The organism is Streptomyces sp. NPDC093097 (assembly GCF_044754325.1).
Lineage (GTDB): Bacteria > Actinomycetota > Actinomycetes > Streptomycetales > Streptomycetaceae > Streptomyces.
Genome location: NZ_JBIVOW010000008.1, coordinates 201334 through 258768 on the forward strand (window position 1 = coordinate 201334; position 57435 = coordinate 258768).

The following is a 57435-nucleotide window of genomic DNA, read 5'->3' on the forward strand; positions in this document are numbered from 1 at the left end:
CCAGAGGAAGAGCTGCACGTAGACCGGGGTGCCGCGGAAGAACCAGACGTAGAACCACGCGACGGACTTGGTCACCGGGTTCTTGGACTGCCGCATGACGGCCAGGACCACGCCCAGCACGATGCCGATCACCATCGACAGCACGGTGATGAACAGGGTGTTGCGCAGCCCCTTGAGGATGTCCGCGTTGAACATGTACTCCGGTATCGCGCCCCAGTTGACCTTGCCGGCGGCGAAGGCCCGGACGAGCAGGACCACCAGCCCGACGACGACGAGGGCGGCGACCCAGCGCCCGTAGTGGCGGACGGGGACGGCCTTGAGGGGCTCGGGCTGGGGCGGGGCGGCGGCCGGCGGCTCGGCCGGCTTGTCGACGTCAACTGACACAGGGTTGCCTTTCAGCGTGTGGCGGGAGAGGCGTAACGAGGGCCGCGCGGACCGCGCCGGCCACTGCGGGACGAACCGGCGGTTGCTGCGGGACGGGCCGCCGGCTTCAGGAGCCGCCGTTGATCTTCACTTCCTTGACCCCGGCGTCCTTGACGTTCCACTTCGCCAGGACGCGGTCGTACGCGTGGTTCTTGATGACCAGCTCCACGGCCGCCTTGATGGCGTCGCGCAGCTTCTCCTGCCCCTTGGGGACGGCGATGCCGTACGGGGCCGCCTTGAGCGGGGCGCCGCCGACCATCTGGAAGTCGTTGCCGCCGCCGGAGACCTTCACCGCGTAGGCCGCGACCGGGTAGTCGCTGGAGACCGCGTCCACGCCGCCGGTCCGCAGCCGGGTCTGGGCCTCGGAGTCGTTGTCGAACGCCTCGATGGAGATCGACGGTTCTCCGTTGGACTCACAGGCCTTGGACTTGTCCTTGGCCAGGTCGTGGGAGACGGTGCCGCGCTGCACGGCGAGCTTCTTGCCGCACATGGTCTCCCAGCCGTCGATGCCCTTGGTCTTGCCCTTCTGCGTGTAGAGCGAGACACCGACGTTGAGGTAGTCGACGAAGTCGACGCCCTCGCCGATCTTCTTGCCGGTGGTGGAGTCGATGCCCTCCTGCCGGTCCTTGGTGTCCGTCATCGCCGACATCGCGATGTCATAGCGCTGGGACTTCAGACCGCCCATGAGGGTGTCGAAGGTGGCGTTGTTGAAATTGAGCTTGATGCCCAGTTCCTTGCCGATGGCCGCCGCGAGATCCGGATCGATGCCCTCCACCGCGCCGTTCGAGCGGAACTCCACCGGCTTGTACGTGATGTCCGAGCCGACCTGGAGCATCGCCTTGTCCTGGACGTCCTTGGGCAGCTTGTTGAAGAGCGGGGCGTGCGGATTGCGGTTCTTCGCCGCCTCCCGCCGGGCGATCGCCGCGTCGGTCTGGTCACCGCAGGCGCTGAGCAGCAGCAGCGAAGCGGTGACCGTGGCTATTGCGACAGCAGTCTTGACGGACCTACCGGGCCTGCCGGCCGCCGCGCGACGGGTGGTATCTGCGGTCATGCGGATCCTCCTGCGGTTGGGTAACCGACGTGCCAGTGTGGGCAGCCGATGTGCTGGTGAGAAGGGGTTGGGCACACACCTTTGGGCACCTTTGGGCGTCGCGCCCTCGGTCGGTGACGGAATCTTGCCATCCGGACTCCGGTATTCGGACTGTCGTTCAGGTCAAAATCGGATAACGGACGGCTGGCGTTCACTACCGGCCTTGCGGCGCAAGGGGGTCGGCCGCCGGTGGCGCGAAAGGCGAGCGCCGGCGAAGCGGCGGTGTCTCGGAATCCGGACAGAAGCAGGGCGCGTTCAGGGTTTTCGGGCACTGCGTCGCTATTGTCAAAGCCTTGTGCCGGATTGTCTGAGCGTTGTACCGACAAGTAACGAATCTGACTCGTCGGCGCGTACATCCGTCCGGTAAAAAGGGTCGCTACACCCCTCATCCGGGGCTCAGGGCGCGTGTGCGGCGCGCCCGGCGTCCGTACCTCCCCCGCGCGGCGGCCATCCGCCCGCGCAGGACACGGGCGCGGTGCCCGCCCACCCCCCAACCAGGGAGTGGCCACCCTCAACAGATTTATGACAAAGGGGTCAAAGAAAGTGGCAGCGGAGATCGTCAATCCTCGCAGCGTCAGCGAGACCGGTGCGGAAGAGGGCGCGGACGGCACGTCCGGCGGACCCTTCGACCCGGCCTTCGCGCTGCACCGCGGCGGCAAGATGGCCGTGCAGGCAACGGTGCCGGTGCGCGACGCGGACGACCTGTCCCTCGCGTACACGCCCGGCGTCGCCAAGGTGTGCAGCGCCATCGCCGAACAGCCCGAGCTCGTGCACGACTACACATGGAAGTCCCAGGTGGTCGCCGTCGTCACGGACGGCACCGCGGTGCTGGGCCTGGGCGACATCGGCCCGGAGGCCTCCCTTCCCGTGATGGAGGGCAAGGCCATCCTCTTCAAGCAGTTCGGCGGCGTGGACGCGGTTCCGATCGCGCTCGCCACCACCGACACCGACGAGATCGTGGACACCGTCGTCCGGCTCGCGCCCTCGTTCGGTGGCGTCAACCTGGAGGACATCTCGGCGCCCCGGTGCTTCGAGATCGAGCGCAAGCTCCAGGAGCGGCTGGACATCCCGGTCTTCCACGACGACCAGCACGGCACCGCGGTCGTCACCCTGGCCGCGCTGCGCAACGCCGCCAAGCTCACCGGGCGCACGCTCGGCGACCTGCGGGCGGTCATCTCGGGCGCCGGCGCGGCCGGTGTCGCCATCGCCAAGATCCTGGTCAACGCCGGCATCGGCGACGTCGCGGTCTGCGACCGCAAGGGCGTGGTCTCGGCGGACCGGGAGGACCTCACCGACGTCAAGCGCGAGCTGGCCGGCTTCACCAACAAGGCCGGCCTGGCCGGCTCGCTGGAGACCGCGCTGGACGGCGCGGACGTCTTCATCGGGGTCTCCGGCGGCACGGTGCCGGAGGCGGCGGTGGCGACCATGGCGAAGGACTCGATGATCTTCGCGATGGCCAACCCCAACCCGGAGATCCACCCGGACGTCGCCCACAAGTACGCCGCGGTGGTCGCCACCGGGCGCAGCGACTTCCCCAACCAGATCAACAACGTGCTCGCCTTCCCGGGCATCTTCGCCGGCGCCATGCAGGTGCGCGCCGCGCAGATCACCGAGGGCATGAAGCTCGCCGCCGCGGAGGCGCTGGCCGCCGTCGTCGCCGACGAGTTGAGCGCGGACAAGGTCATCCCCTCGCCGTTCGACGAGCGGGTCGCCCCGGCCGTCACCGCGGCCGTCGCGGCCGCCGCCCGCGCGGAGGGCGTCGCCCGGCGCTGACCCGCCGCCGCGGACACCGTTGACGGGCCGGACCGGCACCCGCGAGGGTGCGGGTCCGGCCCGTTCGGCGTTACCGGCGGTGGCCGGAAAGGACGAGGGGATTCCGGCCGTCCGCGGTCCCGCCCGCAGGCGGTGCGTGTCACACCCGCGCCCGCTGTCGCGGGGCGCGCCGGCGGCCTACGTTGGGATCATGTTTGCTGCCTACGCCGCCCGCATCGACCGCGACCAGCCGCTGACCGGCCTGGAATTGGGGGAGCGCCCGGCCCCCACCGCCCGCCCCGGCTGGACCACCGTCGACGTCAAGGCCGCCTCCCTCAACCACCACGACCTGTGGACGCTGCGCGGCGTCGGGATCGGCGAGGAGTCGCTCCCGATGATCCTCGGCTGCGACGCCGCCGGCGTCGACGAGCACGGCAACGAGGTCGTCCTGCACTCCGTCATCGGGCAGACCGGCCACGGCGTCGGCCCCGACGAGAAGCCCTCCATCCTCACCGAGCGGTACCAGGGCACCTTCGCCGAGCGGGTCACCGTGCCCGCCTGGAACGTCCTGCCCAAGCCCGCGGAGCTCTCCTTCGAGGAGGCGGCCTGCCTGCCCACCGCCTGGCTGACCGCGTACCGGATGCTGTTCACCAACGCCGGGGTCCGGCCCGGCGACAGCGTGCTGGTGCAGGGCGCGGGCGGCGGGGTGGCGACCGCCGCCATCGTGCTGGGCGCCGCCGCGGGCCTGCGGGTCTTCGCCACCAGCCGGGACGAGACCAAGCGCAAGCGGGCCGTGGAGCTGGGCGCCGAGGCGGCGTTCGCGAGCGGTGAGCGGCTGCCCCGGCGGGTGGACGCGGTGATCGAGACGGTCGGCGCCGCCACCTGGTCGCACTCGGTGAAGTCGCTGCGCCCCGGCGGCACCCTGGTCATCTCCGGTGCCACCAGCGGCTTCACGCCCAAGAGCGGGGAGTTGAACCGGATCTTCTTCCTGGAGCTGAAGGTCGTCGGCTCCACGATGGGCAGCAAGGAGGAGCTGGCCGGACTGCTCAGCTTCTGCGCCGCCAAGGGCATCCGGCCGGTGATCGACTCGACGCTGCCGCTGGACCGGGCGCGCGAGGGCTTCGCCAAGATGGCCGAGGGGGAGCTCTTCGGCAAGGTCGTGCTGACGGTCTGAGGGACCGCGGCCCCTCGGGTGCGGGAAGGGAGCGGGGACGTGCGGATCCTTCGGGCGGACGGGCGGGCGGCCGTGCCGTGGCGCAACGGCGGCGGGCTCACCCGCGAGGTCGCGGCGCACCCGCCGGACGCGGGCTGGGACGCCTTCGCCTGGCGGGTGAGCCTGGCCGAGGTGACCCGGGACGGGCCGTACTCCCCGCTGCCCGGCGTCCGGCGGATCCTCACCGTCGTCGACGGCGGCGGGCTGGAGCTGACGGTGGACGGCGCCGTGCACCGGCTCCCCGGCCGTCACCGCCCCTTCGCCTTCCCCGGCGCCGCCGCCACCGGCTCCCGGCTGCTCGACGGCCCGGTCGTGAATCTGAACGTGATGGTCCGGGAGGGGCGGATGGCGGCGAACGTCGTGATGGTGCGCGGGAGTCGGGAGGTGCCGGGGGAGCGGACCGTGGTGGTGGTCGCGGTGGAGGGTGAGACCCGGCTGGGGGCGGCGGGGGCGGGGCCGGAGGAGCCGGGCGTGCGGCTGGGGCGGTATGACGCGGTCGTGCTGGAGCCGGCGGGGCAGTCGGCTGGGGAGGGGACGAGGGGCGCGGCGGCGCCCGTGGTGGTGCGGACGGAGGGGGTTGCGGCGGTGATCGAGCTGGCCGACCTTCCGTCCGGCGACGCGTCTGGAGCTCCGTCCGGCGTCAGTTAACTCAAGTGCGGTTGTGGCCAAGGGGGTTGAGGTGAGTGAGTGGCCTGCGGACGCCCGCCCTGTCAATGCTGGTTGACAGATGACGGGTGTCAATCTAGGTTGACGGCCATGACCGAGGCAACGGATCTCGCCGCGCGGGCGAGCGACCCGGACCCGCGCGCCGGCCTCCGCGCCGTGGCCGCGCTCCGCCGGCTGCTGGAGCAGTTGGAGGCCGTACAGGTGCGCAGCGCCCGCGCGAAGGGCTGGTCCTGGCAGGAGATCGCCGCCGAGCTGGGGGTCAGCCGGCAGGCGGTCCACAAGAAGCATGGGAGGCGTTGATGTTCGAGAGGTTCACGGCCGCCGCCCGGGCGGTGGTGGGGAGTGCGGTGGCGCACGCGGACCGCACCGGAAGCGACACCGTCGGCGAACCGGAGCTGCTGCTCGCGCTGTTGGATCAGCGGGACTCCCTGGCCGCGGCGGTGCTCGACGGGCTCGGCGTACCGCGGCCGGCGGTCGCCGACGCGCTGGCGGCGGACCGGCGGCGGGGCGGCCTCTCCGCGGCCGACACGGCGGCGCTGGCCGGGCTGGGGATCGACGTGGACGCGGTCGTGGCCCGCGTCGAGGAGGCGCACGGGGCCGGGGCGCTGGCCGGCGGAGGCCGTCGGGCCGGCCGCGGGAAGCGGGTGCGCCGGACGTTCTCGCCGGAGGGCAAGGCGGTGTTGGAGCGCGCGCTGCGGATCGCGGCGGGCCGCAGGGACGGGTACCTCGGCGACGAGCATCTGCTGCTGGCACTGACCACCGGGTCCGGCCCGGCCGGGGTGGCGCTCGCCGGCCACGGGGCGACGTACCAGGCCGTGGTGCGGGTCCTGGCGGCGCGGTCCACGGGGCGCGTGGGCTGAGGCGGTGGGCGGTGCCCCCGTGGCCTGTCGCCTGCCGGCTGCTTGCCCGCCTGCCCCGTGGCGCGGCCCGCGTCCGCCCGCGCGCGAATTCGGTGGAGCCGGCGGGGCCGCGCTGCGTACCGTGATCCGGTTACCGGTCGGCGGCCGGCAGTCGGCGGCAGGTGTCCGCCCCTGCCCGCCCGCGGGCCGACGAGGGCCGAAGTGCCCGCAACGGCAAGGGAGTACGTGGTGTCGGGTCGGGGGGACCTCCCAGGGGTGGCCGGCGGAGGCCGGGTGGACGAGGGGTTCGGCGCCGTCGCCGAGGAGTTCGCGCGGAACTTCACCGAGCGCGGGGAGCTGGGCGCGGCCGTCACCGTCTACGTCGGCGGACGCAAGGTCGTGGACCTCTGGGGCGGGACCGCCGACGCGCGGACCGGGCGCCCCTGGGAGGCCGGTACCGCGGTGCCGGTGATGTCCTGCGCCAAGGGGATGCTCGGCGTCAGCGCCCATCTGCTGGCCCAACAGGGCGTCCTGGACCTGGACGCGCCGATCGCCGCCTACTGGCCGGAGTTCGGGCGGCACGGCAAGGAGCGGATCACCACCCGGATGATGCTCACGCACACCGCCGGACTCCCGCTCGCCGAACGGGCGTTGACGTTCGAGCAGATCATGGCCTGGACGCCGATGATCGAGGCGCTGGCGGAGCAGCCGCCGCTCTGGGAGCCCGGCACCGCGTACGAGTACCACGCGCACGCCCTGGGGTTCGTGCTCGGCGAGGTCATCCGCCGACTCACCGGCAGCAGGCCCGGCGCCTACTTCCGCACCGCGATCGGCGACCCGCTGGGCCTGCGCGCCTGGATCGGGGTGCCGGAGGAGGAGATTCCGGCGCTGGCCAGGCTGGTCGAGGCCGAGGGGCGCCCGGCCCTGCCGCCCGCCGACTCGCTGATCATGCGGGCGCTGACGCTGCACGGGGCGGTGCCCTTCCCGGGCCTGGACGATCCGCACGGCTACAACGCGCCGGCCGTGCTGACGCGGGAGTTCCCCGGGGCCGGCGCGGTGTCCTCGGCGGACGGGCTGGCGGCGCTCTTCGCGGCCGCCACGACCGGTGTCGGGGGCGGGCCGCGGCTGCTGAGCGAGGAGACCGTCACCGACGCGGTCGAGCGGCGCTCGGGCGGCCCGACCTTCTCGGGGCTGCCGGACTTCGGCGCGCGCAACGGCACCGGCTTCCTGGTGGACTCGGCGTTCCGCCGGCTGCTGGGGCCGCGCTCCTTCGCCACCAGCGGCGCCGGCGGCCAGTTCGCCTTCGGCGACGATGAGTTCGGGGTCGGCTTCGGCTACGTCACCAACCGGCTGGGCGGCAGCGGCGACGTCCGCGCCGAGCGGCTGATCGAGGCCGTCCGCGGCTGCGTGGGGGCGGCGGCCGCCGCCTGAGCCGGGGCGGCCCGGCGGCCGGTGAGCGGGCGGGCGCACCCCGTCCGCGCGGCGCCGCCGCCCGCCCGCACCGCCGGCCTGGCGGGGGACCGCCCCGCGCCCGCGCCGCCCTCCTACGCCTCCTCGCCGGGCCCCTTCCCGGCGTCCGGTGCCGCGTCCGGGCGGCGCAGCAGCGCGCCGACGTGGGCGGCGGCCGACGCCAACCGGCGGCGGGACTCGGTCAGTTGCTCGGGGGTGATGCCGTGGTCGCGGGCCGCGTCCCGCAGGTCGTCGCGGAAGCGGTCCAGCAGGCGGTCGAAGTCGCGGGCCGGATCGCCGGTGCCGGGCTCCGTGGCCCACGCGGGCGCGGGCGGCTCCTGGGGAGCGGGTGCCTCCTCGGCGGCCGGCGGTGCGGTCTCCTCGGAGGGCGCCGGCTCCGGGGCCTCCTTGGTGAGGTCGATCCGCTCGGCCGCGGCCCGCGGGCCGTCCGCGGCGCCGGGCTCCCCGGCGTCCGGGGCCGACGGGCCGCGCTCGCCGGCCGGGCCAGTGCCGGACGGGGCGCCCGTGAAGCGGCCGACCTCGCGGGAGACCTCGGCCAGCGCGTCCTTCAGCGCGGTCGACCAGTCGCCGCTGCGCACCGCCCCCTGGGCCTGGTCCTGGACGTGCCGGATGACCCGCTGGACCTCCTCACGGGCGAACACCTGGGCGTCCCGGGCCTGTTTGCGGGCCCGCTGGGCGTCCTGCTTGGCGCGCCGGCTCTCCTCCTTGGCGCGCCGGGCCTGCTCCTTCCACTCCTCCTTGGCGCGCCGGAACTCCTCCTTCGCCTGCCGCCAGGCGTCCTTGTCGCCGAACGCGCCGTCGAAGTAGTCCGACGCCTCGGGGAACGGCCGCCCGCCGCCCGGCGCCTTGCGGCCGGCCTTGGCGCCGCCCGCGCGGGCCTGCCGGGCGGCCTCCTTGACCTCCCGGCGCAGATCGCGCGCCGAACCGCTGACGTCCTCGCGGATGTCGGAGGCGAGCGCCGCCACCGACTCCCGGATCTCCAGCTCCAGTTCGGCCAGTTCGCCGCCGCGGTCGGCCAGTTCGGCGCGGCCGGCGTCGGTGATGGCGTAGACCTTGCGGCCGCCCTCGGTGGTGTGGGACACCAGGCCCTCGGCCTCCAGCTTGGCCAGCCGGGGGTAGACCGTGCCGGCGGACGGGGCGTAGAGGCCCTGGAAGCGCTCCTCCAGGAGGCGGATGATCTCGTAGCCGTGCCGCGGGGCCTCGTCGAGCAGCTTGAGGAGGTAGAGCCGCAGGCGGCCGTGGGCGAAGACGGGGGGCATGCTCAGAGCACCTTCTTCCCGGCGGGCGGGGTCGTGGGGGAGGGGGCGTCGTCCGAACCGCCGGCCGGGCCGTCGTCCGGCTCCTCGGGGGCGGGCCGGCGCAGCAGGGCGAGGGCGCCGGAGACCGTGGTGGCCCTGAGCCGGCCGGTGCCGGCGCCCAGCGAACCGGTGATCCGCTTGGCGCCCCACTGGCCGGTGACCCGCAGGTCGTCGAAGGCGTTGGTGACCACCCCGGTGGTGGTGCCCGCCTCCACCCTGGCGTCGGCCGGGTCGGGCAGCCGGATGGCGATCTCGCCGGAGACCGTGGTCAGTTCGATCTCCGCGCCGGTGGCCGGATCGAGGTCCAGCACCATGTCGCCGTTGACGGACTCGGCGCGCACCGCGCCGGTGCCCTCGACGACCGTCAGATCGCCCGAGACGGAGTGGAAGCGGAGGTCGCCGGTGAGCGCCTGGGCCTCGACGCCGCCCCCGACGGTGTCCGCCCGGACCGGGCCGGAGAGGCCGACGAGGGTGCCGTCGCCGGTGACCCCGCGCAGCTCCGTGGGGCCCGAGATGCCGGAGATCACCGCGCCGGCGCCGACCACCGCGACCTCGACGCGGGTGGCGGCCGGCACCGTCACCGAGACCACCGCGCTGCGGTGCCACCCCTTGGGGTCGAGGAGCTTCAAGAAGCCCTTCCAGGGCAGGTCTTCATAGCCGACGGAGAGGGTGCCGTCCTTGTAGGAGACCGACAGCGGCGGGCCGTCCACCGCGGAGACCTCCAGACGGGCCGGGCCGTCCTCGGAGGTCCCGACGACGTTGACGGTGCCGCTCACCAGGCGGACGGTCAGGGCGCCGACGGGTTCTTCGAACTCCCACGTGCGCGGCCCGGGAACCGTCCACTCGGACTGGGCTGACATACCTGGCCTCCCCTGGGTAGGCGGACAACGCAACATATCGCGTCTTCCTTCAACACGATATATCGCAGCCTGCGGGAGTCAAGTGGTTCCGACCCTGACGGTGCCCTGATATGACCCTTCCGTTCGCCCTAGGGGATGGCGGCCGCCCCGGGCAGGCCGCCACTCCGTTCTCCGCTGCCCGTCCGTTCCCCGGGCCCTGCTCCTACTCGTCGTCGTCCTCGTCGTCCAGCCGGGCCAGCCAGGTGGCCAGCCGCTCCACCGGGACCTCGAAGTCCGGGTTGAGGTCGACGAACGTCCGCAGCTGGTCGGCCAGCCACCCGAGGGTGACCTCCTCCTCGCCGCGCCGGTTCTCCAGCTCCTCGATGCCGCGGTCAGTGAAATACACGTGCTCTCCACCTGGGGTCATGGGGACTTTGCGCCAGGATAGGCGGGCCCGCCGCCCCCGCCGCCGGCGCCGTCCGGGCCCGCCCGCACCCGCCGGGCGGCCCCGGCCCCGGCACCGCCCCTTCGAGCGGCATTCGAGGTTTTCTCAAGCCGGTGCTGTGAGCGTCGGAACCGTAGAAGGCTTTGGCTGATTTCGGTATCCATCGGGCAGCACGGGGGGCGGTCATGAGACGCAGAGTGGCAATCACCGGGATAGGCGTCGTCGCGCCGGGCGGAAACGGAACCAAGGAATTCTGGGACGGCATATCCGCCGGGCGCACGGCCACGCGGGCCATCTCGCTCTTCAACGCCGACGGCTACCGCTCCCGGATCGCCGCGGAATGCGACTTCGACCCGGCGGCCGCGGGGCTGACCCCGCGCGAGATCCGGCGGATGGACCGGGCCGCGCAGAGGGCCGCGGCCGTGCTGTTCCTGGGCTCCGCGGCCAACGGCAACATCACCGGCGAGGACCTCGCGGTCGCCGGCGGACGCTGACCGCGGCCGGCACGGCAAAAGGGGGCGGCCCCCACGGTCATCACCGTGGGGGCCGCCCCTTTCCCAGCTTGTTCAGCCGCGGTGGTCAGACGCTCACGCGTCGAAGACCTCCGCCACCAGCTGCGCCTGCTCGGCCTGGTGCCGCTTGGCGGAGCCGACCGCCGGCGAGGAGCTGTGCGGCCGCGAGATGCGGCGCAGGCGCTCACCGTGCGGGACGTCGGCGCCGACCGCCAGGTCCAGGTGGTCGATCAGGTTGAGGCCGAGGAACGGCCAGGCACCCTGGTTCGCCGGCTCCTCCTGCGCCCACAGGTACTTCTCGGCGTTCGGGAACTTGGCGATCTCCGCCTGGAGCTCCTTGCCGGGCAGCGGGTACAGCCGCTCGATGCGGACGATCGCGGTGTCGAACGCGCCGCGCTTGGTCCGCTCGGCCTCCAGGTCGTAGTAGACCTTGCCGGCGCAGAAGACGACCTTGCGGACGTCCTCGGGCTTGACCGCGCTGTCGCCGATCACCGGGCGGAAGCCGCCGGTGGTGAACTCCTCCGCCTTCGACGCCGCGGCCTTCAGACGCAGCATCGACTTCGGGGTGAAGACGATCAGCGGCTTGTGGTGCGGGTTGTGGACCTGCCAGCGCAGCAGGTGGAAGTAGTTCGACGGCAGCGTCGGCATCGCGACCGTCATGTTGTTCTGCGCGCACAGCTGGAGGTAGCGCTCGATCCGGGCCGAGGAGTGGTCCGGGCCCTGGCCCTCGTAGCCGTGCGGCAGCAGCAGGGTGACGCCGGAGGTCTGGCCCCACTTCTGCTCGGCCGAGGAGATGAACTCGTCGATGACGGTCTGGGCGCCGTTGGCGAAGTCGCCGAACTGGGCCTCCCACATCACCAGCGACTCCGGGCGGGCCAGCGAGTAGCCGTACTCGAAGCCCATCGCCGCGTACTCGCTCAGCAGCGAGTCGTAGACGTTCAGGCGGGCCTGGTCCTCGGACAGGTAGAGCAGCGGGGTGTAGTCCTCGCCGGTCTGCCGGTCGATCAGCACCGCGTGGCGCTGGCCGAACGTGCCGCGGCGGGAGTCCTGGCCGGCGAGCCGGACCGGGGTGCCCTCCATCAGCAGCGAGCCGATGGCCAGGGTCTCGCCCATGCCCCAGTCGATCGTGCCTTCCTCGATCATCGCCATCCGGCGCTGCAGCTGCGGCAGCAGACGCGGGTGGACGGTGGTGTGGTCGGGGATGTTGACCTGGGACTCGGCGATCCGCTTGACGACCTCCGCGGAGACCGCGGTCTCCACGTGGACCGGGAACTCGGCCTTCGGCTGCGGCACCTCGGGGGCGACCGGCGTCGTCGTGGCGTCGCGGACCTCGGTGAAGACCTTCTCCAGCTGGCCCTGGAAGTCCTGGAGCGCCTGCTCCGCCTCTTCGAGGGTGATGTCGCCCCGGCCGATCAGCGACTCGGTGTAGAGCTTGCGCACCGAGCGCTTCTTGTCGATCAGGTCGTACATCAGCGGCTGGGTGAAGGCCGGGTTGTCGGTCTCGTTGTGGCCGCGGCGGCGGTAGCAGATGAGGTCGATGACCACGTCCTTGTTGAACGCCTGGCGGAACTCGAAGGCGAGCCGGGCGACGCGGACGACGGCCTCGGGGTCGTCACCGTTGACGTGGAAGATCGGCGCCTCGATCATGCGCGCCACGTCGGTGGCGTACATGGAGGAGCGGGACGCCTCCGGGGCGGCGGTGAAGCCGACCTGGTTGTTGATCACCACGTGCACGGTGCCGCCGGTGCGGTAGCCGCGCAGCTGGGACATGTTCAGCGTCTCGGCGACCACGCCCTGGCCGGCGAACGCCGCGTCACCGTGGAGCAGGACCGGCAGGACGGTGAAGTCCGTACCGCCCTTGTTGATGATGTCCTGCTTGGCGCGGGCGACACCCTCGACGACCGGGTCCACGGCCTCCAGGTGGGAGGGGTTGGCGGTCAGCGAGACCTTGATCTGCTCGCCGTCCAGGCCGGTGAAGGTGCCGTCGGCGCCCAGGTGGTACTTCACGTCGCCGGAGCCGTGCATCGACTTCGGGTCGAGGTTGCCCTCGAACTCGCGGAAGATCTGCGCGTAGGACTTGCCGACGATGTTGGCGAGGACGTTGAGGCGGCCGCGGTGGGCCATGCCGATGACGACCTCGTCCAGCCGCGCCTCGGCCGCGGAGTCGATGACCGCGTCCAGCATCGGGATGACGGACTCGCCACCCTCCAGCGAGAAGCGGCGCTGGCCGACGTACTTGGTCTGGAGGAAGACCTCGAACGCCTCGGCGGAGTTCAGGCGGCGCAGGATGCGCAGCTGCTCGTCGCGCTCCGGCGACTTGTGCGTGCGCTCCACCCGGTCCTGGATCCACTTGCGCTGCTTGGGGTCCTGGATGTGCATGAACTCGATGCCGGTGGTGCGGCAGTACGAGTCGCGCAGCACGCCCAGGATGTCGCGCAGCTTCATCATGGACTTGCCGGCGAAGCCGCCGACCGCGAACTCCCGCTCCAGGTCCCACAGGGTGAGGCCGTGCTCGGTGATGTCCAGGTCGGGGTGCTTGCGCTGGTGGTACTCCAGCGGGTCGGTGTCGGCCATGACGTGGCCGCGGACCCGGTAGGCGTGGATCAGCTCGAAGACCCGCGCGGCCTTGGTGACGTCGTCGTCGTGCGACGCGTCGATGTCGCGCATCCAGCGGATCGGCTCGTACGGGATCCGCAGCGACTTGAAGATCTCGTCGTAGAAGTCCTTCTCGCCGAGCATCAGCTGGCTCATGATCCGCAGGAACTCGCCGGAGGCGGCGCCCTGGATCACGCGGTGGTCATAGGTGCTGGTCAGCGTCATGACCTTGGCGACACCCAGCTTGTTCAGGGCGTCCTGCGAGGTGCCCTGGAACTCGGCCGGGTAGTCCATCGCGCCGACGCCCATGATCATGGACTGGCCGGGCATCAGACGCGGCACGGAGTGGACGGTGCCGATGCCGCCGGGGTTGGTCAGCGACGCGGTGACCCCGGTGAAGTCGTCCATCGTCAGCTTGTTGTCCCGGGCCCGGCGGACGATGTCCTCGTACGCCTGCCAGAACTCGAAGAAGGTCATCGTCTCGGCCTTCTTGATGGCCGCGACGACCAGCTGGCGCTCGCCCTTCGGCTTGACCAGGTCGATGGCCAGACCGAGGTTGATGTGCGGGGGCTTGACCAGCGTCGGCTTGCCGTCCTTCTCCGCGAAGGAGTAGTTCATGGCCGGCATGGCCTTGAGCGCCTGCACCATCGCGTACCCGATGAGGTGCGTGAAGGAGACCTTCCCGCCGCGGGCGCGCTTGAGGTGGTTGTTGATGACGATGCGGTTGTCGAACAGCAGCTTCACCGGGACCGCGCGGACGGACGTGGCCGTCGGCAGCTCCAGCGAGGCGTTCATGTTCTTGGCCACGGCCGCCGACGGGCCGCGCAGCGTGACGAGCTCGGGACCCTCGGGGGCCTCACCGGTGGCGACCTTGGCCGCCGGAGCAGACTTCACCGCGGGCTTCGCGGGGGCGCTCTTGGCCGGCGCGGGCGCGGCGGCAGCCGGCTGCGCGGCGGGCTTCGACCCGGCCGCGGCAGGAGCCGCGGCGGGCGCCGACGGGGCCGGGGCGGCCTCCGCTGCCGGCTGGCTCGGCGCGCCCGCGCCGCCCGGCTTGTAGTCGGCGAAGAAGTCCCACCAGGCTCGGTCTACCGAGTTCGGGTCCTGGAGGTACTGCTGGTAGATCTCGTCGACGAGCCACTCGTTGGAACCGAACGCGGCAGCGGGATTCTTCCGCTGCTCTTCCTGTTCGGCCGAGACACTCGCACTGTTGGGGGACTGTAGCGACACGGCGGCAACCGCCCTCTTCCGCTTCCTAAGGTGGTGGACAGCGGGAATAAAGGCTACGCCTCTTGTGACCTTTGGTGCAGTCCGGGAGGGCCACTCGTCACGCACGTCACATTCACCGATGGGTTTCAGGGCCATACTTGGCGGGAAACACACGTGGTTCGCCCGCATGCGGGTAGAACTCAGCGCGGTCGCACCCCGGAAATGCGTGCTCCCACCACCGACCCTACGTCAGTCGGCGTCAGCTTCGGGATGACTCCAGCCCTGGAAGAGTGACCCGGATCCGGCAACCCCGGGAGGATTCGGCCACCCCGATCCGCCCGCCGTGCAGGTCCACCGCCCAGCGCGCGATCGCCAGCCCCAGGCCCGTCCCGCCGTCGCTGCCCGGCCCGGACGGGCCGGGACCGCCGCGGTTGAACCGCTCGAAGACCCGGTAGCGCTCCGACTTCGGAATGCCCGGACCCTCGTCCCGGACCTCCACGACCAGGCTCTCCGGCCCCTCGCCGCGGCGGGCCCGCACGGTGACCCGGCCGTGCCGCGGGCTGTGCTTGATCGCGTTGTCGATGAGGTTGGCGACGACCTGGTGGAGCCGCTCGGCGTCGGCGTACGCGGTCAGCTCCGGCGGGGAGACGTCGAGGTGGAGGTGGACGTCGGTACGGGTGTGGGTGCCGGCGCCGGCGATGCCGGAGAGGGTGGAGGCGCCGCGGCTCATATTGGACTCCTTGAGCACCCCGGACAGGTACGGCCAGACCTCGAAGCGCTGGGCGTGCAGCGGCACCACGCCGTTGTCCAGCCGGGACAGGTCCAGCAGGTGCTCCACCAGCCGGCCCAGCCGCTCGGTCTGCCGCAGCGCCGTCCGCATGGTGTCGGAGTCCGGCTCGCAGACCCCGTCGACGACGTTCTCCAGCACCGCGCGCAGCGCCGCGATGGGGGTGCGCAGCTCGTGCGAGACGTTGGCGACCAGTTCCTTGCGGTGGGTGTCCACCGCCTCCAGGTCGGCGGCCATGCGGTTGAAGGCGTCGGCCAGGTCGCCGAACTCGTCGCGGCGGCCGGCGCGCACCCGGCGGGTGTAGTCACCGTGCGCCATCGCCCGGGTGACCTCGGTCATCTCGCCGAGCGGGGCGGTCAGGCCGGTCGCCACGAACTGGGTGATCAGCAGCGAGGCGATGATCGAGAAGATCGTGATCACCCGGAGCTCGGTCGCCGAGTGCATCGCCACGAACACCAGGAGCGTGGTGATGATCACCGAGACGATCACCAGGGCGCCGAGCGCCGCCTTGACCGAGCGGTACGGGTCCAGCGGCCGCAACGCCTCCCAGAACCGGTCCCACAGGTCCCGCACCCGCGCCCCCCACCGAAGCATCATGCCGGCGGGGTCTCCAGGGCGTAGCCGACGCCGTGGACGGTGCGGATGCGCTCGGCGCCGATCTTGCGGCGCAGCGCCTTGATGTGGCTGTCGACCGTCCGCGTGCCGGAGGCGTCCGCCCAGTCCCAGACCTCGGCCAGCAGCTGCTCGCGGGAGAGCACCGCGCGCGGGGTGTTCGCCAGGCAGACCAGCAGGTCGAACTCGGTGGGGGTGAGGTGCACGTCGCTGCCGCGCACCCGGACCCGGCGCTGGGCGTGGTCGATCTCCAGCTCGCCCAGCCGCAGGATGCCGCTGCGCGGGGTGTGCGCGGCCAGCGCGGCCCGCTCCACCCGGCGCAGCAGGACGTGCACCCGGGCGGCCAGCTCCCGCATGGAGAACGGCTTGGTCATGTAGTCGTCGGCGCCGACCCCGAGGCCGACCAGCATGTCGGTCTCGTCGTCCCGGGCGGTGAGCATCATCACCGGCACCGGGCGCTGCGCCTGCACCCGGCGGCACACCTCCAGGCCGTCGAAGCCCGGCAGCATCACGTCGAGGACGAGCAGGTCCGGCTGCCACGCCTCGGCGGTGTCCACCGCGGCCGGGCCGTCGGTGGCCGTCTGCACCTGGAAGCCCTCGGCGCGCAGCCGGGCCGCGATGGCGTCGACGATCGTCGGATCGTCCTCCACGACCAGCACCCGGCGCTGGGCGCCCGGCGTGGCCGCGGTGGTGCCGCCCTGGGTTGTCTGAGTCTGGTCCATCGCCCGCCCCTGCATATGCCCTGCGTGGTCGCCGTCTTACTGGGCAGCAGCGTAAGGGCATGGTGTGACCGTCGGCTACGCGCCCTACGCGGACCGGAGCGCCAGGTGCACCACGTCCGGGACTCCTCGGGCAACGGGGATCTCTTCGGTCCGTACGCCCTCGAATCCGGCGTTTTCCAGCGCCCGTTCGAACGCCGGGGACGGCTGCGCCGACCACACCGCGAGCACCCCGCCCGGGGTCAGCGCCGCGCGGCAGGCGGCCAGTCCGGCGGGGGAGTAGAGGCTGCCGTTGTCCTCGGTGACGGTCCAGTCCGGGCCGTTGTCGATGTCCAAGCACAGGGCGTCGTAGGCGAGTTGGCCGGTGCCGTGCAGGTGGGCCACCAGGTCGGTGTGCAGGATCGCGGTGCGCGGATCGGCCAGTGCTGGACCGGAGACCGCCGACAGCGGGCCGGTGCGGTGCCAGTCGATCACCGCCGCCTCCCGCTCGACCACCGCGATCCGGCCCCAGCGGGGCTCGGCGGCCGCCCGGGTCAGCGAGAAGCCCACGCCCAGACCGCCGATCAGTACCGCGGGCCCGGGGCGGTCCGGCGGCAGCGCGGCGAGCGCCGCGTCGATCAGCAGCCGCTCGGAGCGACCGTCGGAAGTGTCCATCAGGAAGCAGCCGTTGGCGATGATCTCGTAGACCGGGCCGGCCTCCCCGGGTGCCGGCACGGCGGGACCGCGCTGCCGGAGCACCACCTCTCCGTAGGGGCCCTCACGGCGGTCGAGGGTGCGTACGGCCGGCTCGGCGCCGGCGGTCGGATGCCAGGGGTGAACGGGAGCCATGCGGCCATCTTGGCCAACGCCGGGTGCGTGGGTCCACACGGCCGCGTCGCACGGCGCCGGGGCGGTCCGGTGCGACGCGGTGCGCCCCGCACGGGTTGCCGGCTGTGAGCGATTTCACGCGCACAGCTGGCTCATGGGTTGGCCGGGCACAGTGGGGCGCGGACGGTGCGGGGCGGTGGGAGGAGCGGGGATGGCGAGTGTGGTGGAGCCGGCCGGCGGGGCGCCGGGCGGCGGGGCGGAAGCGGCCGCGGGCGCGCCGGGCGGCAGGGGGTCGGCGCTGCTGCCCGGACTGCCCCGCCAGCGCGGGGCCGCGGCGGCCGGGGGCGGGCCCGCCCCGGCGGAAGCGGCCCGCCGCCCCTGGGCCGGTCTGCGCCCCTGGCGGCTGCTCCCCACCCCCGCCGGCACCCCCTTCACCTTCTGTTACGCGCTGCTGCTGGTGGCCACCTCGCTCTACGCCGAGCACGGCGACCCCCTGGTGGTCTCCACGCTGCTCCAGGGCTCCAGCACGGACGTCACCCACCTCGCGCAGGCGCCGCTGCTGGTGCTGGTCGCCAGTGCCCTGTGGATAGCCGGCGGGCCGGCCTCCGGCTACGCGGTGGCCCTGCTGTTCGTGCTGACCGCGCTGGAGCGGCGGATCGGCGGGGTGCGCGCCGCCGCGGTGTTCTTCGGCGGCCACGCGCTGGCCACCCTCGCCACCGAGATGCCGGTGGGCTTCTCGGTCGCCGCCGGGTCGCTGCCGGACAGCTCGCTGCACCGCCTCGACTACGGGATCAGCTTCGGCGTGATGACCTGCGCCGGGGCGCTCGCCGGACTGCTGCCCGCCGGGGGGCGCTGGCTCCTGCTGGCCGGGGCCGGCTACCAGGCGGCCTCCGGCATGCTCGCCTATCTGGACCCGCTGACCGACTGGGGCCATCTGCTCTCGCTGGCGCTGGGCGTGGCCGCCTGGCCGCTGCTGCGGCGGTGGCGGGCGCAGCGCACCGGGCCCGCCCCGCTGCTGGGGGACCTGGGCCACCCGGCGCTGCGGACGTCCTGACGCCGGCCGGGCCGATCGCCCGGCCGGGCCCGTTCGCCCCCCCGCTCGTCCCCCGCCCCGTTCGTCCGCCCGGCCCGGCCCGGCCGTCCGCCCGTCACCCGTCCCGGAGAATGGGGCCCTTCGCGGGCGCCGCAACGGAGGGCGACCGCCGGCCGCAGGAGCAGAGAAGAACCGTGTCGCACGAGCGCCGCCGCCCCGCCCCCGACCGCCCGTCCGCCCCGCCGCAGGTCCCGGACGCCGCCCGGCTCCCGCTGCTCTCCGACTGCGGCGACTGCTTCGGACTGTGCTGTGTGGCGCTGCCGTTCGCGCGGTCGGCGGACTTCGCCCTCGACAAGGAGGCCGGCCGGCCCTGCCCCAACCTGGCGGCCGACTTCCGCTGCGGCGTCCACCGCGACCTGCGGCAGCGCGGCTTCGCCGGCTGCACCGTCTTCGAGTGCTTCGGGGCCGGCCAGAAGGTCTCCCAGGTCACCTTCGCGGGGACGGACTGGCGGGCCGCGCCGGAGACCGCCCGGCCGATGTTCGACGCGTTCGCCGTGATGCGGCAGCTGCACGAGCTGCTCTGGTACCTGACGGAGGCGGTGGCGCGGCCGGAGGCCCGCCCGGTGCGCGCCGAGCTGCGGGCCGCCCTGGAGGAGACGGAGCAACTGACCCTGGGGAGCGCCGAGGAGCTGGCCGCGCTGGACGTGGCCGCCCACCGCGGCGCGGTCAACGTCCTGCTGCTGCGGGTCGGCGAGCTGGTCCGGGCGAAGGTCCCGGGCCGCACGAAGGAGCGGCGGGGCGCGGACCTGATGGGCGCGCGGCTCAAGGGCGCGGACCTCAGGGGCGCCAACCTCCGCGGCGCGTACCTCATCGCCGCCGACCTCCGGGGTGCGGATCTGCGGTCCGCGGACATGATCGGCGCCGACCTCCGGGACGCCGATCTGCGCGGCGCCGACCTGACCGACGGCCTCTTCGTCACCCAGGCCCAGGTGAACGCCGCCCGGGGTGACGCGGCCACCCGGCTGCCGCGGGGGCTGCGCCGCCCCGCCCACTGGTAGGCCCGTCGCGGCGGGCCCTCCACCGGGGCGGGCCCTCCACCGGGGCGGGCCCTCCACCGGGGCGGGCCCTCCACCGGGGCGGGCCCTCCACCGGGGCGGGCCCTCCACCGGGGCGGGCCCCACGCCCCACGCCCCGTGCCCCGTACCCGAGTTGTCCGCCCCTGATCGCTCACAGCGAACACCCGACGGGGAACAACCGCCGGCCCCTCGGCATTGAGTGGATGAAGCTCAACTTGCTTGCCGAAGGGGAGATCATGACTGCTGAGCCGGAGTCCACCTCGCTCACCCTGCCCGTGCTGCCCCTGGACGACGAGGTCGTCCTGCCCGGCATGGTGGTGCCCCTGGACCTGTCCGACGCCGAGGTGCGGGCGGCGGTGGAGGCCGCCCAGGCCGCCGCCCCGTCGGGCGCCAAGCCCAGGGTGCTGCTGGTGCCCCGGATCGACGGGGCGTATGCGGCGATCGGCACGCTCGGGCGGATCGAGCAGGTCGGCCGGCTGTCCGACGGCGACCCCGGGGCCCTGATCCGGGGCCTGGGGCGGGTGCGGATCGGCTCCGGCACCACCGGCCCGGGCGCCGCGCTCTGGGTGGAGGGCACGGCCGTCGAGGAGACGGTCCCCGAGCCCCTCCCGGGATCCCTCACCGAACTGGTCAAGGAATACAAGGCGTTGGCCACCAGCTGGCTGCGCAAGCGCGGTGCCTGGCAGGTCGTGGACCGGGTCACCGGCATCGACGACGTCCCCACGCTCGCCGACAACGCCGGCTATCTGCCCTTCCTGACGGCCGAGCAGAAGCTCCAGCTGCTCCAGACCACCGACCCGGTCGCCCGCCTGAAGTACGCCATCGAGGTCCTGCGCTCCCACCTGGCCGAGCAGGACGTCGCCGAGTCCATCGCCAAGGACGTCCAGGAGGGGGTCGACAAGCAGCAGCGGGAGTTCCTGCTGCGGCGCCAACTGGAGGCGGTCCGCAAGGAACTGGCCCAGCTGGGCGGGGCCCCGGACGACGAGGGCGACGACTACCGCGCCCGGGTCGAGGCCGCCGACCTGCCCGAGGAGGTCCGCAGGGCCGCCCTCAAGGAGGTCGACAAGCTGGAGCGGGCCGGCGACCAGAACCCCGAGGGCGGCTGGATCAGGACGTGGCTGGACACCGTCCTGGAACTGCCGTGGCACGAGCGGACCGAGGACGCCTACGACATCGCCGGCGCCCGGGCCGTGCTGGACGCCGACCACGCCGGCCTGGAGGACGTCAAGGAGCGGATCACCGAGTACCTCGCCGTGCGCAAGCGCCGCGCCGAGCGCGGGCTTGGCCTCGTCGGCGGGGGCGGGCGGCGGGCGGGCGGTGCCGTGCTGGCGCTCGTCGGGCCGCCCGGCGTCGGCAAGACCTCCCTCGGCGAGTCCGTGGCGCGCGCCATGGGGCGGAAGTTCGTCCGGGTCGCCCTCGGGGGCGTCCGCGACGAGGCGGAGATCCGCGGCCACCGGCGCACCTACGTCGGCGCGCTCCCCGGCCGGATCGTGCGCGCCGTCAAGGAGGCCGGCTCGATGAACCCGGTCGTCCTCCTCGACGAGATCGACAAGGTGGGCTCGGACTTCCGGGGCGACCCGGCCGCCGCCCTCCTGGAGGTCCTGGACCCGGCGCAGAACCACACCTTCCGGGACCACTACCTGGAGGTCGAACTCGACCTGTCCGACGTGGTGTTCCTGGCCACCGCCAACGTCCTGGAGGCGATCCCGGAGCCGCTGCTGGACCGGATGGAGCTGGTCCGGCTCGACGGCTACACCGAGGACGAGAAGGTCGTCATCGCCCGCGACCACCTGGTGCCGCGCCAGCTGGAGCGGGCCGGCCTCACCCCCGGCGAGGTGGCCTTCGAGGACGCCGCGCTGCGCCGGCTCGCCGGCGAGTACACCCGTGAGGCGGGCGTGCGGAATCTGGAGCGGGCCCTGGCCCGGCTGCTGCGCAAGGTCGCCGCCCAGCACGAACTGGGCGAGCGGGAGCTGCCGTTCACCATCGGGGCGGACCAGCTGCGCCCGCTGCTCGGGCGCCCGCACCACACCCCGGAGGCGGCGCAGGGACCGGCCGAGCGGCGGACCGCGGTGCCCGGCGTGGTCACCGGACTCGCGGTCACCGGCACCGGGGGCGATGTGCTCTACGTGGAGGCGTCGCTGGCCGACCCCGAGACCGGCGCCTCCGGCCTGACGCTCACCGGCCAACTGGGCGACGTGATGAAGGAGTCGGCGCACATCGCGCTCTCCTTCCTGCGCTCGCACGGCGCCGAACTGGAGCTCCCGGTGGCCGACTTGAAGGAGCGCGGCGTCCATCTGCACGTCCCGGCCGGCGCCGTCCCCAAGGACGGGCCCAGCGCGGGCATCACCATGACCACCGCGCTGGCCTCGCTGCTCTCGGGCCGCCGGGTCCGCCCGGACGTCGCGATGACCGGAGAGGTCTCGCTGACCGGGCGGGTGCTGCCGATCGGCGGCGTCAAGCAGAAGCTGCTGGCGGCGCACCGGGCCGGCCTCACCACCGTGATCATCCCCAAGCGCAACGAACCCGATCTGGACGACGTCCCGGCCGAGGTCCTCGCGGCGCTGGAGGTGCACCCGGTCGCGGACGTCCGGCAGGTGCTGGAACTGGCCCTGACGCCGGCCGGGAACGGGGAGCGGCCCGGGCTCCCGGTCGCGGCGTAGGAGGGCCGGGCGGAGGCCGGCCCGCCCCTGCGGGGGACGGGCCGGCCCGCGTGCGCGATCAGCCGTTGGCCAGCGCCTGGAGGCGGTCGTACGCCCCGTTGAAGCTGTCCCGGTCGCCGACCGTCGGACCGGTCGAGGTGTACTGCCAGATGGTGTGGAAGCCCCAGCCGGCCGGGAGTTCGCCGACCGAGGAGCCGTAGCGCGGGACCCACAGCGGGTTGGTGGCCCCGAAGGCCGCGGAGTTGCCCGTGCACTGCTTCCACCAGCTGGTGGAGGTGTAGATCACCGCGTCCCGGCCGGTGCGCGCCTTGTAGGTGGCGAACCAGTCCTTCATCCAGTTCACCAGGCCGGTCGCCGTCATCCCGTAGCAGGTGTCGCCGTAGGGGTTGTACTCCATGTCCAGCGCGCCGGGCAGCGTCTTGCCGTCCTTGGACCAGCCGCCGCCGTGGGCGACGAAGTAGTTGGCCTGGGCGGCGCCGCTGGAGGTGTCCGGGGTGGCGAAGTGGTAGGCGCCGCGGATCATGCCGGTGTCGTAGGAGCCGTTGTACTGCTGCGCGAAGTACGGGTTCGTGTAACTGGTGGACTCGGTGGCCTTGACGTAGGCGAACTTCACGCCGCCGCTCCACAGGCCGGACCAGTTCACGTTGCCCTGGTGGCCGCTGACGTCGACGCCCTCGACGGTCGCGGCCAGCGAGGGCGTCGGCAGGACGCCGCCGCCACCGCCCTCGTGCCGGGCGATCTGGGAGCCCGCCCAGTCCTGTTCGGGGTGGCGGGGCTCGGGTGCGTGCCCGGCGGCCGCGGCACCGGCGGTACCGGGCAGGCCGACGAGGAGGGAGACGGTCGCGAGGAGGATCCCGGCCACGGTCGTGCGGGTGCGCACGGAACGGTGGGGGGAGCCGGATCTGAGCACGGGCATTGCGTGCCTCCGTAGATCTCGGTGGATCTCGGTGAATTGACCTTGAGGGGGGAAAGCCGGCGCCACGTTTGGTGTGGCCATGCCAGGAATGACGATACGCGCGTAGACCCCCGTGATAAAAGGGGGCCGCCGGCTGCCGTTGGTCTAATCCTGCGAAATACTGTCCCAACTGCGGCTCCGCTCGGCCGGGAAGAAAAGTTTTCAGGCGGCGGGCACGCGGTGCGGAGTACAACGGGGGGAATTGCTGGACAAGCGGGACAACGCGGGAAAGGGCGCTGACGTGCACGACACCGGAACCGGCGGGACCACGGCGGACGGCGAGCCGATGGGAGTGGACCCCGCATTCCTGTCACTGGAACGGGAATTGGCGGTATTCCTGCGCCGGGCCCGCGCCTCCTCCGGCGAACTCTCCCGCGAGGTCCACCCCGACCTCGAACCGGCCGCCTACGGCCTGTTGATGCGCCTGGCCGACGCCGGCGCCCAGCGCGCCACCGACCTCGCGGCCTTCTTCGGCGTCGGCAAGGCGACCATAAGCCGTCAACTGCACGCCCTGGAGCAGCTCGGACTGGTCGCCCGCGCGCCCGACCCGGCCGACGGCCGCGCCGTCCTGGTGCGGATCACCGGCGAGGGCCAGGACCGCTTCAACCACGTCCGCACCGCCCGGCGCGCCCGTTACGCCCGCAACCTCGCCTCCTGGGACCGCACCGAAGTGGCCGAACTCGCCCGCCTGCTGAACCGGCTGAACGCGGAACAGGAGGGCGAGGAGGGATAGCGGCACGCACCGCAAGGGCCGAACGGCCCTTGTGGCGGGGCCAGTCGTCGCCTCACAGTGTCGCGTGCACCACCGCCGCGTCGTCCCGGGCCTTCCCCCGCGGGTGCGCGGTGCCCTCCGGGTCCGCCGCCTCCAGGGCCCGGACCCGGTCGATCAGCGCCTGCGGCCCGGACGCGGCGACCAGCGTCGCGCACGCGCCCCAGGAGCCGGCGCGGAAGACCTCCACCCAGCGGCCGGCGCCGTCGCTCAGCGCCGTCAGCGAACGGACCTCGGCGCGCGGGGTGGTGCCGGTGACCGCACGGGCGGCCACCGACGGATCGGCGGCGGCGGTGAAGAAGCCGCCCTCGGCGTTCCGCAGCGCCTCCACCGCGCGCACGTACTCCCGGGCCGCGGCGGCGCGTTCGGCACTGCCGCGGGGCAGCGCCCGGACCGCGGCGCGCTGCGCGCGGACCGCCGGCGGGAGGTCGTCGAGCCGGGTGTCCCGTACGGGATGCACCGAGCCGTCCGTCTTCTCCAGGAGCAGGACGGAATCCGACAGCACCAGGTGTTCCACGGCCGTTGCGGACCAGCGCGCGGCGACCACCGTCGCCTGCGGCGTACGGGGGTGAGAAAGGTCACAGGTGCCGCGGTGGGTGTCGGCCGTTTTGGCGACGGCCGCGGCGAGCGTCTCAGTCAGCGTCATGTCGCGGTGTGAAACCGACAGTTCGAGCATTGCGCCCCCGAGCCGCGCGGTGAACCACGGCACGGAATGGACACAGCCGCAGTCCCCCTCCGCAGGGGTCACCCCGTCCAGGAGCACCAGGGCCCCGCCTTCCCCGGACGCCGGCAGGGCGACCGATGCGTAGTCCTCATTGGGGCGTTGGGGATCGCCCGGCTCCGTGGCGAGTGCGATGTGCATAACGGAAAGTCTGCCGCAGGTGGCCGAAACGGAACGGTCGGCGGACGTCGCGGCGGGGGAGCGGAGGAAGATGTTCCGCTAGGTCGTCCGGGGCTCCCGGGCGGGCTGCGGGCGGGCATCCTTCCAGGAGCGGCACGCATCTCCAAACCCGTCCCGCGGTTCGCCCGGGTGCGGCCGAAACCGATGCCGCGCGGAAGTTGATGGTCAAACTCCGATTGCTGTTCACTCGTTCAGGTGGCCGGACATGTGTTGCCGAGCCACTGCGCGGCGCCGGTGGAATGGTCGTTTCCCGGATCAACCGGGGTGGTCAGGACGTTCGTCGCGACGCGCAGAGCCGGGCTGTTCCCCTTCGCGGAATTGTGCGCTGCCGCGGTCTTCGCGCAGATCCGCCCCGCGAGCGGTGAGCGAGCCGGGTCCGCGACGCCAACACGGCGTGGGCAGGCGAGACAGGAATGCGAGCAGCGGTGCGGAAGAAGCGGCTTCGGGGCGGCGCAGGGAAGCCGGGGTCACCGGCCGGATCGGTCTCGGTACCGGGACCGGGCGCGAGACCGGGCGCGGCAGACGACGGTGCGGACGGCTCGGGACGACGTCCCGCGCGGGTCCGCAACCGGCTCATGGGAGCCGTGGCCGTGGTCGCCGTCGCCGTCCTGGGGGCCGGCGCCCCCGCCCTGGTGACGGCCAGCGACAACGCCGGCGGCAGTCAGAAACTCGTCGATCTCGCCGGGCTGAACACGCATGCGATCACCCTCGCGCACGCGCTCGCCGACGAACGCGACGCGATGACCGCGTACGTCGCCTCCGGGCGCACCGGCCGCAACCTCACCGCGGCCCCCACCGAGTCCCAGCGCGCCCAGGTGGACCGGCAGATCGACGACCTGCGCGGCCAGGCGCAGGGCAGCGTCGGCGACACCGCCGCGTTCGCCGCCGCCGACAAGCTGCTCAAGCAGCTGCCGGAGACCCGCCAGAAGGCGCTGGCCGGACCGGCCACCGCCGAGCAGGTCTACGACGCCTACAGCGAGGCCGTCCAGGCGCTCGGCGGGATCAGCGACGACATCGCCCGCGGCCTGCCCTCCCGGGCCGACGGCGGCGCCGCCGACACCCTCGCGCTGCCCGCCCTCGGCCGGGCCGCCGACCAGGCCGCCGCCACCCGGGCGCTGCTGGTCGCCGGCCTCAAGGCGGGCGGCGCCCAGGCCCGGTTGACCGCCGCGGCCCAGGTCGCCCACGTCCGCGAGCAGGGCGCGCTCGGCGACTTCAACCAGTCCGCGAGCCAGGCCGCCCGGGACCGCTACCAGCGCACCGTCAACGGCAGCGAGGTCGAGACCGCCGAGCGCTATCTGACCAAGCTCACCGACCAGCCCTACCTGGACGCGGGCGACCTCGCCCTCAGCCGGAGCCGGGTGCAGGCCGACCTGACCGCCCGGATCAGCCTGATGCGGGGCGTGGAGTCGGCCATCGCCACCTCCGAGGTCCAGCGCCTGGGACAGCTGCGCGACGACGACGTGACCGACCTGGAGATCGCCGTCGGGCTGGCCGGGCTCTGCCTGCTGCTCGCCGTCGGCACCGGCGTCTGGGCCGCCCGCACGATGACCCAGCCGCTGGCCGCGCTGCGGATCGGCGCCAAGCGGCTGGCCGCCGACCCCGGCCACGAGGAGCCGCTCACCTACAAGGGCCGCAACGACGAGTTCGCGGCCACCGTCCGGTCCATCAACGCGCTGCACACCCAGGTCGCCGACACCGCCCGGCGCACCGCCGAGATGGAGGGCGAGCGCAAGCGGCTGGCTGGCGGACGGCAGCGGCTGGTCGCCGAGCGGGAGGTCCTCCAGGAGCAGGCCGAGGCGCTCAAGGAAGAGGTCGCCACGCTCACCGAGCGGCTGGCGGTGCTGCGCACCGGCATCCACGGCCGGTTCGTCAACCTCTCGCTGCGCACCCTGGGCCTGGTGGAGCGCCAGCTCGGGGTCATCGAGTCGCTGGAGGAGTCCGAGCAGGACCCGGAGCGGCTGGAAACCCTCTTCAAGCTGGACCACTTCGCCGCGCGGATGCGCCGCAACAGCGAGAACCTGCTGGTGCTGGCCGGCGCGGAGCAGCACGGCAGCAGCCACACCGGTCCGGTGCCGCTACTGGACATGCTGCGTGCCTCGGTCAGCGAGATCGAGCGGTACGAGCGGGTGCGCATCACCTCGCTGCCGCCGCACGCCCAGGTCGCCGGCTTCGCCTCCGACGACGTCAGCCACCTGGTCGCCGAACTCCTGGAGAACGCCACCGCGTTCTCCCCGCCGGACGCCCATGTCGAGCTCTCCGGCTGGCTGCTGGAGAGCGGCGAGCTGATGCTCTCCGTCGAGGACCAGGGCATCGGCATGACCGCCGACCGCCTGACGGAGGTCAACGAGCGGCTCGCCGACGCGGTGGACGCCTCGACCTCCGAGACCGTGGACGAGGCGCTGGGCCTGGGCCTGTACGTGGTGGTCCGGCTGGCCGCCCGGCACGGCGTACGGGTGCAGCTGCGCGACCGGCAGCAGGGCGGCATCACCGCCGTCGTCGTGCTGCCCGGTTCGATCCTGCCCAACCGCCCGATGCCGGGGGCCGCTCCCGGCGGCGCGACGGCGCACCAGGGCGAGCCGGCCGGACCGTCCCTGCCCGGTTCGGCCGCGGAGGCCAACTCCAACGCCCTCCAGACGCGGGCGGGCCGGCTCGACCCGGCGGCCCCGCCGGCCGTGCAGGCGCCCGCCCCGGCGGCGCCGGCGCCGTCTCCCGCCCCGGCCCCCGCGGCCCACGCCGCTCCGGAGCCGGCCGCCCAGGACCCGTTCGTCGCCGCCGCCGAGCGCGCCATCGACAAGGCCGGACTGGGCACCCCGACCCCGGCGGAACCGGCCCCGCCGGCCGTACCGGCCCAGAACACGGCTCAGGCACCGACCCCGGCCCGGCCCCAGGCTCCGACCCAGCCGCAGGCCCAGGCCGCCCCGGCGCCCGAACCGAGCCCGTACGGCCCGCAGTCGGCCGGCCCGTACGCCTCCGCCGGCAACCCGAACGCCACCACCGGCGAGCACACCCGACCCGGGGAGACCACGCCGCGCGCCGAGGGCGGGGCCCCGGCCGCGGGCGCCCCGGCACCCGGCGCCGGCCGGCACGCCGTCCCGGCACCGGCCACCGCCGACCCGTACGCCATCGGGCCGGACCAGCACACCCGCCCGGCACCGGGCGGGGACGCCGCCGGGTCCCCGGAACCGGCCGCCGTGCCGGGCCAGGCGCCTCAGGGGGAGGCGCCCCAGGCGGCACCCGCCGCGCCCGGGCAGCCGCGCCGGACCACCACCGGGCTGCCCAAGCGCACCCCGAAGAACGTCGCACAGAAGAAGGCGCCCGCCGCGCCCCGGAAGACCGGTTCGGCCAACGCCGAGGCGCTGCGCCGCCGGCTCGGCGGATTCCAGCAGGGGGCACGTGACGGCCGGCGCGATGTGGCGGCCGAGATCGCGGAACACACCGCGGAGCAGACCATCCCACAGACGGACACCGACGGAGCGGGGGCCCCGGGAGACAGCCGGTTCGGCGAGGAGGCACGCGAGTGATGGCGCAAGCGCCCACTTATGGACAGGGTCTGAGTACCCAGGCACGTAACCTGCACTGGCTGCTCGGCAATCTGGTCGACGAGGTGCCCGGAATCTGCTCGGTCGCGGTGGTCTCCTCCGACGGCCTGCTGCTGCTGTCCTCCGACCCCGACCGGCGCGCGGAACTCGCGGGCCATGGCGGCGAGGACGACGGCCCCCGGGGCTCCAGCGCCGACCTCGCCACCATCGTGTCCGGCCTCGGCAGCCTCACCAACGGGGCCGCGAAGCTGATGGACGGCGGAGCCGTCAAGCAGACCATGGTCGCGATGGACGAGGGCAGCCTCTTCGTCATGTCGGTCAGCGACGGCTCGCTGCTCGGTGTGCACGCCACCCCGGACTGCGACATGAGCGTCATCGCCTACCACATGGCGCTCTTCGTCGGCCGGGCCGGCCATGTCCTCACCCCCGAACTCCGCACCGAACTGCGCAAGTCGATGGAGAACGTCCAGTGAGTACTTCCTCGAATCTCCCCGTGCGCGGCGGGGAACGCAAACCCGCGCGGGTCCGACCGTATTCGTTGACCGGCGGCCGGACACGCTTCGGCCACGTGCTGCTCGTCGAGACGTTCGTGGCCGCGCTGGAAGCCCCCGAGGAGCGGCGCGAGCTGACTTCGGGCGGCTGGGGGGACCGCGTGATGCCGGAGATGCGCGCGATCGTCGAGCTGTGCCGTCGGATGCGCTCGGTCGCGGAGATCTCCGCACTCCTCAAGATGCCGCTTGGCGTGGTCCGGGTGCTGCTCAGCGACCTCGCCGACCAGGGAAAGATTCGCGTCTACGGCACCGGGCACGGCACCGGCCGGCCCGACCGCGCGCTGCTCGAAAGGGTGCTGAGTGGACTTCACAGGCTCTGACACGATAGCGGCCGGTACCGCGCCGGCCGCCGGTTCCACGGCCCCGGCCGCCCCGGCCGCCACCGACGAGGCGGGGTTGCAGAGCTGGCAGACGGACCGGTCGCACGCGCCGATCGCCACCAAGATCGTGGTGGCGGGGGGCTTCGGCGTCGGCAAGACCACGTTCGTCGGATCGGTCTCGGAGATCACCCCGCTCCAGACCGAGGCGGTGATGACCGAGGCCAGTGAGGCGACCGACGACCTGACCGCGACGCCGGAGAAGACCACGACCACGGTCGCCATGGACTTCGGCCGGATCACCCTGGACCAGGAGCTGGTGCTGTACCTCTTCGGTACGCCCGGGCAGCAGCGCTTCTGGTTCATGTGGGACGACCTGGTGCGCGGTGCGATCGGCGCGGTCGTGATGGCGGACACCCGGCGGCTGGAGGACTGCTTCCCGGCGCTGGACTACTTCGAGAGCTGCGGACTGCCGTACGTCGTCGCCGTCAACCACTTCGAGGGGACCGAGCTGTACGAGGTGGAGGACATCCGCGACGCGCTGACCGTCCCGCCGCACGTGCCGGTCGTGGTGATGGACGCCCGGCGCCGGACCACGGTCATCCAGGCACTGCTCGGCCTGGTCGGCCACGCGCTGGACGTCACGCCCGAATAGCCTCGTCCCGGCCACCCCCCCCAGCCCTCCGAAGAGCAGTAGCAGAGAAGAGCCCCGCCATGCGGAAGATACTCGTCGTTGGAGCCGGCCAGTCCGGTCTCCAACTCGCCCTCGGCCTCCAGTCCCAGGGCTATGAGGTCACCTTGATGTCCAACCGCACCCCCGACGAGATCCGCTCCGGCCGGGTCATGTCGACGCAGTGCATGTTCCACACCGCCCTCCAGCACGAGCGGGACCTGGCGCTCAACTTCTGGGAGAACCAGGCCCCGCGCATCGAGGGCCTGGGCGTCTCGGTGGCCGCCCCCGGCAGCCACGCCGAGCCCGGCGGCACCCAGCGCGCCATCGACTGGGTCGGCAAGCTCGACGGCCACGCCCAGTCCGTCGACCAGCGGGTCAAGATGGCCGGCTGGATGGAGACCTTCGCACAGCGCGGCGGCCAGCTGGTCATCCACGGCGCGGCAGTCTCCGACCTGGACTTCTTCGCCCGGCGCTACGACCTGACGCTGGTCTCGGCCGGCAAGGGCGAACTGGTCTCGATGTTCGGCCGGGACGCCTCCCGCTCGCCGTACGACACCCCGCAGCGCGCGCTGGCCGTCGCCTACGTGCACGGCATGGGCCCGCGCCCGGAGCACCCGGAGTTCGACGCGGTCCGCTGCAACCTCGTCCCGGGCGTCGGCGAGCTGTTCGTCATGCCGACCTACACCCTCTCCGGCCGGGCCGACATCCTCTTCTGGGAGGGCATCCCCGGCGGCCCGGTGGACGCCTTCCAGGGCGTGCGGGACCCCAGGGAGCACCTGGCGATCACGCTGGACCTGCTGAAGACGTTCCTGCCGTGGGAGTACGCCCGCAGCACCCAGGTGGAACTGACCGACGCCAACGGCACGTTGGCCGGCCGCTACCCCCCGACCGTCCGCAACCCGATCGGCCGGCTGCCCTCCGGCGGCCTGGTGCTGGGCGTCGCGGACGTGGTCGTCGCCAACGACCCGATCACCGGCCAGGGCTCCAACTCGGCGTCCAAGTGCGCCGCGTCCTACCTCGCCTCCATCGTCGAGCGCGGGGACCAGCCGTTCGACGCGGAGTGGATGCAGGGCACCTTCGACCGCTACTGGCAGACCGCCCAGCACGTCACCAAGTGGACCAACGCGATGCTGGCCCCGCCGCCGGAGCACGTGCTGAACCTCATCGGCGCCGGCGGTCAGCTCCAGCCGGTCGCCGACCGGTTCGCCAACGCCTTCAACAACCCGGCCGACTTCGAGAACTTCTTCTACGAGCCGGAGAAGACGGCCGCCTACCTGGAGTCGCTGACGGGCTGACCCCTGGACGGGCCACGGGGCCGGCGGACCGCTACCGGTCCGCCGGCCCCGTGCCGTTCCGTGGGGTCAACGGTGCCTGCGCCAGGGCCACTTGAGGCCGGACCCGGCCCGCCCCTCCGGGACGTAGGCGTACTGCCAGCCGCGCGGCAGCCCCAGCCGGCCCGGGGGTCCCGGGACCCGGCGGTAGACGTGGACCTCCGGCGGCCGCCCGTCGTCGCGGGGGACGGGGATCTCGTAGCTCTTCGGGGGCAGCCCGGTGGGGCCGACCAGGACGGGCAGGACCCGGCCGTCCAGGGGACCGCCGACGAAGAGGGTGTTCTCGCTGCGCACCGGCCCAGTCTCACAGCAGGTGGGCGGCCCCGCTCACGACGGGCAGGACCCCGCGCGCCAGCGCGCCGGCCGGGCCGTCGGAAGCCTCCAGCTTCAGCGCCGCCGCGATCACCCGCGCGGTCTGCGCGTCGCGGGCCGCGGTGGCGGTCAGCAGCGCGACGAAGTGGTCCACCAGCCAGTCCCGCAGTTCGTCCAGGGAGGGCTGCTTGTCCTCGTCCAGCCAGATCAGCGAGGCGGCCTCGACCGAGGTGATCCACATCCGGACCGTCGTCCGCAGCCGCGGGCCCGGCTCCGGGGCGCCCAGATGGCGCAGGATCTGCGCGGCCGCGGCGCGCCGGACCTCGTCCACGATCGCGGTCGTCCGGGACGTCTCCACCACGCTGCCGCCCTGGAGCAGTGCGGAGAACCCGGCGTCGTGCTGGTCGACGAAGGCCAGATAGCGGTCCAGGGCGTGGCCCAGCCGCCGGGTGAGCGGGCCGCTCTCCGGCTCCGCGAAGCACTGCTCCAGCTCGTCGGCGGCGCTGCGCAGCGCCGCCTCGTACAACTGCTGCTTGCCGCCGGGGAAGTAGCGGTAGACGAGCGGCCGGGAGACCTCGGCGGCGGTGGCGACGTCGTCCAACGAGACGTCCTCCGGCGCGCGCTGGGCGAACAGGCCCAGCGCGGCGGCCAGCAGCTGGCTGCGGCGCTGCTCCACGCTCAGCCTGCGGTAGGCGGGGGGTCTGGGTACTGCTGGGGCGGTGCCGCTGCCGTTCATGAACAGCAGCGTAACCGCCGGGGTTTCGGACTCGTACAGGTGCTCGGGACGAATCGGAGGACGGAGGCTGTTTACGCCAACAGGCCCGAGCTGCGCCACAGTCGGCGGCCGACCCCGCGCAACACCCCGATGTCGTCCAGGCGGTGTCGATATGCGGCTCCGCCGCGTGGCGGTCAGGCGCGTGGCGGTCAGGCGCTTGGCGGGGTGGTGCGGGTGCCGGGTGCGGGTCTCAGGCCAACAGGCCCGAGCTGCGCCACAGTCGGCGGCCGACCCCGCGCAGCACTCCGATGTCGTCCAGGAAGTCCGTCAGGCGCTTGGCGCCGTTCTGCATGACCTCCCGGCGGTGGCCGCTGGCCTTCACCTGCGCCACGGCCTCGTTCCGGTCCAGGCCCACGTTGGTGTAGACCTCGGGGTTGATGAACGCCACCGCGAAGATCCGGGCGAACTCGCCGGAGGTGACCCGGGTGAACTCCTGCGACCACTTTGGCGCGGTCATCATCTGCCGCCGCAACTCCTCGCGTGCGTAGCGCACATGGCGGGCCTCCTCCACGACGTGGATCCGTGTGACGCCCCGGACCAGCGGCTGCACCCGCTCGTCGGGGAAGGCCAGCCGCTGCATCCAGTCCAGGACCTCCTCACCGAGCAGCGTCGCCGTGAAGGAGCCCGGGGTGGTGGAGATCGTCTTGAAGAGCCGGCCGAGGTTCAGATGAGCCCGGCCGACCGGGTACCAGGGCGTGTCCCCGCGGGATATCAGCCGCGCGAACATCTTCGAGTGCCGGCACTCGTCCTCGATCTCGGTGAGCGCGTACCGGACGTGCGCGCTGGTGGCGGGCTTGTCGTAGATGTGCCGGACGAGCAGCTGCATGAGGATGATCTCGAACCAGATGCCCAGCGACGCGAGCGCCGCGGCCTCGTGCTGGGAGAGCAGGATGCGCTGCTCCTGGCTCATCCGCCGCCACATCGGGGTGTCGTAGAGCGACACCAGCTCCGGCGGCCAGAACCACTTGCCGTTCTCGAAGGGCGCGTCCCAGTCGAGTTCGGCGTCGGGGTCGAAGGAGTGCTTGGCGGAGGAGGCGAGCAGCCGCTCTGCGACCTGCTCCCGGTCCTTGAGCAGCCCGAGGGCGTCCCGCAGGACTTCGGTATCCGTCAGGGTCATTGCGGTGGGCGTGCTCGTCATGGCTCTGGCTACACCTCACGGTCGAAGGTCACCCGCGGTCGCACGCGGCTGCCTCTTATGAGACTCTGCGTCAGCAAGCGCGTCAATCCCTCCCGCACGACTTCTTGACCCCCCGGTAAGAAGCGTGTGAACCTGCCAACGGCCCGGTCGGCACAGGGCGTTCGGCCGGCCGAGGAGGCGTCGGTGACGATCCGCGAGCTGTACGTACAGGACCCAGGCGACTCCCTGTGGAGCGTGCCGGCCGCCGGTGCGGCCCGCTTCACCTGGGAGTACGACGACGGGCGCGACCGGCTGCTGGCCCTCTACCAGAAGGGCAAGGACAAGCAGTGGGACGCCACCACACGCATCGACTGGGACCTGGAGGTGGACCCCAAGGACCCGCTCGGCACCCCCGACGAGTCGATGGCCCTGTACGGCACCCGGTACTGGGACCGGATGTCCGCCGAGGACCGCGGCACCCTCCGACAGCACTTCGCGGCCTGGCAGCTCAGCCAGTTCCTGCACGGTGAGCAGGGCGCGATGGTGTGCGCCGCGCGGATCGTCACGTCCGTCCCCGACCTCGACGCCAAGTTCTACTCGGCCACCCAGACCATGGATGAGGCGCGGCACGCGGAGATCTACGGCCGCTTCCTCAAGGACAAGGTCGGGATGCTCTACCCGGTCGACGACAACCTCCAGGCGCTCCTCGACGACACCCTCTCCGACGCCCGTTGGGACATGCCCTACCTCGGCATGCAGGTCCTCATCGAGGGGCTGGCCCTGGCCGCCTTCGGCATGATCCGCGACACCACCACCAAGCCGCTGCCGCGGCAGATCCTCGCCTACGTCATGCAGGACGAGGCCCGGCACGTGGCCTTCGGCCGGATGGCGCTGCGCGACTACTACCGGCAGCTCACCGACGCCGAACTGCGCGAGCGCGAGGAGTTCGTCATCGAGGGCTGCTACCTGATGCGCGACCGGCTGCGCGGTACGCAGGTGCTGGAGAACTTCGGCATCCCGCCCCACGAGGCCGTCGAGTTCACCGAGCGCTCGGAGTTCCTCCAGCTCTTCCGGAAGCTGCTGTTCAGCCGGATCGTCCCGTGCGTGAAGGACATCGGCCTGTGGGGCGAGCGCCTCCAGCGGGCCTATGTGGACCTCGGTGTCTTCGACCTGGGCGATGCCAACCTCGATCTGCTGATGACCCAGGACGAGGAGGTCGCCGAGCGGCTGGACGCCGAGCGGTTCGCCGCGGAGGAGGCGGCCCGCACGGCCGAGGTCGCCGACACCGTCGCGCGGGGCGCGGAGGGCTGACCGGCCGGTGGAGTGCCGGGAGTTGGGCGCGGGGTGACGTGGCGGCCGGGGCCGTCTCGTTGGCTGCCGTCTGCCGTCTGCCGTCTGCCGTCTGCCGTCTGCCGTCTGCCGTCTGCCGTCTGTCGTCTGTCGTCTGCCGTCTGCCGTCTGCCGCTCGCCGTCCCGGGACGGTCACCTCGGCTCCCTCGGCTCCCTCGGTCACCTCGGCCCCCTCGGCCCCTCAGTCCGTCAGGAACTCCGCCAGCCGCCGGTCCAGTTCCGCCGACCGCAGTTCCGGCAGCGCATGGTGCCCGGTCTCCGGCAGCGTCGCGACCCGCGCCCCGGGCAGCGCCCGGCCGGCCGCCGCGGCGACCTCCGGTACGTCGTGCGCCCTGCTGCGCCCGGCCAGCAGCACCAGCGCGGGCGGCGCGGCGGACCCCAGCCGGGCCGCGTCCGGCCGCGGCCCGGTGACCGGCCGCACCCCGCGGAACTCCCGGCCGCCCACCCCCGTCAGCCGCACCAGCTCCGGCGCCACCGCCGGACCCCCCGCGGCACTCCCACGCCAGGAACCGCCGGGCCGCGGCCTCACCGGGGCGGACGAGCAGCGGTACCGCCCGCGCCAGATACGCCGCCCGGTAGCCGGCGAAGCACTGCGTCGGATCGAGCAGCGCCAGCCGGTCCACCCGGTCCGGGGCGTGCACCGCGTACCCCAGCGCGATCCAGCCCCCGTACGAATGCCCCAGCAGCGCGACCCGGTCGGCCCCCAGCCCGTCCAACAGGCCGTCCAGCCAGGCCATCAGATCGGCCGGGCGGCGCAGCGGCCGTCCGCCGGGCGCGCTCAGCCCCGGTGTGCGCGGTACGTCCACCGCGTGGACCCGGTGCGTACGGGCGAGGGCGGCGGCCCGCGCGTACCAGACGGCGGAGGTGGCCCCGCCGCCGCCCAGCAGCACCAGCGGCGGCCCCCCGGCCGGCCCGCAGGCGTTGATCCGGGTGGTGCCGAACTCGCCGGTCTGCTCGATCGGTTCGACCGGCACCGGCCAGAGCGCCAGGGCCCGCCCGTAGGCGGTGCGGAACGCGGCGGACGCGGAGGGGGCGGGCGGCGTGGGCGTCGCGGTCACGGTGCGCCTCCGGGGCGGGGAAGACGGACGGCTGCGGATGCCTCGTCCGCCAAGTAGCCGGTCGGACAGGGCAGTTGGGGATCGTACGCCGCTCGTCGGGCGCGCCCGCGCTCGGTACCCGTCAGGCGTTCAGCACGTCACCCGGCCGGCTCGTCCAACCCCAACAGCCCCCGCATCCGGGCGTACTTGGCCGTCAGCCGCTTCCGGGTCGGTGCGTCCAGGACGGCCAGCCGCGCCGGGTCCGCGTTGTGCGCCAGGTCCGCCTCCTTGACCAGCAGGGCGCCGGGCGTGGCCAGGATGCGCGCGGCGTACTCCTCGGCCGGCTCGCCGGGCCGCTTGGTGACCGCCACGACGATCGCCCTGGTCGCCCCGTCCAGCGCCGCGCCGGCCAGCCACTCGGCGCTCACCGCCCCGTCCTCGACCGCGTCGTGCAGCCATGCCGCGGCGATCTGCGCCGCACTGCCGCCGCGCGCCCGCACCCCCTGTGCGACCGCCGCCAGATGCTCGGCGTACGGGCGGCCCGCCTTGTCGGTCTGCCCCTCGTGCGCGCGCCGGGCGAGCGCCGCCACCTCGGCGAGGGTGAGCCGGGGCGGCACCGCGGGCGCCGGGGACGATTCCGCTGCACAGGCCATGGCGCCATTGTGACGGCCCGCCGGACCGCGCCGGTACGCCGGGCCCGCAGCCCGCCCGCAGCCCGCCCGCGGCCTCACCGCAGCCCGGCCGCCAGCACCGCCCGCGCGACCGGCCCGGCGCTGCCGCCCCCGCTGATGTCCTCGCGCACGCCCTCCGCGTCCTCCACGACCACCGCCACCGCCGCCACCGGCTCCCGGCTCTCCCGCTCCCGCACCCAGGCGAGGAACCAGGCGTACGGGGTGCCCTCGTTGCGGACGCCGTGCTGGGCCGTGCCCGTCTTGCCGCCCACGGTGAACCCCTCGATGGCCGCGGTGTGCCCGCTCCCGTGCTCGACGACCTCGGCCATCAGCTCCTGGAGCTGCTGGGCGGTGGCCGGATTCATCACCTGCCGGGTGGGCCCCCTGGCCCCGGTGCCGACCGTCACCCCGTGCGCGTCGGTCACCCGCTCCACGAGGTACGGCGGCGTCAGCTGGCCGTCGTTGGCCACCGCCGCCGCCACCATGGCCATCTGGAGCGGCGTCGCGGCGGTGTCGTACTGCCCGATGGCGGACATCGCCAGCTGCGCCGGGTCCATCCCGGTGTCGAAGGTGCTGGGCGCGACGGGCGAGGGCAGCCGCAGCCCGGCGTCGTTGAACCCGAACCGCCGCGCCGTCTCGGCCATCGCGCGCACCCCGACACCGACCCCCAGCCGCGCGAAGACGGTGTTGCAGGAGAGCCGGAACGCCTCCCGCAGGCCCACGTGTTCACAGCCCTCGGACGGATTGCCCAACCGGGTCCGGGTGCCCGGCAGGGTGTACGGGTCGGGCACGTCCAGCGGGGCGTCGAGGTCCTTGACCAGACCGGTCTCCAGCGCGGCCGCCGCGGTGACGACCTTGAAGGTCGAACCGGGCGGATAGGTCTGCCGCAGCGCCCGGTTGAGCATCGGCCGGTCCGCCGCCCCGTTGAGCCGACGCCAGGCGGCGGTCACCGACCGGCCGTTCCCGGAGAGCACGCCGGGGTCGTACGACGGCGAACTGACCAGCGTCAGCACCCGCCCGCTGCGCGGCTCGACCGCCACCACCGCGCCCTTCCGGCCGGCCAGGGCGCGGTACGCGGCGCGCTGCATCGCCGGGTCGACGGTGGTCTCGACCCGGCCGCCGGGCGGCCGGCGGCGGATCAGCCGGTCCCACCACGGGAACCCGGCCAGCCGGTCGTCGGTCCCGGCCAGGACGCCGTCCTCGGTCCGCTCCAGCAGCGAGGTGCCGTACGTCTGCGAGGCGTAGCCGGTGACCGGCGCGTACAGCGGGCCGTCGGTGTAGGTGCGCTCGTAGCGCAGCCGCCCGCCGCTGTCCCGGGAGCCGGTGACCGGGCGGCCGCCCACCAGGACGGCGCCGCGCGGCTGCGCGTACCGGGCGATGACGTCCCGCCGGTTGGCCGGGTTCGCGGTGTAGTCGTCCGCCTCGAAGACCTGCACCCGGACGGCGTTGACCAGCAGCGCGGCCAGCAGCAGGAAGGAGAACACGGCGGTGTGCCGGATGCCGCGGGTCACCGGGCCGCCCCGACGGCGTCCGGCGCGGACCGGGGCGGCCGGACGGGGGCGGCCGGCCGCGGCCCCCGGGCCCGGTCGCTGATCCGCACCAGCAGCGCGACGATGATCCAGTTGGTGACCACCGACGACCCGCCCTGGGCGAGGAACGGCATCGCCATCCCGGTCAGCGGGATCAGCCCCATCACCCCGCCGGCGATCACGAACACCTGGAGCGCGGGCAGCGCCGCCAGCCCCACCGCCAGCAGACTGCCGAACGCGTCGGGCAGCCCGAGCGCCGCCCGGTACCCGCAGACCGCCGGCAGCGCGTAGAGCAGGAACAGCGCGCACAGCCCGACCAGTCCCAACTCCTCGCCCACCGTCGCCAGGATGAAGTCGGACTTGCGGGCGAACCCGATCAGCGAGGAGTGCCCCTGCCCCAGCCCCGTCCCCCACGTCCCGCCCGCCGCGAACGCGAACAGCGACTGCGCCAGTTGCCCCGCCCCCCGGCCCTCCGTGATCCCCGCGAACGGATGCAGCCAGTCCGCCACCCGCCCGTGCACATGCGGCTCCAACATGCCCACCGCCGCCGCCCCGGCCGCCGACAGCAGCACCCCCACCGCGATCCACCCGGTCCGCCCGGTGGCCACGTACAGCAGGACCACGAACACCCCGAAGAAGAGCAGCGAGGTCCCCAGGTCCCGTTCGAGGACCAGCACCCCGACGCTCACCAGCCAGATGGCGACGACCGGCGCGAGCACCCTCCCGGCCGGCAGCCGCAGCCGCCACACCACCTTCCCCGTGTGCGCCAGCGCCTCCCGGTTGGCCGCCAGATACGCCGCGAAGAACACCGTGATCAGCACCTTGGCGAACTCGGCCGGCTGGAGCGAGAATCCGGCCACCCGGATCCAGATCCGCGCCCCGTTGACGGCCGGGAAGAGGATCGGCACCACCATCAGGGCCAGCGCCAGCCCCGCGCACCCGTAGGCGCGGTGCTGGAGCACCCGGTGGTCCCGCAGCCCCGCCACCACCGCGATGAACAGCGCCACGCCCACTGTGGACCACACCAGTTGCGCCGGCGCGGCCCGGTGCGCCGCCGTCTCCAGGTCGAGCCGGAAGATCAGCACCAGCCCGAGCCCGTTGAGCAGCACCGCGGTCGGCAGCAGCAGCGGATCGGCGTGCGGGGCTCCGAACCGCACCGCGAGGTGCGCCAGCAGCGCCAGCCCGCCCAGCCCCGCCGCGTACCGCAGCGCCCCGCCCGGCACCGCGTGCGCCGTGGCCACCCCCACCACCAGATAGCCGCAGAAGCTGATGAGCACCGCGCCTACGAGGAGGGCCAGTTCGACGCCCCGCCGCTTGGGCCGCGGCACCGGCGCCGCTCCGTCCCCCGCCCGCACCTCGGCCGCATCCGCCCCGTCCGCCACATCCACAGCGGCAACGTAGCAAGCAAATCAGTGCATTTCGGGCAAGTTGCCCGTCCCGCTCGCCCCTCCCGCCCTACGGAACACGGGTGGCCGAAAGTGCGCCCTGTCCCCTAGGGGAAGAATCAGGGCCCCGTGGGGGCCGGTCGGCCCTGTTCCGTGAACCCGTCCCAACGGCAGTTTGTAAACTCGGGCACAACGAAAAGCAGAAGGCCGAGCTCGTCACGCTGATGCGGACGACCGATCGCACCGGTCGACGCCATGGACATGTGCCATGGCGCCGCACGCGAGGGGCTGTGGCGTATGACACCGAGCACGCCAGAGAAGGTCCCGCGCCGTTTCGGCCCACGGGGGCGGCCGAGCGCGGGTGTCCGTCCCCCGCGACGAAAGGCAGTATGAGCGCCATGACGACCCTCCGTTCCCGGATCTTCGCCTGGGCCGGTCGCCTCTACCTGGCGAGAACGCGCAAGAAGGGCTTCGACCTCTCCCGGATGTCCTTCCTGCCGGACTCCGTCCTGATGCCGCTGCGTCGCGACGGACTCGATCCGGTGCCGGACCTCGCCGCCGTCCGCGAGCGCGAGCCGATCAGCAAGCTCCCGGTGCCGATAGCCGCCAACGTCTGGCTGGTCACCGGCTACGACGAGGCCAAGGCGGTCCTCGGCAAGGGCGACGCCTTCAGCTCCGACTTCACCAACCTCGTCGGCAAGGCCGGCGCCGGCGCCGAACAGAACCCCGGCGGCCTCGGGTTCGCCGACCCGCCGGTGCACACCCGCCTCCGCCGGCTCCTCACCCCCGAGTTCACCATGCGCCGCCTGAGCCGGCTCACCCCCCGCATCCACGACATCGTCGAGGAGCGGCTGGACGCCATGGAGCAGGCCGGCCGCAACGGCGAACCGGTCGACCTGGTCGCCGCCTTCGCGCTGCCCATCCCCTCCCTGGTCATCTGCGAACTCCTCGGCGTCCCCTACGAGGACCGCGCCGACTTCGAGCGGCTCAGCGCCGCCCGCTTCGACCTCTTCAGCGGCGCCAACGCCTCCTTCGGCGCCATATCCGAATCGCTCGACTACTTCCGCGAGGTCGTCAAGAAGCAGCGCGCCAACCCCGGCGACGGCCTGCTCGGCATGATCGTGCGGGAACACGGCGACTCGGTCTCCGACGAGGAACTGGCCGGCCTCGCCGACGGCGTGCTGACCGGCGGCTTCGAGACCACCGCCAGCATGCTCGCGCTCGGCGCCCTGGTCCTCCTCCAGGACCCGGAGCACTTCGCCGCCCTCAAGGACGGCGACGACGTCGTCGACCGCTACGTCGAGGAACTGCTGCGCTACCTCACCGTCGTGCAGGTCGCCTTCCCCCGCTTCGCCCGCGAGGACCTGGAGATCGGCGGCGTCCAGATCGCCGCCGGCGACGTCGTCCTGTGCTCCCTCAGCGGCGCCGACCGCGACGGCGCGCTCGGCCCCGACCTGGAGCAGTTCGACCCGCACCGCGCCAAGGTCCCCTCGCACCTCGCCTTCGGCTACGGCATCCACCGCTGCGTCGGCGCCGAACTCGCCCGCATGGAACTGCGCGCCGCCTACCCGGCCCTGGTCCGCCGCTTCCCCTCCATGCGCCTGGCCGTCGGCCCCGAGGACCTGGCGTTCCGCAAGCTCTCCATCGTCTACGGCCTGGACTCGCTGCCGGTCCGGGTGGACGGCTGACCGGCGCTCGGCTGCGGGGCGGCCGCCCGGTCCGATATCCGGCCGGCCGGCCGCCCGCGCCGGGAGCGGTTGAAGATCCGCCGACGGGCAGCGGCACGGCCCGTCGGCGAGTCGACGGGCAGACGAAAGATCCCCTGACCGGCATCCCACCGGCCAGGGGATCGCGTGCTCAATGCGAAAGCGCGGCGCGCGAAGGCGAAGAAGCGCGGCGCACGAAGGCGAAGAAAAGCAGCGCGCGAAGGCGAAGAAGTGCGGCGCACGAAGGCGAAGAAATACGGCGCACGAAGGCGAAGAAAAACGGAAGAAAAGGGCCGTCCGCGGCGCAGGCGTACCCGGCCCCTCGGGGCCGCGCCCGCGGCGACGCGCGGGGGCCCCGGCCCGGCGGCCGGTCTCCGGTGGGGGCGGAACGGGCAGCGCCTCCCCCGTGCACGCTGCCTGTTCCGCCGCGCCCATGACCGCACGCCGCGCGCACGGCGCGGAGTCCGGCCAGGTCCAACCGGTGTGCTCGACGAAGGGCGGACAGCGGTGCCAGCGCACCCGACCGTCCTCACATCGGCAAGATTGAAGTTATCCCGATTCGATGAACTGATCAAGTCGTCGATTCAGGCACCGGTGGCTAGAGTTCCGTTGATCGGAACCAAGCCCGTCGCCAGGAGTGCCGCCATGCCCGCTCGTCGATTCGACGGCCGCCGTGTACGGGCCGTACGCCGGGCCGCCGAGCTCGTCCAGAGCCAGGTGGCGCAGGTGGTCGGCGTACGGGACACCGCCGTCGCCAGCTGGGAGACCGGGTACAGCACCCCGCCCCCGGAGAAGCTGCCGGCGCTCGCCCGCGCCCTCGGGCAGGACCTCGACGAGCTGTTCCCCCGGGACGGCCTCCCCGATCTCGCCGATCTGCGCGCCGACGCCGGCTACGCGCAGCGCGACACCAGAGCCGTCACCAAGACCAAGAGCACCGGCGCGGTGGCGAACGCCGAACGCGGGCGCCGACGCCTCAGCGACGCCTTGGTCCACCCCCTGGCCACCGCCTACGGGGTGCGCGTCGAGGCGCTGCTGGCCGCGCAGGAGCGCTCGTTCGGCCATGAGATCCCCGAGCCGCAGACGGGCCGCAGGGCCCCCGCGGCCGCCGAACCGGCCGCGGCCCGGCAGCCGCGGTCGATCGCGGAGAAGATCGCCGACCTGCTGGAACTCTCCGCGCCCGACGCCCGGCCCACCCACGCCGAGATCGCCAGGCGCGGGAACGAGCGGTCCGGCAGCCCCGTACTGACCGAGCGCCTGGTCGCCGAACTGCACGCCGGAACGCGGACCGCGGCATCCCCCGAAACCCTCAAGGCCCTGGCCCTGGCCCTGGACGCCCCCGAGCTCTTCTTCTCCACCGACGACCGCGAGGTGGAGCGGATCGTCAGCGGCATCCGGCTGGTCAAGGACGGCTTCAGCGGTATGGCGGCGCGCGGCCGCGACGGCGGCCTCCCGGCGGAACTCATGGACTACATCAGCGGGGTGTTCCAGCAGATCCGGCGCACCGAACTCCCGGACCACCCCGCCAAGGGCCCCGAGGAGACTTAGGGCGCCTGATGACGGATCTCCGCGGCGCCGCTACCGCACCGCCACCTCGACATAGCGCGGCTGCCCGTCCGCGCGCGCGGCCAGCGCGGCCTCCCAGGCCGCGGACATCGGCGCCGGAATCAGCTCGGGACCGATGTCCTGCGGCGCCACGAAGCGGTGCTCCGCCAACTCCTCGGGCTGCAACGCGATCGACTCCGACCGGTCCCGGGTGAGCGTCCCGCCGTCGAAGACGTAGTAGGCGTGCGAGCCCCGGCCGGGCACGGTCACCCACGCGCTCACCAGGAGCGGCCCCACGGCCTGCTCGATCCCCAGCTCCTCGCGCAGCTCCCGCGCGCAGGCCGCCCGCGGCAGCTCCCCCTCGTCGATGTGCCCGCCCGGCAGGTTCCAGCCCGGCTTGTAGGTCGGCTTCACGATCAGCACGCGACCGTCCTCGTCGCTGACGACGGCCCCGGCCGAGGCTCCGACACGGGCGTGAGCGGCGCTCATGAGTGACTCCTGCATCTGTCGTTGGTCGATCATCGGGACCCGTCCGCCCGGCCCTCGCCGACGGCGAAGGCGGCGGGCGGCGGGACGGTCAGGCCGGTGTCGCCGCCCCCAGCAGCCGGACGGCCGCGGTCGGGTTGGCCCGCGCGTAGGCGTCCGCCACCTTCAGCAGCCACGGCACCTCCGCGGCGAGACTCTCCCCGCGGCCGGCGGGGAACGGGACGGGCGAGCCGACGGGACGGTCGGCACTGGCCATGGCGGCCCGGATCCAGTACGCCTCGGCCACGGCGTCGGCCGGCTGGCCGTCCGACTCGGCCGCCGCCAACTCCCGGGCGTGCCGGTACAGATCCTCGGGAGCGCGCCGGCGCAGCTCGTGGATCGCGTCGCGGATCTCCGTGACGTAGCGGCCGAGCCGGATCTGCGGGGACGCGTCGTGCGCGAACATGTCCCGCGCCGTGTTGAGCGGCGCCGCGAGCCGGCTGCCCGGCAGGATGCGGCTCGGCGGGTACAGGACCAGATCGGGCACCACGAAGGCGAGGTCCCGCCAGAGCCGGTGGAGCGCCCTGATGGCCGCCAGGGTCCGGTAGCGGAAGACCGCGACATGGATCGTCGGGGCGATCACCCCGATCGCCCAGAGGAGGAACGCCGCATACAGCAGCGTGTCGGTCACCGCCTCCTGGACGGCGTTGGGCCCCGGGGCCGCCGGGATGACGGAGTTGACGACCGCGCAGACGGCGCGCACGACGGAGTAGAGCGTGCCCACGACCATGCCCGCGGCCATCAGCCACAGCCCGACGCGCAGCGTGCGCCGCGGCGCGTGCCGGGCCTTGCTGCCCCACTGGTATCCGCACAGGGCCGTCACGGCACCGCAGTAGACGTAGAACAGGCCCATGTAGACGGCCAGCCCGGCCTCGCCGGCATGCCGCTCCATGAAGTACACCGACGTGGGGACCTCGGTGCGGTGCAGCCAGCACAGGAAGATCCCCGCCATCGCGGCGATCGTGACCGCGCATGCCCAACGGGCGTGACGGTGCACCGCCGCCGTGACGCGGATGCGGCGGCTCGGCTGCGCCCCCGACGCGATCTCGCCGGCGTCGACCGCCGTGAGATACCGCAGCAGCGCGCACATCGCCGCGATCGCGAGGGTGTGCTTGAGCAGCGTCGCCAGGTCGGCCACGCCGAGGTCGTCGACGAGGTACCTGCCGAGCGTGGTGCGCATCAGCCAGGCCAGCGCCAGCGCGCTGAACGTGCCCCACAGGGAACGCTCACGGGCCCTGCCCCGCAACGCGGCGGGCGCCCGCCAGAGTGCCTGCACCAGCAGCAGACCCACGATGGTGTAGGCGATCGCATCAGTCACGGGGGCTCCTGCCTGGGTGGGTGAGGGTGTCGTCCAGCGCCCGCAGCGCGCCGTCCTCGATGAACTCGTCCGTGTACGCGATGTGGTGGATGAGGTCGGCCACGGTCTCCGCACGGGCCTCCACCCGCGTGCCGAAGCGCCGGCGGGGGGCCGCCTGTCCGCGCCCGATCAACTGGCCGACCAGCTCGGCGGACGGATCGCCCACCACCTCGTCCATCACCTGCGTGGTGACCCCGTCGGCGTCGTCACACCACAGATGCCCCAGCTCGTGCAGGATGATCTTCTCGCGGTGGAAGCGCGTGGTGCTCTCGACATGGAGGATCAGATCGAGCGGCAGGGTCTCGTGCTTGAGCCACAGGCCGCACAGTCCCGTACTCCCCAACAGCCGGTCCGGCAGCGGGACGAGCCTGATGTCCCGGCCGCGCACCGCGGCGATGTTCGCCACCAGTGCGTCCAGATCGAACGGTCGGGGGACCGGCATCTCCCCGACGATCCGCCGGGCCTCCTTGCGCACCGCACGATGGTCGATCGCCGTCCCGTCCCCCTGGCGACGCCACCTCCACCGCATGGACTGGTTCCTCTACCCGTAAAGACCTGCAAAACCCGGAAGGCCCGAAAGACCGCGATGACGCGGAATCAGTGGATCGCCACGTTTCCGACGTGCCGTCCGGTCCACTCGATGAGTCGAAGCGACATTAGGCGATTTGTGGCTGTTCTTGTCAAGTGCGGGGTCAAATCCGGCGAATGCCTTGAAATCCCAGGTCAAGCGGCTTCCCAACCATGCCACCCATCGAGCCCGTGCCCACCCGGAAACGGCGCGCGCGACGCCATTTCGAGCGGCCCGGCGGCCCGGCGGCCCCCCGCGACACCGGGCACCCATGAACACCTCGCGCCCATCCGAACGGGCCCGCCCGGCCGCCGACTTGTCCGCGCACCCGGCCATCCCGAGCCTTCCGGTGGAGGAACGTGCACTCTCCGAGAGCCACCCAACGGGCAGGCACCCAGGGTCAGTTGGGGGCGGCCGCGCAACGGCCAGTCGTCCAGGGCTGCCTGCCGCGGTGGAGGTGATGGGGAGTCGGGAGGTGGGACGGAGGCGCCCGCGCCCTCGCGTCGAATCCGCGTCGAGGGCAAAGCAAAAGAGCCGGACTCGACTGAGTCCGGCTCTTTCGTCAGGCACCTGCGCCGATCAGCGTCGTGATCACGTCGATTGCGGCGAAGTGCCCCCGGCAGGATTCGAACCTGCGCACACGGCTCCGGAGGCCGTTGCTCTATCCCCTGAGCTACGGGGGCTTTGTCGCCGCTCGTTGCGGCGACGGGTAGAACATTACCAGCTCCGCCGGGGTGGTCATGAACGTTCCGGTGACCGGGGCGGGAACCGGCGGTCAGCTGGGAAAGGAAGGGCGCCCTTACCGCATGCGGGAGGGGCGCCGGCGGCGGTCGCCGAAAGGTCCCCCGCACGGGGACGGAAGTGGGTAAAACCGGGACGCAGCCGCAGATGGACACCTAGTCTCATGGTGTGCCTGGCTTGTCCGGTCGGATCCTTGTGGTCGATGACAACAAGGTGATTCGGCAGTTGATCAGGGTCAACCTTGAGCTGGAGGGCTTCGAGGTCGTGACCGCGGCTGACGGTGCCGAGTGCCTGGACGTCGTGCACCGGGTCAGACCGGACGTGGTGACCCTCGACGTGATGATGCCGAGGCTGGGCGGACTGCACACCGCGGCCCGGCTGCGTTCCGACCCGCGGACGTGGGACATCCCGATCGCCATCGTGAGTGCCTGCTCCCAGGGCGAGGTGGACAACGGGGAGTCGGTGGGCATCGACGCCTTTCTGGCCAAGCCGTTCGAACCGATGGACCTGGTGCGCACGGTGGGGATGCTGGTGCGCGAGGGACGGCAGCGGGAGCGCAGGGGATATGGCGATCACGCGGAAGGGGTCAGGGAACCGGGCGACGAGCGGTCCGGCGGCGCCTGGGGCAGGGGGAGCGACGGCGGGCCGTGGGGCGGGGCGCCGCGGGACGGTTTCGGGGGCGGTACGGAGAGCGGTGAGCCGGGGAGCGGGGGCGGTCGGGCCGCCGGCTGAGGGCCGGGCGGGCGGCCGGGAGACGTCCCTCGTCGCAGGGGGTGGGGAGGCCGGGCGCCGAGCCCCTGTCCACAGGACGAAACCCGTTCGCATGGAGACCCCCCTCCTCCCATACGCTGGTGCTGTGACCCCGGCAGAGCTCTCCCGCACCGTCCTGCGCTCCGTGCGCAGCGCCGTTGAGGAGCGCGAGCTTTCCGTGCCGGTGCCGGCGCGGATCGTGGTGCAGCCGCCGCCGCGGCCCGGCTGCGGGGACTACGCCTCCAACGTCGCGTTGCAGCTCGCCGGCCAGGCGGGGCTGCCGCCGCGCGAGGTGGCCGAGATCCTGCGCAGGCGGCTGGTGGGATGCCCCGGCATCGCACGGGTGGAGATCGCGGGGCCGGGCTTTTTGAACTTCCATCTGGGCGTCGGGGCGGCGGCCGGTCTCGTCGCGGACGTCCTGGCCCGGGGCGAGCGCTACGGCGAACCGCCCGCGCCCGGAGCGGCCGGTCCCGGACGGACCGGCGGACCCGCGCGCTATACGGGGGAGTGGGCGCGGGCCCGGCAGACCGTCGTCGGCGAGGCGCTGGCGCGGCTCGGGCGGGAGGAGGCGGTCCGCACGCAGTCGGCGGCCGCCCCCGACGGCGACGGGGAGCTGGCCGACCTGGTCGCGCGGCTCGGCGGCGACGAGGCCCGGTGGGTGCTGCTGCGGCCCGCCGCGCACGACCCGGTGCGGGCGCCCCGGCGCCCCGTGCAGCACGAGGACAACCCCCGCTTCCGGGTGCAGTACGCCTTTGCGCGCACGCGCGCGACGGTGCGGAACGCCGGCGAGTTGGGGTTCGCCGGCGAGCCGGGCGACGTGCTGGGGGAGCCGTCCGCGCACCCCGGGGACGCGCCGCCCCACCGGGCCGCCCCGCGGACGTCCCAGGCACCCCGGGCCCCGCAGACGCTCCAGGCACTGGAGACCTGCCTGGGCACGTACCCGACGGCCACCGCGACCGCCGCACGCCGGTGTGCGCCGGACCGGGTGGTGCGCCATCTGGAGGCCACCGCGGACGCCTATCTGCGCTGGCAGGAGGAGTTCTGGCCGCTGCCCGTCGGCGAGCAGAAACCCTTGGCCGTGCACCGCGCCCGGGTGGCCCTCGCCGAGGCCACGGGGACGGTGCTGGGGAACGGCCTGCGCCTGCTCGGCATCTCTGCTCCTGAACACGTCTGATCCGAGGACCTCCGATGCATCCGCCCGACGTCGTGCGAACCGCACCGGTGGCCGCCCCGCTCAGCGCCTCTGAACGATCTTGAGGGGACCGTTTCCGTTATGAGCCGTTCCGCGCATCCCGCAGGACCCCGGCATGGCGACGTACTGCCCGACGGGCACTACGCCGGACCGCCCGCCGACCTCAACTCCCTTGACCCGCAGGTCTGGTCCCGTACCGTCCGGCGCGACGCCGACGGCGCGGTGACGGTCGGCGGGCTGTCCGTGACCGCGCTCGCCGAGGAGTTCGGCACGCCGGCGTACTTCCTGGACGAGGACGACTTCCGGGCGCGCTGCCGGGCCTGGAAGGACGCCTTCGGGCCGGACGCCGACGTCTTCTACGCGGGCAAGGCGTTCCTGTCCCGGGCCGTCGTGCGGTGGCTGGCCGAGGAGGGACTCAACCTCGACGTCTGCTCCGGCGGCGAACTGGCCACCGCGCTGGACGCCGGCATGCCCGCCGAGCGGATCGCGCTGCACGGCAACAACAAGAGCACGCAGGAGATCACCCGGGCCGTCGAGGCCGGGGTGGGCCGGATCGTCCTGGACTCCTTCCAGGAGATCGTGCGGGTGGCGCACATCGCCGAGCGGCTCGGCAAGCGGCAGCGGGTGCAGATCCGGGTCACCGTCGGCGTCGAGGCGCACACCCACGAGTTCATCGCGACCGCGCACGAGGACCAGAAGTTCGGCATCGCGCTGGCCGGCGGCCAGGCCGCCGAGGCGGTGCGGCGCGCGCTGAAGCTGGACGGCCTCGAACTCACCGGCATCCACAGCCACATCGGCTCGCAGATCTTCGACATGGCCGGCTTCGAGGTCTCCGCCCGCCGCGTGGTGCAGCTGCTCGCGGACGTACGGGACGAGCACGGGGTGGAGCTGCCGGAGATCGACCTCGGTGGCGGGCTCGGTATCGCGTACACCTCGGACGACGACCCGCGCGAGCCGCGCGAGATCGCCGCGGCGCTGCGCGACATCGTGGGCCGCGAGTGCGAGGCGGCCGGGCTGCGGGCGCCGCGGATCTCGGTCGAGCCGGGCCGGGCGATCGTCGGCCCGACCGCCTTCACGCTCTACGAGGTCGGCACGGTCAAGGAGCTGGAGGGCCTGCGCACCTACGTCTCCGTGGACGGCGGGATGTCCGACAACATCCGCACCGCGCTCTACGACGCGGAGTACAGCGTGGTGCTGGCCTCCCGGACGTCGAACGCCGAGCCGATGCTGTCGCGGGTCGTCGGCAAGCACTGCGAGAGCGGCGACATCGTCGTGCGGGACGCCTTCCTGCCCTCCGACGTGGCGCCCGGGGACCTGCTCGCGGTGCCGGCCACCGGCGCCTACTGCCGGTCCATGGCGAGCAACTACAACCACGCGCTGCGGCCGCCGGTGGTGGCGGTCCGGGACGGTGCGGCCCGGGTCGTCGTCCGGCGGGAGACGGAGGAAGATCTCCTGCGGTTGGATGTCGGGTAGGGGCGGATCGTCGGGGCCGGGCCCGGTGATGAAATAAATGTCTCGGCATCCGGACGCACGGCGGAAACCGCCATCCGGTGCGTGAGACTGGTGCGTGACCAGGAAAACTGGTGCATGACCGAGCATGAAACCGCTGGATCGAAGAAAAGACGAGGTCGAATGATGCGTACGCGTCCGCTGAAGGTGGCGCTGCTGGGCTGTGGTGTGGTCGGCTCAGAGGTGGCGCGCATCATGACGACGCACGCCGACGACCTCGCCGCCCGCATCGGTGCGCCCGTGGAGCTCGCCGGGATCGCCGTCCGCCGCCCCGAGCGGGTGCGCGCCGGCATCCCGGCCGAGCTGATCACCACCGACGCCACCGCACTCGTCAAACGCGGTGACATCGACGTGGTCATCGAGGTGATCGGCGGGATCGAGCCCGCCCGGGGGCTGATCACCACCGCCTTCGAGCACGGCGCGAGCGTGGTCTCCGCCAACAAGGCGCTGGTCGCGGCGGACGGCGCCGCGCTGCACGCGGCAGCCGAGAAGCACAACGCCGACCTGTACTACGAGGCGGCGGTCGCCGGCGCGATCCCGCTGGTGCGGCCGCTGCGCGAGTCGCTCGCCGGCGACAAGGTCAACCGCGTCCTCGGCATCGTCAACGGCACCACCAACTTCATCCTCGACAAGATGGACACCACCGGCGCCGGCTACACCGAGGCCCTCGACGAGGCCACCGCGCTCGGTTACGCCGAGGCCGACCCGACCGCCGACGTCGAGGGCTTCGACGCCGCCGCCAAGGCCGCGATCCTCGCCGGGATCGCCTTCCACACCCGCGTCACCATCGACGACGTGCACCGCGAGGGGCTGACCGAGGTCACCGCCGCGGACATCGCCTCCGCCAAGCGGATGGGCTGCACCGTCAAGCTGCTGGCCATCTGCGAGCGGGCCGCGGACGGCGCGTCGGTGACCGCACGGGTGCACCCGGCGATGATCCCGCTGAGCCATCCGCTGGCCTCCGTGCGCGAGGCGTACAACGCGGTCTTCGTCGAGGCCGACGCGGCCGGCCAGTTGATGTTCTACGGACCGGGCGCGGGCGGTTCGCCCACCGCCTCCGCGGTCCTCGGCGACCTCGTCGCGGTCTGCCGCAACAAGCTCGCCGGTGCCACCGGGCCGGGGGAGTCGGCGTACACCGCGCTGCCCGTCAGCCCGATGGGTGAGGTCGTCACCCGCTACCACATCAGTCTCGACGTGGCCGACAAGCCCGGCGTCCTCGCGCAGGTCGCCACGGTCTTCGCCGAACACGGCGTGTCGATCGACACCGTCCGCCAGCAGGGCAGGGACGGCGAGGCGGACCTCGTCGTCGTCACCCACCGGGCGACCGACGCCGCCCTGTCGTCGACGGTCGAAGCGCTGCGCGGGCTGGACACCGTCCGCGGTGTCATCAGCATCATGCGGGTCGAAGGGGAGTAAAGGAACCCATGTCTGCCAATTCCACCGTGACCACTGCGAACGGCCAGTGGCGCGGAATCATCGAGGAGTACCGCGACCGGCTGCCGGTCAGCGACACGACCGAGGTCGTGACCCTCCGGGAGGGCGGCACGCCGCTCGTCCCCGCCCAGGTGCTGTCCGAGCGCACGGGCTGCGAGGTGCACCTCAAGGTCGAGGGCGCCAACCCCACGGGGTCGTTCAAGGACCGCGGGATGACGATGGCCATCACCCGCGCCAAGGAGGACGGCGCCAAGGCCGTCATCTGCGCCTCCACCGGCAACACCTCCGCCTCGGCCGCCGCCTACGCGGTCCGGGCCGGGATGGTCTGTGCGGTGCTGGTCCCGCAGGGCAAGATCGCGCTCGGCAAGATGGGCCAGGCGCTGGTGCACGGCGCCAAGATCCTCCAGGTCGACGGAAATTTCGACGACTGTCTGACCCTGGCCCGGGGCCTCTCCGAGAACTACCCGGTCGCACTTGTGAACTCCGTCAACCCGGTGCGCATCGAGGGCCAGAAGACCGCCGCCTTCGAGATCGTCGACATGCTCGGCGACGCCCCGGACATCCATGTGCTGCCCGTCGGCAACGCCGGCAACATCACCGCCTACTGGCGGGGCTACCGGGAGTACGCGGCCGACGGCATCGCCGCGCGCACCCCGCGGATGTGGGGCTTCCAGGCATCCGGCAGCGCCCCGATCGTGCGCGGCGAGGTCGTCAAGGACCCGCACACCATCGCCACCGCGATCCGGATCGGCAACCCCGCCTCCTGGGAGTTCGCCGAGCGCGCCCGGGACGAGTCCGGCGGCCTCATCGACGCTGTGACGGACCGTCAAATCCTAGCCGCCTACCGCCTGTTGGCCGCCCAGGAGGGCGTCTTCGTGGAGCCCGCCTCGGCCGCCTCGGTCGCCGGCCTGCTCAAGGCCGCCGAGGAGGGCAAGGTCGACCCCGGCCAGCGGATCGTCTGCACGGTCACCGGCAACGGCCTGAAGGACCCCGACTGGGCGGTGGCCGGTGCGCCGCAGCCGGTAACGGTCCCGGTCGACGCCGCGGCCGCCGCCGAGCGCCTGGGCCTGGGCTGACCGTCGCGGACCTCCCGGGAGCTGCGCAGGAGTTCGGGGGAGGGCGGGCCGGCCAGCCGCCCGCCCGCCCCCGAACCGCACATTGCGCAAACCCTCTCGCAAACGCTGCAAAGACGGCGTTGAGGCATGCACTGGCGCGCGACACGCATCGTGCGCCTCCTGTGCGCCCTATGTCGCGACAGAACCTTCCTTCGATAGGCTGGCACCCAACTCCCCTCCCCACGGCATAACGCAGTGGTGCGCAGGGCAGGTCAGAACAGACCCCACGAGCCGTCCGGGCACCTCGGTGCAGCGGTGCTGCGCTCGGGGGCAGTACCGCAGCATCAATCAAGGAGAGTCATCGAGCGATGGCCGGTCCCGCGTTCCGCGCCGCCGCCGTCCGGGTGCGCACCCCCGCTACCAGCGCCAATCTCGGCCCCGGCTTCGATGCCCTAGGGCTTTCCCTGGGGCTGTACGACGACGTCGTGGTACGGGTCGCCGACTCCGGTCTGCACGTCGACATCGCCGGCGAGGGCGCAACGACGCTGCCGCGCGACGAAAGCCATCTGCTCGTCCGGGCCATGCGCACCGCCTTCGACCTGCTCGGCGGGCAGCCGCGCGGCCTGGAGATCGTCTGCGCCAACCGCATTCCGCACGGCCGGGGGCTCGGCTCCTCCTCGGCCGCCATCTGCGCCGGCATCGTCGCCGCCCGCGCCGTGACCATAGGCGGCGAGCAGAAGCTCGACGACACCGCGTTGCTGGAACTCGCCAACGAGATCGAGGGCCACCCCGACAACGTCGCCGCCTGTCTGCTCGGCGGATTCACCCTCGCCTGGACGGACACCGGCACCGCACGGGCAATCCGCATGGATCCGGCCGATTCCATCGTTCCGGTGGTCTTCGTGCCGGGAAAGCCGGTACTGACCGAAACCGCCCGCGGACTGCTGCCGCGCACCGTCCCGCACGTGGACGCCGCGGCCAACGCCGGTCGCGCCGCACTGCTCGTCGAGGCCCTGACCAGGCGCCCCGAGCTGCTGCTTGCCGCGACCGAGGACCGACTTCACCAGGACTACCGCGCCCCCGCGATGCCGGAGAGCATGGGCCTGGTGAACCGACTGCGCGCGGACGGCGTCCCTGCAGTCATCTCCGGTGCGGGCCCGACGGTGCTCGCGCTGGTCGAAGAAGCGGCGGCCGACAAGGTCGCGGCGCTGGCGGGCGAGGGGTGGGCGGCCAACCGGCTGACCCTCGACGCGGCAGGCACCTGCGTGCTGCCGCTCGCCGGGTGATCACACCGAGTGATCGACGATCGCCGGTCTTTGAGAGGGGGAATGTTTGTTGGATCCGGTAGTGTTAACCTCAAGTCAGTACTCGACGCCAGAGGGCGCGGTGCTTCGTGTCCCCCATCGGGACCACTTTCTTCCGGGAGCCTCCCCAACTGCTTGGAGCTTTTGTCCTGAGCAGGAGTGAGCATGCTCCGGAATCGGCGTGACGACGAAAGCCTCATCCCAGATCTTCACGCCGGAGCCATGAATTGATTTCTCCGCCGAATCAGGCGGGTCCACCGCCCCGGCCCGGTCCGTTAGACCAAGGACCCGGCCGGACAGCACAACCGGTCGCCGAGCCAGACAGGCCGACGCCCGCTCCAGGGAAGGACCCTTCGTGAGCGACACCACCGATCTGATGGGCGCGCGCACCGATGGCAGTGCCGCCACGCCCGCCACGGACGCTCCCGCCGCGCCTGCCACCACGCGACGCCGCCGTTCCGGCACCGGCCTTGAGGGCATGGTCCTGGCGGAGCTGCAGCAGGTTGCCTCCGGCCTCGGTATCAAGGGCACCGCGCGGATGCGCAAGAGCCAGCTGATCGAGGTCATCAAGGAGCGGCAGGCCGCCGGCTCCGGGGCCGCAGCCAAGGCCGACGCGCCCGCGGCCGACACCGAGACCAAGCCCAAGCGCCGTACGACCTCCAAGGCCCGCACCGGCGAGGACGGTGCCGAGTCCGCCAAGGCCCAGAAGACCGCCAAGTCGGCCAAGACCGCGGAGAAGTCGGGGGCGCAGCAGCAGATCGACATCCCCGGCCAGCCCTCCCCCAAGGTCTCCACTGGGGTCGACCAGGGAGGTGCCCCCATCGACGAGGCTCCGGCCGGCGAGCGTCGCCGGCGTCGGGCCACCGCCCCCGCGGGCAGCCCGGACAACGGTGCCGAGGCCAAGGCCGAGACCGCCACCGCGGTCAAGACCGAGGCCCGGACCGAGACCGCCCCGCAGGAGGCCGGCGAGGGCCGGACCGCCAAGGGCGGCGAGCGCCAGGAGCGCGGGGACCGTCAGGAGCGCGGCCAGAAGGGCGAGCGCGGTCGGCGTGACCGCGACCGCGACCGCGACCGTGACCGTGACCGCCGCAAGGGCGACGCGGGCGACGGCGGCCAGGGCGGCAGCCGTCAGCGGGACCGCCGGGACGGCGACGACGAGGACTTCGAGGGCGGCCGGCGCGGTCGGCGCGGCCGTTACCGCGACCGCCGCGGACGCCGTGGCCGCGAGGAGTTCGCCAACGAGCCGCAGGTGGCCGACGACGACGTGCTGATCCCCGTCGCGGGCATCCTCGACATCCTCGACAACTACGCGTTCATCCGGACCTCCGGCTACCTGCCCGGCCCGAACGACGTGTACGTCTCGCTCGCCCAGGTCCGCAAGAACGGTCTGCGCAAGGGCGATCACGTCACCGGTGCGGTCCGTCAGCCCAAGGACGGCGAGCGGCGCGAGAAGTTCAACGCCCTGGTGCGGCTGGACAGCGTCAACAGCATGGCGCCCGAACAGGGCCGCCAGCGTGCGGAGTTCGGGAAGCTGACGCCCCTTTACCCGCAGGAGCGGCTGCGCCTGGAGGGCGAGTCGGGCGGTCTGACGACCCGGATCATCGATCTGGTCACGCCGATCGGCAAGGGCCAGCGCGGTCTGATCGTGGCCCCGCCGAAGACCGGCAAGACCATGATCATGCAGGCGATCGCCAACTCGATCACCCGCAACAACCCTGAGTGCCACCTGATGGTCGTCCTCGTCGACGAGCGTCCGGAAGAGGTCACCGACATGCAGCGGTCGGTCAAGGGCGAGGTCATCTCCTCGACCTTCGACCGCCCGGCCGAGGACCACACCACCGTCGCCGAACTCGCCATCGAGCGCGCCAAGCGCCTGGTCGAGCTGGGCCACGACGTGGTCGTCCTGCTGGACTCCATCACCCGCCTGGGCCGCGCGTACAACCTCGCGGCGCCCGCCTCCGGCCGCATCCTGTCCGGTGGTGTCGACTCGACCGCGCTCTACCCGCCGAAGCGCTTCTTCGGTGCCGCGCGCAACATCGAGGACGGCGGTTCGCTGACCATCCTGGCCACCGCGCTGGTCGAGACCGGCTCGCGGATGGACGAGGTGATCTTCGAGGAGTTCAAGGGCACCGGCAACCTGGAGCTCAAGCTCGACCGCAAGCTCTCCGACAAGCGCATCTTCCCCGCGGTGGACGTCGACGCGTCCAGCACCCGCAAGGAGGAGATCCTGATGGGCAGCGACGAGCTGGCCATCGTCTGGAAGCTGCGCCGGGTGCTGCACGCGCTGGACCAGCAGCAGGCCATCGAGCTGCTGCTGGACAAGATGAAGCAGACGAAGTCCAACGCGGAGTTCCTGCTCCAGATCCAGAAGACGACGCCGACCACGGGCAACGGCAACGACTAAGCGCCCGCGGCCGCGCCGCACCTCCACCGGGCCCCTCACCCCTTCCGCGGGTGAGGGGCCCGGTGCATTCCCGGGGCCTTCCCGGTGCGCGGCGCTCCACGGTGTGACGCGTGCCGCGCGGGGCCGTGACCCGCTTGAGACCTTTCGCACAGATCGACAGCGCCTGCGCCGTTTCGGCCGGAGTGTGCCGCGCGGCGTAACCCCTGGTGAGAGCGGTATCGAAGGTTCCGCGACGGTTCCTCGCGGCCCGTCCTTCTAAGAAAGCGCCCGTACCGCGCTGTGCAACCCTTCCGGACGGCCCCCCGTCTGACTGGGCAGTCCAGCGCTCACGGCAGGAGACGGCGAGGGGCAGTCGACCCACGAAGGACTGAGGAACAGATGGCACAGAGCGACGGGACCGCGCAGACGGCCGAGAGCCGGGGCCGCTCCATACGTGCCACCGGCCGGCGGCGCAAGGGCCCCACCCGGGGGCGCAAGGTCCTCACCCGCACGCTGTGCACGCTGCTCGGGGTGGGCGTGCTCGGCGGCGCCGGACTCGGCTACCTCTACGTCAAGTTCAACGGCAACCTCAAGGGCGTCGACATCAACGCCGTCCTCGGCCACGACCGGCCCAAGAACATCGACAACGGCTCGATGGACATCCTCGTCATGGGCTCCGACTCCCGGGCCGGCAAGAACGGCTCCTACGGCAAGGACGAGGGCGGGGCGCGCTCCGACACCGCGATGGTCGTCCACGTCTTCAAGGGGCACAAGAAGGCCGGCGTCGTCAGCATCCCCCGCGACACCCTGGTCACCCGGCCCGAGTGCGCCAAGGACGGCAAGACCGTCCCCGGGCAGCAGCGGGCGATGTTCAACACCGCCTTCGAGGTCGGCGGCCCGGCCTGCGCCGTCAAGACCGTCGAGTCGATGAGCGGGATCCGCATGGACCACTTCGTCGAGGTCGACTTCACCGGCTTCAAGAAGCTCATCGACGCCCTGGGCGGGGTGGACATCACCACCACCAAGGCGATCGACGACAACTACAGCCACCTGCACCTGGCGCCCGGCAAGCACACCCTGGGCGGCGAGGACGCCCTCGGCCTGGTCCGCACCCGGCACGGCGTCCCCGGCGGCGACGGCAGCGACCTGGGCCGCATCCAGCTCCAGCAGACCTTCCTCAAGGCGCTGATGAAGCAGGTCCGCAGCGTCGGCGTGCTCTCCGACCCGACCAGGCTCTACGACGTCGCCGACACCGCCACCAAGGCCGTCACCACCGACACCGACCTCGACTCGGTGACCGCGCTGACCGGCCTGGCCAAGGAGCTCGGCGGCATCCCGACCGACCGCATCGACATGATGACGCTCCCGGTGGCCTACGACCCGGTCGACCCCGACCGGGTGCTGCCGCTCGCCGCCCAGGGCCGCAAGGTGTGGGACGCCCTCCGCCACGACCAGGACGTTCCCAAGTCCGCGATCAAGGGCTCGGCGGGTGACAAGGGCGGCACGTCCCGCTACGTCAAGTAGCCGCCCCCGCGCCGGCGCCGCCCGGGAATACCGGAGGCCGCACCCCGGTTTTGGGAGATGCGGTCAGTGCTGGCAAACTGGACCGTCGGCCCCGGTTCACGTGACGCAATCCGCGCCACGACCCGGTGCACTCCCGAACCTAGGAGAATCCCTTGAAGCGCGACATCCACCCGGAGTACGTCGAGACCCAGGTCAGCTGCACCTGTGGCGCCTCGTTCACCACCCGTAGCACCGTTGCCGGCGGCACCATCCGCGCCGACATCTGCTCCGAGTGCCACCCGTTCTACACGGGCAAGCAGAAGATCATGGACACGGGCGGCCGTGTGGCCCGCTTCGAGGCCCGCTTCGGCAAGTCCGCCCAGGCCGCCAAGAAGTAGCGACCCGCAAGGCGCCGGCCTCCGGTCGCCCCTGGAGAGGGGGGATCGGACCGGCGTCTTTGTCGTCCGCACCCTCTGCCTCCCGGCCGAGGGCCGGCCCGCCGCACCGCGGCAACGGGGCGCAGCGCCCCGGAAAGCCACACCAGTCAGTCAGCAGAGGAACACACGATGTTCGAGGCGGTCGAGGAACTGGTCGGCGAGCACGCCGACCTCG

The 57435-nt window shown here is 72.8% G+C and carries 49 protein-coding genes, 1 tRNA gene and 2 pseudogenes (2 of these 52 cut by a window edge); 29 read left to right on the forward strand and 23 right to left on the reverse strand.

Features of this window, described 5'->3' with window-relative positions:
• Both ACIQE0_RS16655 and ACIQE0_RS16660 read right to left on the reverse strand, forming a co-directional pair.
• Window positions 1-384: the 5' end (the start) of an amino acid ABC transporter permease gene (locus ACIQE0_RS16655; protein ID WP_366333921.1), read on the reverse strand. 552 nt of this gene lie to the left of the window's left edge; only the first 384 of its 936 coding nucleotides appear in the window; the start codon lies at window positions 382-384; its stop codon lies off the left edge, out of view.
• A 106-nt stretch (window positions 385-490) separates the two neighbouring features.
• On the reverse strand, window positions 491-1474 hold the full coding sequence (locus ACIQE0_RS16660) for an ABC transporter substrate-binding protein (protein WP_402332594.1): 984 nt from the start codon (window positions 1472-1474) through the stop codon (window positions 491-493).
• 582 nt (window positions 1475-2056) lie between these two features.
• On the opposite strand from ACIQE0_RS16660, the gene ACIQE0_RS16665 reads away from it, so the two are divergent.
• From ACIQE0_RS16665 to ACIQE0_RS16690, 6 genes are all read left to right on the forward strand, one after another.
• Window positions 2057-3286 carry an NADP-dependent malic enzyme gene (locus tag ACIQE0_RS16665; protein WP_366333917.1) on the forward strand — a complete coding sequence of 410 codons (1230 nt, stop codon included), beginning with the start codon at window positions 2057-2059 and terminating at the stop codon, window positions 3284-3286.
• A 190-nt stretch (window positions 3287-3476) separates the two neighbouring features.
• The gene (locus ACIQE0_RS16670; protein WP_366333915.1) at window positions 3477-4439 is read left to right on the forward strand and encodes a zinc-binding dehydrogenase; all 963 of its coding nucleotides are present in this window, start codon (window positions 3477-3479) and stop codon (window positions 4437-4439) included.
• 39 nt (window positions 4440-4478) lie between these two features.
• Window positions 4479-5126, forward strand: a complete 648-nt coding sequence (locus tag ACIQE0_RS16675; RefSeq protein WP_402332599.1) for a HutD family protein — start codon at window positions 4479-4481, stop codon at window positions 5124-5126.
• A gap of 108 nt (window positions 5127-5234) precedes the next feature.
• The gene (locus tag ACIQE0_RS16680; RefSeq protein WP_039640853.1) at window positions 5235-5444 is read left to right on the forward strand and encodes a helix-turn-helix domain-containing protein; all 210 of its coding nucleotides are present in this window, start codon (window positions 5235-5237) and stop codon (window positions 5442-5444) included.
• Window positions 5444-6004, forward strand: coding sequence for a Clp protease N-terminal domain-containing protein (locus ACIQE0_RS16685; RefSeq protein WP_402332602.1), 561 nt, complete (start codon window positions 5444-5446; stop codon window positions 6002-6004). The genes ACIQE0_RS16680 and ACIQE0_RS16685 overlap by 1 nt, the downstream gene beginning before the upstream one ends.
• 273 nt (window positions 6005-6277) lie before the next feature.
• Window positions 6278-7414 carry a serine hydrolase domain-containing protein gene (locus ACIQE0_RS16690; protein WP_402332605.1) on the forward strand — a complete coding sequence of 379 codons (1137 nt, stop codon included), beginning with the start codon at window positions 6278-6280 and terminating at the stop codon, window positions 7412-7414.
• A gap of 113 nt (window positions 7415-7527) precedes the next feature.
• Here ACIQE0_RS16690 and ACIQE0_RS16695 read toward each other — a convergent pair whose 3' ends face one another.
• The 3 genes from ACIQE0_RS16695 to ACIQE0_RS16705 all read right to left on the reverse strand — a co-directional run bounded on the left by ACIQE0_RS16695 (window position 7528) and on the right by ACIQE0_RS16705 (window position 9996).
• Window positions 7528-8712 (reverse strand): helix-turn-helix transcriptional regulator, encoded by a 1185-nt coding sequence (locus ACIQE0_RS16695; protein ID WP_402332608.1) that lies wholly within the window; start codon window positions 8710-8712, stop codon window positions 7528-7530.
• A gap of 2 nt (window positions 8713-8714) precedes the next feature.
• On the reverse strand, window positions 8715-9611 hold the full coding sequence (locus ACIQE0_RS16700; RefSeq protein ID WP_402332611.1) for a DUF4097 family beta strand repeat-containing protein: 897 nt from the start codon (window positions 9609-9611) through the stop codon (window positions 8715-8717).
• Window positions 9612-9813: 202 nt separating this feature from the next.
• Window positions 9814-9996 carry a DUF6104 family protein gene (locus ACIQE0_RS16705; RefSeq protein WP_366333903.1) on the reverse strand — a complete coding sequence of 61 codons (183 nt, stop codon included), beginning with the start codon at window positions 9994-9996 and terminating at the stop codon, window positions 9814-9816.
• 224 nt (window positions 9997-10220) lie between these two features.
• On the opposite strand from ACIQE0_RS16705, the pseudogene ACIQE0_RS16710 reads away from it, so the two are divergent.
• Window positions 10221-10451: pseudogene (locus ACIQE0_RS16710) on the forward strand (beta-ketoacyl synthase N-terminal-like domain-containing protein); the annotation flags it as partial.
• 171 nt (window positions 10452-10622) lie between these two features.
• Here the strand turns inward: ACIQE0_RS16710 and ACIQE0_RS16715 are convergent.
• The 4 genes from ACIQE0_RS16715 to ACIQE0_RS16730 form a co-directional block, all read right to left on the reverse strand.
• Window positions 10623-14369 carry a multifunctional oxoglutarate decarboxylase/oxoglutarate dehydrogenase thiamine pyrophosphate-binding subunit/dihydrolipoyllysine-residue succinyltransferase subunit gene (locus ACIQE0_RS16715; protein ID WP_402332614.1) on the reverse strand — a complete coding sequence of 1249 codons (3747 nt, stop codon included), beginning with the start codon at window positions 14367-14369 and terminating at the stop codon, window positions 10623-10625.
• A gap of 238 nt (window positions 14370-14607) precedes the next feature.
• Window positions 14608-15732, reverse strand: coding sequence for an ATP-binding protein (locus tag ACIQE0_RS16720; RefSeq protein WP_366333899.1), 1125 nt, complete (start codon window positions 15730-15732; stop codon window positions 14608-14610).
• The gene (locus tag ACIQE0_RS16725; protein WP_016570288.1) at window positions 15729-16469 is read right to left on the reverse strand and encodes a response regulator transcription factor; all 741 of its coding nucleotides are present in this window, start codon (window positions 16467-16469) and stop codon (window positions 15729-15731) included. The genes ACIQE0_RS16720 and ACIQE0_RS16725 overlap by 4 nt, the downstream gene beginning before the upstream one ends.
• An 84-nt stretch (window positions 16470-16553) precedes the next feature.
• Window positions 16554-17294 (reverse strand): spermidine synthase, encoded by a 741-nt coding sequence (locus ACIQE0_RS16730; RefSeq protein WP_402332619.1) that lies wholly within the window; start codon window positions 17292-17294, stop codon window positions 16554-16556.
• A 190-nt stretch (window positions 17295-17484) separates the two neighbouring features.
• Here ACIQE0_RS16730 and ACIQE0_RS16735 point away from each other — a divergent pair, with 190 nt between their 5' ends.
• The 3 genes from ACIQE0_RS16735 (at window position 17485) to lon (ending at window position 22042) form a co-directional block, all read left to right on the forward strand.
• Window positions 17485-18327: a rhomboid-like protein gene (locus ACIQE0_RS16735; RefSeq protein ID WP_402332622.1), complete on the forward strand. Its 843-nt coding sequence runs from the start codon at window positions 17485-17487 to the stop codon at window positions 18325-18327.
• Window positions 18328-18500: 173 nt separating this feature from the next.
• Window positions 18501-19364, forward strand: a complete 864-nt coding sequence (locus tag ACIQE0_RS16740) for a pentapeptide repeat-containing protein (RefSeq protein WP_402332625.1) — start codon at window positions 18501-18503, stop codon at window positions 19362-19364.
• Window positions 19365-19618: 254 nt separating this feature from the next.
• On the forward strand, window positions 19619-22042 hold the full coding sequence (gene lon, locus ACIQE0_RS16745) for an endopeptidase La (protein WP_402332628.1): 2424 nt from the start codon (window positions 19619-19621) through the stop codon (window positions 22040-22042).
• 58 nt (window positions 22043-22100) lie between these two features.
• Here lon and ACIQE0_RS16750 read toward each other — a convergent pair whose 3' ends face one another.
• Window positions 22101-22958, reverse strand: a complete 858-nt coding sequence (locus ACIQE0_RS16750; RefSeq protein ID WP_402332631.1) for a lysozyme — start codon at window positions 22956-22958, stop codon at window positions 22101-22103.
• 280 nt (window positions 22959-23238) lie between these two features.
• On the opposite strand from ACIQE0_RS16750, the gene ACIQE0_RS16755 reads away from it, so the two are divergent.
• The gene (locus ACIQE0_RS16755) at window positions 23239-23730 is read left to right on the forward strand and encodes a MarR family winged helix-turn-helix transcriptional regulator (protein WP_402332634.1); all 492 of its coding nucleotides are present in this window, start codon (window positions 23239-23241) and stop codon (window positions 23728-23730) included.
• 52 nt (window positions 23731-23782) lie between these two features.
• On the opposite strand, the gene ACIQE0_RS16760 is transcribed toward ACIQE0_RS16755, so the two are convergent.
• Window positions 23783-24628, reverse strand: coding sequence for a hypothetical protein (locus tag ACIQE0_RS16760; protein ID WP_366333886.1), 846 nt, complete (start codon window positions 24626-24628; stop codon window positions 23783-23785).
• A 614-nt stretch (window positions 24629-25242) separates the two neighbouring features.
• On the opposite strand from ACIQE0_RS16760, the gene ACIQE0_RS16765 reads away from it, so the two are divergent.
• From ACIQE0_RS16765 to ACIQE0_RS16785, 5 genes are read left to right on the forward strand one after another with little or no spacing between them, the layout of a single operon-like run.
• Window positions 25243-28188 (forward strand): nitrate- and nitrite sensing domain-containing protein, encoded by a 2946-nt coding sequence (locus ACIQE0_RS16765; protein WP_402332638.1) that lies wholly within the window; start codon window positions 25243-25245, stop codon window positions 28186-28188.
• Complete coding sequence (locus ACIQE0_RS16770) at window positions 28188-28679, forward strand: roadblock/LC7 domain-containing protein (protein WP_366333882.1); 492 nt, start codon at window positions 28188-28190, stop codon at window positions 28677-28679. The genes ACIQE0_RS16765 and ACIQE0_RS16770 overlap by 1 nt, the downstream gene beginning before the upstream one ends.
• Window positions 28676-29077, forward strand: coding sequence for a DUF742 domain-containing protein (locus tag ACIQE0_RS16775; protein WP_366333880.1), 402 nt, complete (start codon window positions 28676-28678; stop codon window positions 29075-29077). The genes ACIQE0_RS16770 and ACIQE0_RS16775 overlap by 4 nt, the downstream gene beginning before the upstream one ends.
• Window positions 29058-29729, forward strand: a complete 672-nt coding sequence (locus ACIQE0_RS16780) for a GTP-binding protein (protein ID WP_402332643.1) — start codon at window positions 29058-29060, stop codon at window positions 29727-29729. The genes ACIQE0_RS16775 and ACIQE0_RS16780 overlap by 20 nt, the downstream gene beginning before the upstream one ends.
• A 59-nt stretch (window positions 29730-29788) precedes the next feature.
• Window positions 29789-31042, forward strand: a complete 1254-nt coding sequence (locus tag ACIQE0_RS16785) for a styrene monooxygenase/indole monooxygenase family protein (RefSeq protein ID WP_366333878.1) — start codon at window positions 29789-29791, stop codon at window positions 31040-31042.
• 66 nt (window positions 31043-31108) lie between these two features.
• Here the strand turns inward: ACIQE0_RS16785 and ACIQE0_RS16790 are convergent, their stop codons facing one another.
• From ACIQE0_RS16790 to ACIQE0_RS16800, 3 genes are all read right to left on the reverse strand, one after another.
• Complete coding sequence (locus tag ACIQE0_RS16790; protein WP_402332646.1) at window positions 31109-31372, reverse strand: hypothetical protein; 264 nt, start codon at window positions 31370-31372, stop codon at window positions 31109-31111.
• Between the two features lie 10 nt (window positions 31373-31382).
• Window positions 31383-32126, reverse strand: coding sequence for a TetR/AcrR family transcriptional regulator (locus tag ACIQE0_RS16795; protein WP_366333874.1), 744 nt, complete (start codon window positions 32124-32126; stop codon window positions 31383-31385).
• A gap of 229 nt (window positions 32127-32355) precedes the next feature.
• Entirely contained in the window at window positions 32356-33282 is a 927-nt protein-coding gene (locus ACIQE0_RS16800) for a diiron oxygenase (RefSeq protein WP_402332789.1), read from the reverse strand.
• 204 nt (window positions 33283-33486) lie between these two features.
• Between ACIQE0_RS16800 and ACIQE0_RS16805 the strand changes: the two genes are divergently transcribed.
• Window positions 33487-34593 (forward strand): ferritin-like domain-containing protein, encoded by a 1107-nt coding sequence (locus ACIQE0_RS16805; RefSeq protein WP_402332649.1) that lies wholly within the window; start codon window positions 33487-33489, stop codon window positions 34591-34593.
• Window positions 34594-34813: 220 nt separating this feature from the next.
• On the opposite strand, the gene ACIQE0_RS16810 is transcribed toward ACIQE0_RS16805, so the two are convergent.
• The 5 genes and pseudogenes from ACIQE0_RS16810 to ACIQE0_RS16830 all read right to left on the reverse strand — a co-directional run bounded on the left by ACIQE0_RS16810 (window position 34814) and on the right by ACIQE0_RS16830 (window position 39224).
• Entirely contained in the window at window positions 34814-35107 is a 294-nt protein-coding gene (locus tag ACIQE0_RS16810; protein ID WP_402332804.1) for an alpha/beta fold hydrolase, read from the reverse strand.
• A 151-nt stretch (window positions 35108-35258) separates the two neighbouring features.
• A pseudogene (locus ACIQE0_RS16815) lies at window positions 35259-35690 on the reverse strand (alpha/beta fold hydrolase); the annotation flags it as partial.
• A gap of 137 nt (window positions 35691-35827) precedes the next feature.
• Window positions 35828-36322, reverse strand: a complete 495-nt coding sequence (locus tag ACIQE0_RS16820; protein ID WP_402332652.1) for an HD domain-containing protein — start codon at window positions 36320-36322, stop codon at window positions 35828-35830.
• A gap of 74 nt (window positions 36323-36396) precedes the next feature.
• The gene (locus ACIQE0_RS16825) at window positions 36397-37851 is read right to left on the reverse strand and encodes a penicillin-binding transpeptidase domain-containing protein (RefSeq protein ID WP_402332655.1); all 1455 of its coding nucleotides are present in this window, start codon (window positions 37849-37851) and stop codon (window positions 36397-36399) included.
• Entirely contained in the window at window positions 37848-39224 is a 1377-nt protein-coding gene (locus tag ACIQE0_RS16830) for an FtsW/RodA/SpoVE family cell cycle protein (RefSeq protein ID WP_402332792.1), read from the reverse strand. Before ACIQE0_RS16830 ends, ACIQE0_RS16825 begins: the two co-directional genes overlap by 4 nt.
• A 419-nt stretch (window positions 39225-39643) precedes the next feature.
• On the opposite strand from ACIQE0_RS16830, the gene ACIQE0_RS16835 reads away from it, so the two are divergent.
• Together ACIQE0_RS16835 and ACIQE0_RS16840 are read left to right on the forward strand one after the other, a co-directional pair.
• The gene (locus ACIQE0_RS16835) at window positions 39644-40942 is read left to right on the forward strand and encodes a cytochrome P450 (protein WP_366333864.1); all 1299 of its coding nucleotides are present in this window, start codon (window positions 39644-39646) and stop codon (window positions 40940-40942) included.
• Between the two features lie 663 nt (window positions 40943-41605).
• Window positions 41606-42505 carry a helix-turn-helix transcriptional regulator gene (locus tag ACIQE0_RS16840; RefSeq protein ID WP_402332658.1) on the forward strand — a complete coding sequence of 300 codons (900 nt, stop codon included), beginning with the start codon at window positions 41606-41608 and terminating at the stop codon, window positions 42503-42505.
• A gap of 30 nt (window positions 42506-42535) precedes the next feature.
• Here ACIQE0_RS16840 and ACIQE0_RS16845 read toward each other — a convergent pair whose 3' ends face one another.
• From ACIQE0_RS16845 to ACIQE0_RS16860, 4 genes are all read right to left on the reverse strand, one after another.
• Entirely contained in the window at window positions 42536-42991 is a 456-nt protein-coding gene (locus ACIQE0_RS16845; protein ID WP_402332661.1) for an NUDIX domain-containing protein, read from the reverse strand.
• Window positions 42992-43079: 88 nt separating this feature from the next.
• Window positions 43080-44345: an MAB_1171c family putative transporter gene (locus ACIQE0_RS16850; RefSeq protein ID WP_402332664.1), complete on the reverse strand. Its 1266-nt coding sequence runs from the start codon at window positions 44343-44345 to the stop codon at window positions 43080-43082.
• Complete coding sequence (locus ACIQE0_RS16855) at window positions 44338-44913, reverse strand: hypothetical protein (protein ID WP_366333856.1); 576 nt, start codon at window positions 44911-44913, stop codon at window positions 44338-44340. The genes ACIQE0_RS16850 and ACIQE0_RS16855 overlap by 8 nt, the downstream gene beginning before the upstream one ends.
• Before the next feature lie 650 nt (window positions 44914-45563).
• Window positions 45564-45635: transfer RNA gene (locus tag ACIQE0_RS16860), tRNA-Arg, on the reverse strand.
• A 235-nt stretch (window positions 45636-45870) separates the two neighbouring features.
• On the opposite strand from ACIQE0_RS16860, the gene ACIQE0_RS16865 reads away from it, so the two are divergent.
• The 10 genes from ACIQE0_RS16865 to prfA all read left to right on the forward strand — a co-directional run.
• Complete coding sequence (locus ACIQE0_RS16865) at window positions 45871-46425, forward strand: response regulator (protein WP_402332795.1); 555 nt, start codon at window positions 45871-45873, stop codon at window positions 46423-46425.
• Between the two features lie 124 nt (window positions 46426-46549).
• Entirely contained in the window at window positions 46550-47617 is a 1068-nt protein-coding gene (gene nrtL / locus ACIQE0_RS16870; RefSeq protein WP_402332667.1) for an ArgS-related anticodon-binding protein NrtL, read from the forward strand.
• A gap of 99 nt (window positions 47618-47716) precedes the next feature.
• Window positions 47717-49108 carry a diaminopimelate decarboxylase gene (lysA, locus tag ACIQE0_RS16875; protein WP_402332670.1) on the forward strand — a complete coding sequence of 464 codons (1392 nt, stop codon included), beginning with the start codon at window positions 47717-47719 and terminating at the stop codon, window positions 49106-49108.
• A gap of 159 nt (window positions 49109-49267) precedes the next feature.
• Window positions 49268-50560, forward strand: coding sequence for a homoserine dehydrogenase (locus tag ACIQE0_RS16880; RefSeq protein WP_366333850.1), 1293 nt, complete (start codon window positions 49268-49270; stop codon window positions 50558-50560).
• Between the two features lie 8 nt (window positions 50561-50568).
• A complete protein-coding gene (gene thrC / locus ACIQE0_RS16885) occupies window positions 50569-51654 on the forward strand; it encodes a threonine synthase (RefSeq protein ID WP_366333848.1) in 1086 nt (361 codons plus the stop codon).
• 347 nt (window positions 51655-52001) lie between these two features.
• Window positions 52002-52919, forward strand: a complete 918-nt coding sequence (gene thrB, locus ACIQE0_RS16890) for a homoserine kinase (RefSeq protein WP_366333846.1) — start codon at window positions 52002-52004, stop codon at window positions 52917-52919.
• Between the two features lie 373 nt (window positions 52920-53292).
• Complete coding sequence (rho, locus tag ACIQE0_RS16895) at window positions 53293-55341, forward strand: transcription termination factor Rho (RefSeq protein ID WP_402332674.1); 2049 nt, start codon at window positions 53293-53295, stop codon at window positions 55339-55341.
• A 378-nt stretch (window positions 55342-55719) separates the two neighbouring features.
• Window positions 55720-56844 (forward strand): LCP family protein, encoded by a 1125-nt coding sequence (locus ACIQE0_RS16900; RefSeq protein ID WP_402332679.1) that lies wholly within the window; start codon window positions 55720-55722, stop codon window positions 56842-56844.
• A gap of 152 nt (window positions 56845-56996) precedes the next feature.
• Entirely contained in the window at window positions 56997-57221 is a 225-nt protein-coding gene (rpmE, locus tag ACIQE0_RS16905) for a 50S ribosomal protein L31 (protein WP_016570915.1), read from the forward strand.
• 168 nt (window positions 57222-57389) lie between these two features.
• Window positions 57390-57435: the start of a peptide chain release factor 1 gene (gene prfA / locus ACIQE0_RS16910; protein WP_366333840.1), read on the forward strand. The gene runs 1034 nt beyond the window's last position; only the first 46 of its 1080 coding nucleotides appear in the window; its start codon is at window positions 57390-57392; the stop codon falls past the right edge of the window.

Bases quoted from the DNA above. Each gene is read 5' to 3' on its own strand.
- ACIQE0_RS16660 (WP_402332594.1), bottom strand. From the start codon at position 1,474: ATGACCGCAGATACCACCCGTCGCGCGGCGGCCGGCAGGCCCGGTAGG.
- ACIQE0_RS16670 (WP_366333915.1), top strand. From the start codon at position 3,477: ATGTTTGCTGCCTACGCCGCCCGCATCGACCGCGACCAGCCGCTGACC.
- ACIQE0_RS16680 (WP_039640853.1), top strand. From the start codon at position 5,235: ATGACCGAGGCAACGGATCTCGCCGCGCGGGCGAGCGACCCGGACCCG.
- ACIQE0_RS16685 (WP_402332602.1), top strand. From the start codon at position 5,444: ATGTTCGAGAGGTTCACGGCCGCCGCCCGGGCGGTGGTGGGGAGTGCG.
- ACIQE0_RS16695 (WP_402332608.1), bottom strand. From the start codon at position 8,712: ATGCCCCCCGTCTTCGCCCACGGCCGCCTGCGGCTCTACCTCCTCAAG.
- ACIQE0_RS16700 (WP_402332611.1), bottom strand. From the start codon at position 9,611: ATGTCAGCCCAGTCCGAGTGGACGGTTCCCGGGCCGCGCACGTGGGAG.
- ACIQE0_RS16720 (WP_366333899.1), bottom strand. From the start codon at position 15,732: ATGATGCTTCGGTGGGGGGCGCGGGTGCGGGACCTGTGGGACCGGTTC.
- ACIQE0_RS16725 (WP_016570288.1), bottom strand. From the start codon at position 16,469: ATGGACCAGACTCAGACAACCCAGGGCGGCACCACCGCGGCCACGCCG.
- ACIQE0_RS16730 (WP_402332619.1), bottom strand. From the start codon at position 17,294: ATGGCTCCCGTTCACCCCTGGCATCCGACCGCCGGCGCCGAGCCGGCC.
- ACIQE0_RS16735 (WP_402332622.1), top strand. From the start codon at position 17,485: ATGGCGAGTGTGGTGGAGCCGGCCGGCGGGGCGCCGGGCGGCGGGGCG.
- lon (WP_402332628.1), top strand. From the start codon at position 19,619: ATGACTGCTGAGCCGGAGTCCACCTCGCTCACCCTGCCCGTGCTGCCC.
- ACIQE0_RS16750 (WP_402332631.1), bottom strand. From the start codon at position 22,958: ATGCCCGTGCTCAGATCCGGCTCCCCCCACCGTTCCGTGCGCACCCGC.
- ACIQE0_RS16760 (WP_366333886.1), bottom strand. From the start codon at position 24,628: ATGCACATCGCACTCGCCACGGAGCCGGGCGATCCCCAACGCCCCAAT.
- ACIQE0_RS16765 (WP_402332638.1), top strand. From the start codon at position 25,243: ATGGGAGCCGTGGCCGTGGTCGCCGTCGCCGTCCTGGGGGCCGGCGCC.
- ACIQE0_RS16770 (WP_366333882.1), top strand. From the start codon at position 28,188: ATGGCGCAAGCGCCCACTTATGGACAGGGTCTGAGTACCCAGGCACGT.
- ACIQE0_RS16785 (WP_366333878.1), top strand. From the start codon at position 29,789: ATGCGGAAGATACTCGTCGTTGGAGCCGGCCAGTCCGGTCTCCAACTC.
- ACIQE0_RS16795 (WP_366333874.1), bottom strand. From the start codon at position 32,126: ATGAACGGCAGCGGCACCGCCCCAGCAGTACCCAGACCCCCCGCCTAC.
- ACIQE0_RS16800 (WP_402332789.1), bottom strand. From the start codon at position 33,282: ATGACCCTGACGGATACCGAAGTCCTGCGGGACGCCCTCGGGCTGCTC.
- ACIQE0_RS16820 (WP_402332652.1), bottom strand. From the start codon at position 36,322: ATGGCCTGTGCAGCGGAATCGTCCCCGGCGCCCGCGGTGCCGCCCCGG.
- ACIQE0_RS16835 (WP_366333864.1), top strand. From the start codon at position 39,644: ATGAGCGCCATGACGACCCTCCGTTCCCGGATCTTCGCCTGGGCCGGT.
- ACIQE0_RS16840 (WP_402332658.1), top strand. From the start codon at position 41,606: ATGCCCGCTCGTCGATTCGACGGCCGCCGTGTACGGGCCGTACGCCGG.
- ACIQE0_RS16845 (WP_402332661.1), bottom strand. From the start codon at position 42,991: ATGAGCGCCGCTCACGCCCGTGTCGGAGCCTCGGCCGGGGCCGTCGTC.
- ACIQE0_RS16855 (WP_366333856.1), bottom strand. From the start codon at position 44,913: ATGCGGTGGAGGTGGCGTCGCCAGGGGGACGGGACGGCGATCGACCAT.
- lysA (WP_402332670.1), top strand. From the start codon at position 47,717: ATGAGCCGTTCCGCGCATCCCGCAGGACCCCGGCATGGCGACGTACTG.
- ACIQE0_RS16880 (WP_366333850.1), top strand. From the start codon at position 49,268: ATGATGCGTACGCGTCCGCTGAAGGTGGCGCTGCTGGGCTGTGGTGTG.
- thrC (WP_366333848.1), top strand. From the start codon at position 50,569: ATGTCTGCCAATTCCACCGTGACCACTGCGAACGGCCAGTGGCGCGGA.
- thrB (WP_366333846.1), top strand. From the start codon at position 52,002: ATGGCCGGTCCCGCGTTCCGCGCCGCCGCCGTCCGGGTGCGCACCCCC.
- ACIQE0_RS16900 (WP_402332679.1), top strand. From the start codon at position 55,720: ATGGCACAGAGCGACGGGACCGCGCAGACGGCCGAGAGCCGGGGCCGC.